General features: G+C 68.8%; 57 protein-coding genes, 1 tRNA gene and 1 pseudogene (1 of these 59 cut by a window edge). 29 read left to right on the top strand and 30 right to left on the bottom strand.

What is annotated here, in order from left to right; all coding sequences use genetic code 11:
• Both ABZW60_RS41010 and ABZW60_RS41005 read left to right on the top strand, forming a co-directional pair.
• Window positions 1-594: the 3' portion of an HD domain-containing protein gene (locus tag ABZW60_RS41010; protein ID WP_355486085.1), read on the top strand. The gene continues 45 nt to the left of window position 1, outside the view; 594 of the gene's 639 nt are visible here — the last part of the coding sequence; its start codon lies beyond the left edge, outside the window; the stop codon is at window positions 592-594.
• Between the two features lie 49 nt (window positions 595-643).
• The gene (locus ABZW60_RS41005) at window positions 644-997 is read left to right on the top strand and encodes a UBP-type zinc finger domain-containing protein (RefSeq protein ID WP_355486084.1); all 354 of its coding nucleotides are present in this window, start codon (window positions 644-646) and stop codon (window positions 995-997) included.
• A 15-nt stretch (window positions 998-1,012) separates the two neighbouring features.
• Here the strand turns inward: ABZW60_RS41005 and ABZW60_RS41000 are convergent, their stop codons facing one another.
• The 6 genes from ABZW60_RS41000 to ABZW60_RS40975 all read right to left on the bottom strand — a co-directional run bounded on the left by ABZW60_RS41000 (window position 1,013) and on the right by ABZW60_RS40975 (window position 7,986).
• Window positions 1,013-2,014, bottom strand: a complete 1,002-nt coding sequence (locus tag ABZW60_RS41000) for a proline racemase family protein (RefSeq protein ID WP_355486083.1) — start codon at window positions 2,012-2,014, stop codon at window positions 1,013-1,015.
• 7 nt (window positions 2,015-2,021) lie between these two features.
• Complete coding sequence (locus ABZW60_RS40995) at window positions 2,022-2,924, bottom strand: dihydrodipicolinate synthase family protein (protein WP_355486082.1); 903 nt, start codon at window positions 2,922-2,924, stop codon at window positions 2,022-2,024.
• Window positions 2,921-5,002, bottom strand: a complete 2,082-nt coding sequence (locus ABZW60_RS40990) for a 2Fe-2S iron-sulfur cluster-binding protein (protein WP_355486081.1) — start codon at window positions 5,000-5,002, stop codon at window positions 2,921-2,923. Before ABZW60_RS40990 ends, ABZW60_RS40995 begins: the two co-directional genes overlap by 4 nt.
• A complete protein-coding gene (locus ABZW60_RS40985; protein ID WP_355486080.1) occupies window positions 4,999-6,159 on the bottom strand; it encodes an FAD-binding oxidoreductase in 1,161 nt (386 codons plus the stop codon). The genes ABZW60_RS40990 and ABZW60_RS40985 overlap by 4 nt, the downstream gene beginning before the upstream one ends.
• 122 nt (window positions 6,160-6,281) lie before the next feature.
• Window positions 6,282-6,887: an XRE family transcriptional regulator gene (locus ABZW60_RS40980; protein ID WP_355486079.1), complete on the bottom strand. Its 606-nt coding sequence runs from the start codon at window positions 6,885-6,887 to the stop codon at window positions 6,282-6,284.
• A 46-nt stretch (window positions 6,888-6,933) separates the two neighbouring features.
• Complete coding sequence (locus tag ABZW60_RS40975; RefSeq protein WP_355486078.1) at window positions 6,934-7,986, bottom strand: SDR family oxidoreductase; 1,053 nt, start codon at window positions 7,984-7,986, stop codon at window positions 6,934-6,936.
• A 71-nt stretch (window positions 7,987-8,057) separates the two neighbouring features.
• Between ABZW60_RS40975 and ABZW60_RS40970 the strand changes: the two genes are divergently transcribed.
• Window positions 8,058-8,951 carry a LysR family transcriptional regulator gene (locus ABZW60_RS40970; RefSeq protein WP_355486077.1) on the top strand — a complete coding sequence of 298 codons (894 nt, stop codon included), beginning with the start codon at window positions 8,058-8,060 and terminating at the stop codon, window positions 8,949-8,951.
• Window positions 8,944-9,876, top strand: coding sequence for a cation diffusion facilitator family transporter (locus ABZW60_RS40965; protein ID WP_355486076.1), 933 nt, complete (start codon window positions 8,944-8,946; stop codon window positions 9,874-9,876). The genes ABZW60_RS40970 and ABZW60_RS40965 overlap by 8 nt, the downstream gene beginning before the upstream one ends.
• Here ABZW60_RS40965 and ABZW60_RS40960 read toward each other — a convergent pair.
• Together ABZW60_RS40960 and ABZW60_RS40955 are read right to left on the bottom strand one after the other, a co-directional pair.
• Window positions 9,861-10,049, bottom strand: a complete 189-nt coding sequence (locus ABZW60_RS40960) for a DUF3099 domain-containing protein (RefSeq protein WP_355486075.1) — start codon at window positions 10,047-10,049, stop codon at window positions 9,861-9,863. The two genes, ABZW60_RS40965 and ABZW60_RS40960, sit on opposite strands and share 16 nt — an antisense overlap.
• A 1-nt stretch (window position 10,050) precedes the next feature.
• Window positions 10,051-10,500, bottom strand: coding sequence for a MarR family transcriptional regulator (locus ABZW60_RS40955; protein WP_355486074.1), 450 nt, complete (start codon window positions 10,498-10,500; stop codon window positions 10,051-10,053).
• 118 nt (window positions 10,501-10,618) lie between these two features.
• On the opposite strand from ABZW60_RS40955, the gene ABZW60_RS40950 reads away from it, so the two are divergent.
• Entirely contained in the window at window positions 10,619-11,803 is a 1,185-nt protein-coding gene (locus ABZW60_RS40950) for an MFS transporter (protein WP_355486073.1), read from the top strand.
• Window positions 11,803-12,621, top strand: a complete 819-nt coding sequence (locus tag ABZW60_RS40945) for an aldo/keto reductase (protein WP_355486072.1) — start codon at window positions 11,803-11,805, stop codon at window positions 12,619-12,621. The genes ABZW60_RS40950 and ABZW60_RS40945 overlap by 1 nt, the downstream gene beginning before the upstream one ends.
• 7 nt (window positions 12,622-12,628) lie before the next feature.
• Here ABZW60_RS40945 and ABZW60_RS40940 read toward each other — a convergent pair whose 3' ends face one another.
• Both ABZW60_RS40940 and ABZW60_RS40935 read right to left on the bottom strand, forming a co-directional pair.
• Window positions 12,629-13,276, bottom strand: a complete 648-nt coding sequence (locus ABZW60_RS40940; protein ID WP_355486071.1) for a sortase — start codon at window positions 13,274-13,276, stop codon at window positions 12,629-12,631.
• An 85-nt stretch (window positions 13,277-13,361) separates the two neighbouring features.
• Window positions 13,362-14,420, bottom strand: coding sequence for a hypothetical protein (locus ABZW60_RS40935; RefSeq protein WP_355486070.1), 1,059 nt, complete (start codon window positions 14,418-14,420; stop codon window positions 13,362-13,364).
• Between the two features lie 341 nt (window positions 14,421-14,761).
• Between ABZW60_RS40935 and ABZW60_RS40930 the strand changes: the two genes are divergently transcribed.
• Complete coding sequence (locus ABZW60_RS40930) at window positions 14,762-15,472, top strand: TetR/AcrR family transcriptional regulator C-terminal domain-containing protein (RefSeq protein ID WP_355486069.1); 711 nt, start codon at window positions 14,762-14,764, stop codon at window positions 15,470-15,472.
• Here ABZW60_RS40930 and ABZW60_RS40925 read toward each other — a convergent pair.
• From ABZW60_RS40925 to ABZW60_RS40915, 3 genes are read right to left on the bottom strand one after another with little or no spacing between them, the layout of a single operon-like run.
• A complete protein-coding gene (locus ABZW60_RS40925; protein ID WP_355486068.1) occupies window positions 15,469-16,881 on the bottom strand; it encodes a dihydrolipoamide acetyltransferase family protein in 1,413 nt (470 codons plus the stop codon). The genes ABZW60_RS40930 and ABZW60_RS40925 overlap by 4 nt on opposite strands.
• Window positions 16,878-17,864, bottom strand: coding sequence for an alpha-ketoacid dehydrogenase subunit beta (locus ABZW60_RS40920; RefSeq protein WP_355486067.1), 987 nt, complete (start codon window positions 17,862-17,864; stop codon window positions 16,878-16,880). The genes ABZW60_RS40925 and ABZW60_RS40920 overlap by 4 nt, the downstream gene beginning before the upstream one ends.
• Window position 17,865: 1 nt before the next feature.
• Window positions 17,866-18,954, bottom strand: a complete 1,089-nt coding sequence (locus ABZW60_RS40915; RefSeq protein ID WP_355486066.1) for a thiamine pyrophosphate-dependent dehydrogenase E1 component subunit alpha — start codon at window positions 18,952-18,954, stop codon at window positions 17,866-17,868.
• A gap of 118 nt (window positions 18,955-19,072) precedes the next feature.
• Here ABZW60_RS40915 and ABZW60_RS40910 point away from each other — a divergent pair, with 118 nt between their 5' ends.
• A complete protein-coding gene (locus ABZW60_RS40910; protein WP_167205109.1) occupies window positions 19,073-19,561 on the top strand; it encodes an Lrp/AsnC family transcriptional regulator in 489 nt (162 codons plus the stop codon).
• Here the strand turns inward: ABZW60_RS40910 and ABZW60_RS40905 are convergent.
• Window positions 19,558-20,517 (bottom strand): LacI family DNA-binding transcriptional regulator, encoded by a 960-nt coding sequence (locus ABZW60_RS40905; protein ID WP_355486065.1) that lies wholly within the window; start codon window positions 20,515-20,517, stop codon window positions 19,558-19,560. The two genes, ABZW60_RS40910 and ABZW60_RS40905, sit on opposite strands and share 4 nt — an antisense overlap.
• A gap of 78 nt (window positions 20,518-20,595) precedes the next feature.
• Between ABZW60_RS40905 and ABZW60_RS40900 the strand changes: the two genes are divergently transcribed.
• Window positions 20,596-21,912: a Gfo/Idh/MocA family oxidoreductase gene (locus ABZW60_RS40900; RefSeq protein WP_355486064.1), complete on the top strand. Its 1,317-nt coding sequence runs from the start codon at window positions 20,596-20,598 to the stop codon at window positions 21,910-21,912.
• Between the two features lie 298 nt (window positions 21,913-22,210).
• The gene (locus ABZW60_RS40895) at window positions 22,211-22,963 is read left to right on the top strand and encodes a class I SAM-dependent methyltransferase (protein ID WP_355486063.1); all 753 of its coding nucleotides are present in this window, start codon (window positions 22,211-22,213) and stop codon (window positions 22,961-22,963) included.
• On the opposite strand, the gene ABZW60_RS40890 is transcribed toward ABZW60_RS40895, so the two are convergent.
• The 4 genes from ABZW60_RS40890 to ABZW60_RS40875 form a co-directional block, all read right to left on the bottom strand.
• Entirely contained in the window at window positions 22,964-23,413 is a 450-nt protein-coding gene (locus ABZW60_RS40890; RefSeq protein ID WP_355486062.1) for a nuclear transport factor 2 family protein, read from the bottom strand.
• 14 nt (window positions 23,414-23,427) lie between these two features.
• Complete coding sequence (locus tag ABZW60_RS40885; RefSeq protein WP_355486061.1) at window positions 23,428-23,832, bottom strand: VOC family protein; 405 nt, start codon at window positions 23,830-23,832, stop codon at window positions 23,428-23,430.
• A gap of 55 nt (window positions 23,833-23,887) precedes the next feature.
• Window positions 23,888-24,835: a hypothetical protein gene (locus ABZW60_RS40880; RefSeq protein ID WP_355486060.1), complete on the bottom strand. Its 948-nt coding sequence runs from the start codon at window positions 24,833-24,835 to the stop codon at window positions 23,888-23,890.
• Window positions 24,836-24,909: 74 nt separating this feature from the next.
• On the bottom strand, window positions 24,910-25,914 hold the full coding sequence (locus ABZW60_RS40875; RefSeq protein ID WP_355486059.1) for a magnesium and cobalt transport protein CorA: 1,005 nt from the start codon (window positions 25,912-25,914) through the stop codon (window positions 24,910-24,912).
• 151 nt (window positions 25,915-26,065) lie between these two features.
• On the opposite strand from ABZW60_RS40875, the gene ABZW60_RS40870 reads away from it, so the two are divergent.
• From ABZW60_RS40870 to ABZW60_RS40855, 4 genes are all read left to right on the top strand, one after another.
• Window positions 26,066-27,028 carry a 2-hydroxyacid dehydrogenase gene (locus ABZW60_RS40870; RefSeq protein ID WP_355486058.1) on the top strand — a complete coding sequence of 321 codons (963 nt, stop codon included), beginning with the start codon at window positions 26,066-26,068 and terminating at the stop codon, window positions 27,026-27,028.
• A gap of 20 nt (window positions 27,029-27,048) precedes the next feature.
• The gene (locus tag ABZW60_RS40865) at window positions 27,049-27,474 is read left to right on the top strand and encodes a hypothetical protein (protein WP_355486057.1); all 426 of its coding nucleotides are present in this window, start codon (window positions 27,049-27,051) and stop codon (window positions 27,472-27,474) included.
• Between the two features lie 212 nt (window positions 27,475-27,686).
• Complete coding sequence (locus ABZW60_RS40860; protein WP_355486056.1) at window positions 27,687-28,181, top strand: GNAT family N-acetyltransferase; 495 nt, start codon at window positions 27,687-27,689, stop codon at window positions 28,179-28,181.
• A 261-nt stretch (window positions 28,182-28,442) separates the two neighbouring features.
• Window positions 28,443-30,173: a serine hydrolase gene (locus ABZW60_RS40855; protein WP_355486055.1), complete on the top strand. Its 1,731-nt coding sequence runs from the start codon at window positions 28,443-28,445 to the stop codon at window positions 30,171-30,173.
• Here ABZW60_RS40855 and ABZW60_RS40850 read toward each other — a convergent pair.
• A complete protein-coding gene (locus tag ABZW60_RS40850; protein ID WP_355486054.1) occupies window positions 30,170-31,054 on the bottom strand; it encodes an RNA polymerase sigma-70 factor in 885 nt (294 codons plus the stop codon). The genes ABZW60_RS40855 and ABZW60_RS40850 overlap by 4 nt on opposite strands.
• Before the next feature lie 166 nt (window positions 31,055-31,220).
• On the opposite strand from ABZW60_RS40850, the gene ABZW60_RS40845 reads away from it, so the two are divergent.
• Window positions 31,221-31,709 (top strand): carboxymuconolactone decarboxylase family protein, encoded by a 489-nt coding sequence (locus tag ABZW60_RS40845; RefSeq protein ID WP_355486053.1) that lies wholly within the window; start codon window positions 31,221-31,223, stop codon window positions 31,707-31,709.
• Between the two features lie 26 nt (window positions 31,710-31,735).
• Here the strand turns inward: ABZW60_RS40845 and ABZW60_RS40840 are convergent, their stop codons facing one another.
• Window positions 31,736-32,251, bottom strand: coding sequence for a DinB family protein (locus ABZW60_RS40840; RefSeq protein ID WP_355486052.1), 516 nt, complete (start codon window positions 32,249-32,251; stop codon window positions 31,736-31,738).
• 64 nt (window positions 32,252-32,315) lie between these two features.
• A complete protein-coding gene (locus tag ABZW60_RS40835) occupies window positions 32,316-32,729 on the bottom strand; it encodes a VOC family protein (RefSeq protein ID WP_355486051.1) in 414 nt (137 codons plus the stop codon).
• A gap of 122 nt (window positions 32,730-32,851) precedes the next feature.
• Here ABZW60_RS40835 and ABZW60_RS40830 point away from each other — a divergent pair, with 122 nt between their 5' ends.
• Window positions 32,852-33,226: a VOC family protein gene (locus ABZW60_RS40830; RefSeq protein WP_355486050.1), complete on the top strand. Its 375-nt coding sequence runs from the start codon at window positions 32,852-32,854 to the stop codon at window positions 33,224-33,226.
• A gap of 25 nt (window positions 33,227-33,251) precedes the next feature.
• On the opposite strand, the gene ABZW60_RS40825 is transcribed toward ABZW60_RS40830, so the two are convergent.
• A complete protein-coding gene (locus ABZW60_RS40825) occupies window positions 33,252-33,500 on the bottom strand; it encodes a nuclear transport factor 2 family protein (protein ID WP_355486049.1) in 249 nt (82 codons plus the stop codon).
• Window positions 33,501-33,660: 160 nt separating this feature from the next.
• On the opposite strand from ABZW60_RS40825, the gene ABZW60_RS40820 reads away from it, so the two are divergent.
• From ABZW60_RS40820 to ABZW60_RS40810, 3 genes are all read left to right on the top strand, one after another.
• A complete protein-coding gene (locus ABZW60_RS40820) occupies window positions 33,661-34,479 on the top strand; it encodes a GDSL-type esterase/lipase family protein (protein WP_355486048.1) in 819 nt (272 codons plus the stop codon).
• 44 nt (window positions 34,480-34,523) lie between these two features.
• On the top strand, window positions 34,524-35,279 hold the full coding sequence (locus ABZW60_RS40815; RefSeq protein WP_355486047.1) for a hypothetical protein: 756 nt from the start codon (window positions 34,524-34,526) through the stop codon (window positions 35,277-35,279).
• A 297-nt stretch (window positions 35,280-35,576) separates the two neighbouring features.
• Window positions 35,577-37,469, top strand: a complete 1,893-nt coding sequence (locus ABZW60_RS40810; RefSeq protein ID WP_355486046.1) for a heparinase II/III family protein — start codon at window positions 35,577-35,579, stop codon at window positions 37,467-37,469.
• Window positions 37,470-37,568: 99 nt separating this feature from the next.
• Here ABZW60_RS40810 and ABZW60_RS40805 read toward each other — a convergent pair whose 3' ends face one another.
• Both ABZW60_RS40805 and ABZW60_RS40800 read right to left on the bottom strand, forming a co-directional pair.
• Window positions 37,569-38,153 carry a DUF664 domain-containing protein gene (locus ABZW60_RS40805; RefSeq protein WP_355486045.1) on the bottom strand — a complete coding sequence of 195 codons (585 nt, stop codon included), beginning with the start codon at window positions 38,151-38,153 and terminating at the stop codon, window positions 37,569-37,571.
• A 48-nt stretch (window positions 38,154-38,201) separates the two neighbouring features.
• Window positions 38,202-38,762: a GNAT family N-acetyltransferase gene (locus tag ABZW60_RS40800; protein ID WP_355486044.1), complete on the bottom strand. Its 561-nt coding sequence runs from the start codon at window positions 38,760-38,762 to the stop codon at window positions 38,202-38,204.
• 99 nt (window positions 38,763-38,861) lie between these two features.
• On the opposite strand from ABZW60_RS40800, the gene ABZW60_RS40795 reads away from it, so the two are divergent.
• Window positions 38,862-39,221, top strand: coding sequence for a YciI family protein (locus ABZW60_RS40795; protein ID WP_355486043.1), 360 nt, complete (start codon window positions 38,862-38,864; stop codon window positions 39,219-39,221).
• 36 nt (window positions 39,222-39,257) lie between these two features.
• Here the strand turns inward: ABZW60_RS40795 and ABZW60_RS40790 are convergent, their stop codons facing one another.
• Window positions 39,258-39,818 (bottom strand): DinB family protein, encoded by a 561-nt coding sequence (locus ABZW60_RS40790; RefSeq protein ID WP_355486042.1) that lies wholly within the window; start codon window positions 39,816-39,818, stop codon window positions 39,258-39,260.
• A gap of 36 nt (window positions 39,819-39,854) precedes the next feature.
• Between ABZW60_RS40790 and ABZW60_RS40785 the strand changes: the two genes are divergently transcribed.
• Both ABZW60_RS40785 and ABZW60_RS40780 read left to right on the top strand, forming a co-directional pair.
• On the top strand, window positions 39,855-40,391 hold the full coding sequence (locus ABZW60_RS40785) for a GNAT family N-acetyltransferase (RefSeq protein WP_355486041.1): 537 nt from the start codon (window positions 39,855-39,857) through the stop codon (window positions 40,389-40,391).
• Between the two features lie 141 nt (window positions 40,392-40,532).
• The gene (locus ABZW60_RS40780) at window positions 40,533-43,361 is read left to right on the top strand and encodes a glycosyltransferase (protein WP_355486040.1); all 2,829 of its coding nucleotides are present in this window, start codon (window positions 40,533-40,535) and stop codon (window positions 43,359-43,361) included.
• A gap of 145 nt (window positions 43,362-43,506) precedes the next feature.
• Here ABZW60_RS40780 and ABZW60_RS40775 read toward each other — a convergent pair whose 3' ends face one another.
• Complete coding sequence (locus ABZW60_RS40775) at window positions 43,507-44,094, bottom strand: TIGR03086 family metal-binding protein (protein WP_355486039.1); 588 nt, start codon at window positions 44,092-44,094, stop codon at window positions 43,507-43,509.
• A gap of 64 nt (window positions 44,095-44,158) precedes the next feature.
• On the opposite strand from ABZW60_RS40775, the gene ABZW60_RS40770 reads away from it, so the two are divergent.
• Together ABZW60_RS40770 and ABZW60_RS40765 are read left to right on the top strand one after the other, a co-directional pair.
• Window positions 44,159-44,902 (top strand): helix-turn-helix domain-containing protein, encoded by a 744-nt coding sequence (locus ABZW60_RS40770; RefSeq protein ID WP_355486038.1) that lies wholly within the window; start codon window positions 44,159-44,161, stop codon window positions 44,900-44,902.
• 201 nt (window positions 44,903-45,103) lie between these two features.
• Window positions 45,104-45,862 carry a DUF4386 domain-containing protein gene (locus ABZW60_RS40765; protein WP_355486037.1) on the top strand — a complete coding sequence of 253 codons (759 nt, stop codon included), beginning with the start codon at window positions 45,104-45,106 and terminating at the stop codon, window positions 45,860-45,862.
• Window positions 45,863-45,970: 108 nt separating this feature from the next.
• Here ABZW60_RS40765 and ABZW60_RS40760 read toward each other — a convergent pair whose 3' ends face one another.
• Complete coding sequence (locus ABZW60_RS40760) at window positions 45,971-46,453, bottom strand: DUF1877 family protein (RefSeq protein ID WP_355486036.1); 483 nt, start codon at window positions 46,451-46,453, stop codon at window positions 45,971-45,973.
• 725 nt (window positions 46,454-47,178) lie between these two features.
• Here ABZW60_RS40760 and ABZW60_RS40755 point away from each other — a divergent pair.
• On the top strand, window positions 47,179-47,523 hold the full coding sequence (locus ABZW60_RS40755) for a hypothetical protein (RefSeq protein ID WP_355486035.1): 345 nt from the start codon (window positions 47,179-47,181) through the stop codon (window positions 47,521-47,523).
• Between the two features lie 316 nt (window positions 47,524-47,839).
• On the opposite strand, the gene ABZW60_RS40750 is transcribed toward ABZW60_RS40755, so the two are convergent.
• Window positions 47,840-47,924, bottom strand: a tRNA-Thr gene (locus ABZW60_RS40750).
• A 107-nt stretch (window positions 47,925-48,031) separates the two neighbouring features.
• Window positions 48,032-48,283, bottom strand: a complete 252-nt coding sequence (locus tag ABZW60_RS40745) for a hypothetical protein (protein WP_355486034.1) — start codon at window positions 48,281-48,283, stop codon at window positions 48,032-48,034.
• Between the two features lie 923 nt (window positions 48,284-49,206).
• On the opposite strand from ABZW60_RS40745, the gene ABZW60_RS40740 reads away from it, so the two are divergent.
• Window positions 49,207-49,680 carry a DUF4145 domain-containing protein gene (locus ABZW60_RS40740; protein WP_355486033.1) on the top strand — a complete coding sequence of 158 codons (474 nt, stop codon included), beginning with the start codon at window positions 49,207-49,209 and terminating at the stop codon, window positions 49,678-49,680.
• Between the two features lie 372 nt (window positions 49,681-50,052).
• Window positions 50,053-51,282 (top strand): annotated as a pseudogene (locus ABZW60_RS40735) (IS110 family transposase).
• A 27-nt stretch (window positions 51,283-51,309) separates the two neighbouring features.
• Here the strand turns inward: ABZW60_RS40735 and ABZW60_RS40730 are convergent.
• Window positions 51,310-51,735, bottom strand: coding sequence for an SMI1/KNR4 family protein (locus tag ABZW60_RS40730; protein ID WP_355486032.1), 426 nt, complete (start codon window positions 51,733-51,735; stop codon window positions 51,310-51,312).
• Window positions 51,736-52,363: 628 nt separating this feature from the next.
• Between ABZW60_RS40730 and ABZW60_RS40725 the strand changes: the two genes are divergently transcribed.
• Entirely contained in the window at window positions 52,364-53,308 is a 945-nt protein-coding gene (locus tag ABZW60_RS40725; RefSeq protein ID WP_355486031.1) for a hypothetical protein, read from the top strand.
• A gap of 401 nt (window positions 53,309-53,709) precedes the next feature.
• Window positions 53,710-53,847, top strand: a complete 138-nt coding sequence (locus ABZW60_RS40720; protein ID WP_355486030.1) for a hypothetical protein — start codon at window positions 53,710-53,712, stop codon at window positions 53,845-53,847.
• The last annotated feature ends 217 nt before the right edge of the window (window positions 53,848-54,064 follow it).

The raw sequence follows: 54,064 nt of genomic DNA, 5'->3' as shown, positions 1-54,064 counted from the left end.
GCCCGCGAGGCGACCGACCTCGTCCGCGACGCCGCGTCGCCGCTGCTCTTCGACCACTCCCGCCGCGTCTACCTGTTCGGATCGCTGCGCGGGCGGGCGCAGGGTCTCGAGTTCGACCCGGAACTGCTGTACGTCGGCGCGATGTTCCACGACCTCGGCCTGACCGGGCGCTACCGCCGGACCGACCAGCGCTTCGAGATCGACGGCGCCGACGAGGCGCGGCGTTTCCTGCAGCAGCACGGGATCGGCACCGACGCCGCCGACCGGGTGTGGACGGCGATCGCGCTGCACACCACGCCTGAGATCCCGCTGCACATGGCGGCCGAGATCGCCCTCGTCACCCGGGGCGTCGAACTCGATGTCCTCGGCATCGGATACGACACCGTCACGGACGCCGAGCGTGCTGCCGTGACCGCCGCCCACCCGCGCCCCGATTTCAAGAACCGGATCCTCGCGGCGTTCACCGAAGGCATCCAGGACCGGCCCGCGACCACCTTCGGCAACGTGAAGGCCGACGTGCTCGAGCACTTCGTACCGGGTTTCCACCGCGGCGATTTCGTGGACGTCATCAAGAACTCGTCCTGGCCGGAGTGACCGCGGACGTTGCTTGTCCGGGAGCCGGGGACAGGTGAGGATGTCCGGTATGACGGAAAGTTCTGGAACGCCAGGCATCGACAGCACAGTTCCCCCGAGCGGCACCGGATGCGTCGAGTGTCTGCAGGCCGACGGCTGGTGGTTCCACCTCCGCCGGTGCGCGCAGTGCGGTCACATCGGCTGCTGTGACTCCTCCCCCGCCCAGCACGCTTCCGCCCACGCCTCCGAGACCGGCCACCAGATCGTCCGCAGCTTCGAGCCCGGCGAGGACTGGTTCTGGCACTACGGCGAGTCCCAGTACTACGAAGGCCCCGACCTCGCGCCCCCGGCCGCCCGCCCCGAAGAACAGCCCGTCCCCGGCGGCAAAGTTCCCACCAACTGGCAGTCCCAGCTGCACCGCTGACCCGGCCCCGGGCGGCTACAGCACGAAGCCGGTGGGGAACGGGTCGTCGGGGTCGAGCAGGTAGTTCGCCGTTCCGGTGATCCAGGCTCGGCCGGTCACTGTCGGGACGACGGCAGGGTGCGGTCCGACGGTGGTCTCCTCGATCAGGCGGCCGGTGAAGCGCGTCCCGATGAACGACTCGTTGACGAAGTCGGCGCCGAGGGCCAGCTCGCCGCGGGCGTGCAGCTGGGCCATCCGCGCCGACGTCCCCGTCCCGCACGGCGAACGGTCGAACCAGCCCGGGTGGATCGCCATCGCGTTCCGCGAGTCGGCGCCGTCGAGACCCGGTGCGGTGAACTGCACGTGCTTGCACCCGTTGATCCCCGGGTCGAGCGGATGCACCGGACGATCGGCGGCGTTGATCGCGTCCATGATGTCCAGACCGGCCTTCAGGATGCGGTCCTTCTCCGCCCGGTCGAACGGGATGCCGAGCTGCTCGAGCGGCAGGATCGCGTAGAAGTTCCCGCCGTACGCCATGTCGTAGGTGACCTTGCCCAGCCCCGGCACATCCACCGACGCGTCCAGCGCGTGCGAGTACGCCGGCACGTTGCGCAGCGTCACGTGCTCGGCGCGACCGTTGCTCACGGCAACATCGACGACGACCAGCCCGGCCGGCGTGTCCAGCCGGACCACCGTCTGTGGCTCCGTCACCTCGACCATGCCGGACTCGACCAGCACCGTGGCCACGCCGATCGTCCCGTGACCGCACATCGGGAGCAGACCGGAGACCTCGATGTACAGCACACCCCAGTCCGCGTCGGACCGGGTCGGCGGCTGCAGGATCGCCCCGCTCATCGCAGCGTGACCTCGCGGCTCGTTCATCAGGAACAGCCGCAGGTCGTCGAGGTGCTTGATGAAGTACTCGCGGCGCTCCGCCATCGTCGCGCCCGGCACCACGCCGACCCCGCCGGTGACGACGCGGGTCGGCATGCCCTCGGTGTGCGAGTCGATGGCGCTGATCGTCCGGACCGACCTCATGACTGCCTCACTTCAGGGACTCCACTGCTTTCTTCATGTCCTGCTCCAGTTGCGCGACGTGCTCGGGGACGAGCGGTCCACGCGGCGGCCGGCAGGGTCCGCCGAACCGTCCGACGTAGTCCATGCCGTACTTGATCGCCTGGACGAACTCGGTGCGCGAGTCCCACCGGAACGCCGCGACCAGCGGCTCGTACAACGCGCGGGCCTCCTCCAGCTTGCCCTGCGTGGCGAGCTCGAACAACCGGACCGATTCCTTGGGGAACACGTTCGGGAAGCCGGCGAACCAGCCGGTCGCGCCCATCAGCAGCGCCTCGAGGGTGAGGTCGTCGGCACCGGCGATGACGGCCAGATCAGGCGCCAGCTCGCGGATCTCGAGGATCCGTCGGACGTCACCGGAGAACTCCTTGACCGCGACGATGTTCTCGATCTGCGCGATCTCGGCGAGCAGGTCAGGCGTCAGGTCGACCTTGGTGTCCAGCGGGTTGTTGTAGACCATCACCGGCAGGCCGGCCTTCGCGACCTCGGTGAAGTGCGCGATCACCTCGCCCCGGTTCGCCCGGTACATGGTCGGCGGCAGGCAGAGCACGCCGTCCGCACCGTCCTCGGCCGCCTTCTCCGCCCAGGCGCGGGCCTGGTGCGAGCCGACGCCGTGGACGCCGACGACCACGACACCGTCGTCGCCGACGGCCTCGATCGCGGTCTTCGCCACGGCCCGGCGCTCGTCGTCGGTGAGCGACGAGTACTCGCCGAGCGAGCCGTTCGGCCCGACGCCGCGGCAGCCGTTGTCGACCAGCCAGCGGCAGTGCTCGGCGTACTTGTCGAGGTCGGGACGCAGCCCTGCCGGCGCCGACGCGTCCTCGGCGTACGGCAGTGCGGTCGCGACGATCACGCCGTCCAACTTCTCGCTCATGGTTCCTCCCTGGTTTCCGGTGATGGCGCGACCTCGGCCGCCGCCAGATCCCGCAGCCTCACTGGTACGGCGATCGGTCGTTTCATGCTTGGTTCCGGTACGTCTCCCGGCTTGGCCAGCAGGGCAGCCACGGTGCGCGAGCAAACCCGCCCCTGGCACAGCCCGAGCCCCGCCCGGCTGCTCAACTTCATCGCCCGCCCGTCCTCCAGCCCTCGCTCGTCAGCGGCGGCCTCGAGCTGCCCGCGCGTCACTTCCTCGCACCTACAGACGAGCGTCCCCGCGTCACTCCAGCTCTTCCACCCGTCCCGCACCGGATAAGCCCGAGCCAACGCAGCCGCAAACCGCCGCCCCTTGACAACAGCCGCCACCGCACTCGCAGGCAGCCGAACCGAGGCCCCCCGAGAACGACCCGACACCCCCGGGCCAGCCAGGCCCGCGCCGGACACGTCCACGCCGGGCAGGTCCACGCCGGGCAGGTCCACGCCGGGCAGGTCCACGCCGGGCAGGTCCACGCCGGGTAGGTCCACGCCGGGTACCCCCGCAGCAGGTGCGCTAGCCGTGGGTGCGCCAGCGGCAGGTGTGCCAGCGGTGGGTGGGAGCGGAATGGTGGTTTGGGCGTGGTGGGCTGCGGCGGTGCCGGCGAGGGTGCCCTCGGCGGTGGAGAGGGCGGCGCCGCCGATGCCGGTGAGTTCGCCGGCTGCGAAGACGCCGGAGGTGCTGGTCTGTTGGTTGGCGTCCACGGCGACCGCCGGGCCACCGTCGGGGCCGGTGGTGATGGTGCAGCATGCGGACACCGCGAGCTCCAGGTTCGCGGTGAAGCCGAAGCCTACGCAGATCGCATCGACGTCCACCCGTCGCTCGGTGCCGCGGATCGGGCGCCAATCGCTGGTGAGCTGGACGATCGTCGCCGCCTCGACGTGGCTCGTACCGTGGGCGGCGATCACAGTCCAGCCGTGGTGGAGCGGGATCCGATGGCGGGCGAGCAACGCGCCGTACCCAACGGCCTCGCGGAGCTTGCTGCGGGCAACCAAAGGATCGGTGGACCAGCCCTTGCGGACCGTCGTCAGCGTGTTGGCCTCGAGGAGTTCGACAACGTCGGCACCGACGCCGATCAACGACTCGGCGACCGGCAGCAGGAACGGGCCGGTGCCGGCGACCAGCACGCGACGGCCAACGGCGACCCGCTGCCCCTTCGCCAGCGCTTGGGCGGCACCTGCCGTATACACGCCCGGCAGATCCCAGCCAGGGAACGGCAGCACACGATCGAAAGCACCGGCAGCCAGTACTACGGACTTCGCGTCGATGGCGAACGGCTTCCGGCCGCTCGCGTCCGCCGGACCGGTTTGTGCCCAGAGCCGCAGACCCTCCACCGCCCAGATGGAAGTCTCCGGAAGGTACGTAATCCGTGGGTGATCCAGCAGCCGGTCCCGCTGCCGCACGAACGCCTTCCACTCGTGCTGCAGGCGATCCGGCCGCTGAGCTGCGAACTCCTCCGGCAACTGCCGGTTGTACTGCCCACCAACAGCCCGCCCGCTGTCGACCAGCAACACCCCGGCCCCCGCATCCGCAGCCGCAACCGCCGCCGCGATCCCAGCCGGCCCCGCCCCAACCACCACAACCTCAGCCACCCGCCCCACCGCGTCACCAGAAGCCCCCACACCCGAGCCTGCCGTGGTGGAAGGCGCTGTGGCAGAAGCCGTTGTGGCAGAAGCCGTCGTGGCAGAAGCCGTCGTGGCAGAAGCCGTTGCGTTGGAAGGCGTTGTCGTGGGGAGGGCTGCGCCTTGTTGGGTGGTGATGGTGTCGTTGGGGGTGATGGTGCGTTGGCACGCTCGGACGTCGGGTAGGCCGTTGACGGTGACCAAGCAGTCTTGGCAGGCGCCGATGCCGCAGAAGACTCCTCGGGGCCGGTCTTGCACGCGGGTCGTGCGCCAAGTGTCCTGGCCGTTGGCAAGTAGTACGGCGGCGATCGTCTGGCCGGCCCGGGCTGCGACCCGCTGGCCGTCGACCGTGATGTCGACCGGGGTCGACGGACCGACCTCGGCAGGGTCGCCGGACTGAGGACGCAGGAAGGCGGTCATGCGGCGATCACCGCCGGGCGGTCGACGCGGAACGGCGACGGGTCGAGATGCGGGTCCAGACCGAGGAACTGTTCGGTGAGGAGGCGGCCGGTGGACGGGGCGAGGCCGATGCCGGCGCCCTCGTGGCCGGTCGCGTGCCACAGGCCGTGGACGCGGGGGTCCGGGCCGATGACCGGCAGGTGATCCGGCGCGTACGGCCGGAAGCCGCCGTACGTCCGCATCACCGGGACATCGCCGAGGAACGGGAACAGACCCATCGCCTTGCGCGCGAGCTCGCGCAGCACCCGGACCCGGATCGCGTCGTCGAACCCGATCCGCTCGCGGCTCGAGCCGATCAGCACTGTCCCGGCGCGCGTCGACTCCACCACGGTGGAGGTCTGCAGCTCGGCGTCGCCGCTGCCGACCGCGCCGACGTAGTCCGCGTCGTACACCTTGTGGCGCACGCACTCCGGCAGCGGCGCCGTCACGAGGATCATCCCGCGCCGCGGCAACACCTCGATCGGCGCACCGGCCGCCGCGGCGAACGCGCCCGCCCACGGCCCGCACGCGTTGAGCACCGCCCCGCAGGCGATGTCGCCGTCGGACGTGTCGACGCCGACGATCCGGCCTCGTGACTGCCGGATCCCGAGCGCGGTGACCCCCGATCTGACCTCGCCGCCGCGCCCGCGAACCGCCGCCAGCAACGCCGTCGCCGCCAGCACCGGCTGCACCTGGGCGTCGTCCGGGTAGTGCACCCCGACGGTCACCCGCGGCGTGATCAGTGGCTCGAGCTCGAAGACCTCCGCGGGCTCGATCACCCGCGCCACGACACCCGCCTCCCGCTGCTTCGCCGCGAACGCGGTCAACGGCTCCGGGTCACCGGTCGCCACCACGACGCCGCCCTTCGCCTCCCACTCGACGTCGGCGACCCGCTCGGGCAGCCGCCCGCGGACGACGTCCCACTCGGCGCGCGACGCGACGGCGAGCTCCAGCTCCGGCCCGGGCTCCTTGTCCGACACCAGCACGTTGCCCTCGCCGGACGCCGTCGTCCCCGCGGCCGGGCCGTCGCGGTCGATGACGAGGACACGCACCCCGGCCGCCGACAGCGCCTCCGCGCACGCCGCCCCGACCATGCCCGCACCGACCACCACCACATCGGGTGTCGCGGACCGGTGCATGACGGACCTCCTCGGAAGGCGTTCGCTAAAATGAACGACACCGAGCCTACGCGCGCTCCCGGCGACCGGTCAATGCACCCAACCGGACCTCACCCGGACCTTTCCCGGAACCCAGCCGGCAGCTACACCGGCAGATGCGGACCACCGGCCGCAGCCGGGTACACATCCGGCGGGTACTCCAGCAGCAGCACCGACCGCACCGGCCCGTCCACCGCCTCGTACGAGTGCGGCCCGGCGGCACGGAACGCCAGGTAGTCACCCGGCCCCAGATCCGCGCTCTGCCCGTGAGCGTTGATCCGCAGGCATCCCGACAGGACGATGTGATGCTCGGTCCCCGGATGACCGTCGGAGTGCTGGACCGCGTCCGGCCGGATCTCCTGGTTGTAGATCTCGAACAGCCCGCCCGGGTGCTCGAGCCGCCGCAGCATCCGGAGGTCGATCGCATCCCCGGACAGGACGTCGACGTCCGCGGACCGCACCAGCACCACGTCCGAGGCCGGCGAGTCGGCCAGCAACGCCGAGACCGGCACACCGAGAGCGTTCGACAAACTGAACACTGTCTCGATCGTCGGGTTGCCCGCACCGGACTCCAGTTGCGACAACGTACCTTTCGCGATCCCGGACCGCCGGGCGAGTTCGGACAGCGAGATGCCCTGCTCGTCCCGCCGCGCCCGCAGGTTCGTCCCGAGCAGCTTTCCCGCACCCATCGCCGTCACAGCCCGGAGCATGCCACATCCGCCGGCAACCGCGGATCCGTCGCCCGGGCGGGAACGGTCACGGAATGATCCGGCGCCGCCGCAGGTCCGCGAAGATGCCGTAGAACATCTGCTCGGTGTCGACGTACTCGTGGAACCCGGCGCGCCGCGACTTCGAGGCGTCGGCGAAGAAGTCGTAGTCCCATCCGAACACGAAGTCGGCGAACGGCCAGGACGACACCTCGGCGAACGACGCGGCCTCCAGCCCGTGAGTGGCCTGCAGCTGTTTCCAGGCCGGTTCCTTGTCCGCCATCACGTCCTGCAGCGACATCTGCAGCGGCGGCGCGACCTCCATCCCGAACCAGGCGCCGAGCTTCGGCCACAACTCGCTCCAGCGGAACAGATCGCCGTTCGTGATGTTGAACGCCTGGTTCGCCGCGGCCGGCGCGGTCGCCGCCCAGACCGTTGCCTTGGCCAACAACCCGGCGTCGGTCAGCTCCAGCAGCGAGTGGTACGCGCCGGGTTTGCCCGGGAATCGCAGCGGTACGCCGAGTTCCTTCGACAGCGACGCGTACACGGCGATCGCGACCGCGAGGTTCATCGGGTTGCCGAGCGCGGATCCGCCCACCACGGAAGGCCGCAGCGCCGACCAGGTCCACGCCTTGCCGTGCTGCCGTTCCTCGAGGAACCGCTGCTGGTCGACGTTGAACTCCGGCGGCAGATGCGGCGGATCGTCCTCGCGCGCCGGCGTCTTGAACGGCCCGAGATGCGCGCCGTACACCTTGTAGCCCTGCATCAGGCTGACGTGCCGCAGCCCGCGGGCGACCGGTTCGATCGCGTCGACGACGTTCACCAGCATCGCGAGATTCGGCGCGACCAGCTCGGCCCAGGTCGGGCGGTCCTGGTACGCGACGTAGAAGACGTGCGTCACGTCGGTCAGCCCGGACAGCTTGTCCCGGGTGTCGTCCGGGTCCAGCAGATCAACGCCGACGTGCCGCACGCGGCCGGGTACGTCGGTCCCGCCGCGCCGCGACAGCCCGATCACCCGCCACCCGGGCAGCGACGCCAGATGCTCGACCAGATTCGTCCCGATGACTCCTCGGGCACCCACCACCAACGCGACGTTCTCCATGCCGAACAGCCTTGCTGACCTGCGCGGATAAATCCAAGGCATAGTTTTCACCGAAGCCATAAACTGAAGACATGGCAACGCTCAGGCAGCTCGAGTACCTCGTCACCGTGGTCGACCAGGGCTCGTTCACGAGGGCCGCCGAGCTCCTGCACGTCACCCAGCCCGCGCTCTCCCACCAGATCCGCACCCTCGAGCGCTCCGCCGGCGGTCCGCTGCTGGAGCGGCTCCCCCGCAGCGTCCGCCTGACGCCGACCGGCCGCGCGATGCTTCCCCATGCCCGCGCGACCTTGGCCGACGCGGAACGGGCGCGCTGCGCTGCGCGACAGGCTGCCGGACTCGAGGTCGGCGAGCTGCAGATCGCGACGCTGTACTCGATCACCTTGGGCGTGCTGCCGGCTGCCCTCCGCGCGTGGCGGCAGACACGTCCGAACGTCGGCATCCGCCTGTTCGAGCACCGCCATACCGACGAACTCGTGGACGCGATGCACTCCGGCCAGGCCGACCTCGCCGTCGGTCCCGAACCGCCGGACTGGCCCGGTGTCACCCGCGTTCTCGGCACCGAGGAGCTCGTCGTCGTGGTCGCCGCCGACGATCCCGTGGCGACCGGCGACACCGTCAAGCTGCAGGACCTGGCCGACCGCGCCTGGGTCCACTACGCACCCGGGCACGGTCTCGCGGACGTCCTCGACAACGCCTGTGCACAAGCCGGTTTCGAGCCGCGCATCGCCGTACGCACCGAACAGACCGCCGCCGCGCCCGCGCTGGCAGCGGCTGGTCTGGGCCCGGCGCTGGTCCCCGACAACATCCTCCCGAAGGACTTCGACGGTCACGTCCTGCACCCGGAACCCGCCGTACGCCGGACCCTCACGGCGTACACACGCGGCGAACCGGATCCGCTCGCGGCCGCCTTCGTCGACGTACTGTTTCGATCCGCCGGGCTCCGGGCACGCGAAGGTGATGCCTGACAAAGAGTCGGACGCGACAGTCCTCCTGGCCGGTACGGCGAATCTCGCGATCGCGATCGCGAAGACCGTCGCGGGCCTGCTCTCGGGATCGACCGCCCTGCTCGCCGAGGCGGCGCACTCCGTCGCCGACACGCTCAACCAGGCCTTCCTGCTGACCGCGTTGCACCGCAGCCGCAAGCCCGCCGACACGCGACATCCCTTCGGCTACGGGATGGAGCGGTACTTCTGGGCGCTGCTGGCCGCCGTCGGCATCCTGGTGCTCGGCGCCGGCTTCTCGATCACCGAGGGCCTGCGGTCGATCCTCGCACCCGAGCCGATCGCCGCCCTCGCGGTCATCTATCCGGTGCTCGCGATCTCGTTCGTGTTCGAGGGCGCGTCCTGGCTGCGCGCGATGCTCCAGCTCCGGCAGGAGGCGCGGGCGGCCGGCGTGCCGCTGCTGCACCAGCTCCGCAGCGCCGAGCCCGCGGTCAAGACCGTGGCACTCGAGGACTCGGCCGCGTTGATCGGCCTGCTGATCGCCGCGACCGGCGTGACGCTGGCGGTCGTCACCGGCGAACACCTCTGGGACGGCGCCGCGTCGATCGCGATCGGGCTGCTGCTGATCGTCGTCGCGTTCGTGCTCGGTCGTGACAACAAGGCGATGCTGATCGGGCGCGCCCTGCCGACCGACACCCAGCGCGAGATCCGCGCGATCATCGCGAGCGAGCCCGGCATCGACGAGGTCCCCGAGCTGCTCAGCCTGCGGCTCGCGCCGGAGCAGGTGCTGGTGGTCGCGACCGTCGACCTGGACGATTCCGAGACCACCGGCGCCGCCGTCGAGCAGCTCGCCGAGCGGATCGACAAGAGGGTCCGCGAGGCGTTCCCGATGGTGCGGCACCTCTACCTCGACCCGACGCCGGCGGACGCCCGTCAGCGTTTGTCGTAACCCCAGTTCGCGATGATCACAGCGGTCGGGGGCAGGACGGCGGCGACCGCGCTCATTCCGATCGCCACCGGGATCGAGAAGAACCGGACGACGAACCAGGCCAGGATGATCAGCGTGAGGCAGCTGCCCATCAGCAGGATGTAGAGCTTGCGGTTGTCGTAGCGACGAGCCATGTCACACCTTCAGCGGGAGCTTCCCCAGCGCGTCGACCAGCGGGGAGAGCTCCGGTAGCTCGGCGGCCTGCCGCAGTGCGGACGTCAGTACGGCGTCATGCGTCGGCTGGGCCTGGTCCAGCAGGTCACGGCCGGCCTGGGTGACTTCCGTGTAGATGCCACGCCGGTCGGTCGGGCACAGGTAGCGCTGCAGCAGCTTGCGGTCCTCCAACCGGTTCACCAGCCGGGTCGTGGCGGACTGACTCAGCACGACAGCGTTCGACAGCTGGTTCATCCGCAGGTGGTAGTCGTCCTGCCGCGCCAGCACGTCCAGCACGCTGTACTCACTCACCGACAGCCCGTGCTGCTTCTGCAGCGCGCGCTCCAGCTCGTCCTCGATCCGGGCGTGCAGCGCCGCCAGGGTTCGCCACCCCTGCGCCCGCGCCTCCGCGGCGTCATCCGGTAGTCCCACGACACCTCCACTTGAACTTCACCGTTGCATGCGCAATCATAGCGCTTGCGCAATAGCCCGCGTGTGCAACTATCGCGCACGCCGGTAATAGTCACCAGACTACATTCGAAGGAGCGTCATGCCAGCGGCCCTGCTCGCACTGGCCATCGGTGCGTTCGGCATCGGCACCACCGAGTTCGTCATCATGGGGCTGCTGCCCGAGGTCGCCACCGACTTCGGCGTCAGCATCCCGTCCGCCGGACTGCTCATCTCCGGCTACGCGTTGGGCGTCGTGGTCGGCGCCCCGCTGCTCACCGCCATCGGCTCCAAGGTCTCCCGCAAGACCGTGCTGATCGCGCTGATGGGCGTCTTCATCGCCGGGAACCTGCTGTCCGCGCTCGCCCCGTCGTACGGCGTCCTGATGACCGGACGGATCGTGGCGGCGCTGTCCCACGGCGCGTTCTTCGGCGTCGGCTCCGTGGTCGCGGCCTCGCTCGTCCCGAAGGCCAAGCAGGCCAGTGCGATCGCCCTGATGTTCACCGGGCTGACCGTGGCCAACGTGCTCGGCGTACCGGGCGGGACTGCGCTCGGTCAGCAGTTCGGCTGGCGGTCGACGTTCTGGGCGGTCACCGCGCTCGGTGTGATCGGGCTGCTCGGCATCGTGTTCATGGTGCCGCGGCAGGACACCACGGAGGGGCCGGGGCTGCGCAGCGAGCTGGCGGTGTTCAAGAACCTGCAGGTGTGGCTGGCACTGGCCATGACCGCGCTCGGGTTCGCCGGCGTGTTCGCGTCGTTCACCTACATCGCACCGATGATGACCGAGGTCGCGGGCTTCTCTGCCGGGGCTGTGACCTGGCTGCTGGTGCTGTTCGGCGGAGGGCTGGTTGTCGGCAACCTGCTGGGAGGTAAGGCAGCGGACCGATCGCTGATGCCGAGTCTGTACCTCATCCTGACGCTACTGGCCGCCGTTCTGGTCGTCTTCGTGTTCACCGCGCACGCCAAGCTCCCGTCTGCCGTGACGATCGCGCTCTTCGGCGCTGCCGGCTTCGCCACGGTCGCCCCGCTGCAGAAGCGCGTGATGGACAAGGCGACCGGCGCTCCGGCACTCGCGTCCGCGGCCAACATCGCCGCCTTCAACCTCGGCAACGCTGCTGGCGCTTACCTCGGCGGACTCACCATCGAGCACGGTCTCGGCTACACAGCGCCCAACTGGGTCGGCGCCGCGCTGGCCGTCACCGGTCTGCTCGTCGCACTCGTCTCCGGCCTGCTGGACCGCCGCCACCCCAGCCAGACCCCCGCACTCGTTCTTGAAGGAAGCCACTGATGATCCCCACCGTGAAGCTCAACAACGGCGTCGAGATGCCCCAGCTCGGGTACGGCGTCTTCCAGGTCCCGAACGACGAAACGGCGACCGCCGTGACACACGCGCTCGAGGCCGGGTACCGCAGCATCGACACCGCGGCGGCGTACCAGAACGAGGCAGGTGTCGGGCAGGCGATCGCAGCATCCGGCATCGACCGCAGCGAGCTGTTCGTCACCACCAAGCTGTGGAACGCGGACCAGGGCTACGACTCGACGCTGAGGGCGTTCGACCGGAGCCTGTCGCTGCTCGGCCTGGAGTACCTGGACCTGTACCTCATCCACTGGCCCACCCCGGCCCGTGATCTGTACGTCGACAGCTGGCGCGCACTGGAGAAGCTGTACGCCGACGGCCGCGTCCGCGCGATCGGCGTCTCCAACTTCCAGCCCGACCACCTGGACCGGCTCTCCGGCATCACCCCGGCGGTGAACCAGGTCGAGCTCCACCCGTACCTGCAGCAGGCCGACGTACGCACGTACGGGCGCGACTTCGGTGTCCGCACCGAGGCCTGGAGCCCGCTGGCCAAGGGCGGCACGCTGCTGTCGGAACCGGTCATCGAAACGCTGGCCAAGCAGTACGAGCGCACGCCGGCACAGATCGTCCTTCGCTGGCATCTGCAGCTCGGCAACATCGTCATCCCGAAGTCGGTCACGCCGTCCCGCATCCGCGAGAACCTGGACGTCTTCGACTTCACCCTGACCGACGACGACCTGGCCACGATCGGCACGCTGGATCGCAACGAACGCACCGGGCCCGACCCCGACACGTTCAACGTGGCCTGACAACGGGTCAGGTCTTGGGGACGGCGACCACCACGGCGTTGCTGAGGTACGACGTACCGTCCCAGTCCTCGCAGGTGACCAGGACCAGGCGGCCGGGGACCGACTGGTCGAACACCCTGGACGCCGCCTTCGCGAGAGCCCGCTTGCGATAGACCGTGACCGTCGTGACCACGTAGCTGAGCGCACCGCGTCGCGTCGTCACCGAGACCGTGTCACCAGCGGTCAGGCGGTCGAGGTCGTCGAACGCGCCGCCCCCGGTGTGCACGGTGTGGCCGGTGATGATCGCCGAGCCCTTGGCGGCGCCCGGCCTGGCTCCGTCGGACCACCACCCGACGAGCAGCGGATTCGACGGCGGTACGAGCGTGCCGCCGCGGGCCCGGATGCTCAGCACCCGCGCCGAGACGCCCAGTCGTGGCACGGAGACCCTGATCGGGTCGCCGGGCTGCGGGCGTGCCGTACTGCGGACCTCCGGGGGCGGCGCGCTCTGCTGCGGCGTCTTCGACGGTGTCTGAGAGGACCCGGTCGACTGTGACGGCGCGGTCGCCGTTCTGCTCGACGACGTGCCAGGGGCGCTGGTGGCCGATGTCGAGCCTGCGCCGGCCTGTGGACGCTGCTCGTCGTCCTTGGGCCTGAACTGGAGGTATCCGCCGGTCACCAGCAGTGCGACGCCGGCCGTCCCGGCCGCGATCGCCCACCAAGATGGACGTGCGCGGCCGGGACGGCGACGTTTCGGCGATGCGTCAGGCAGAGTGCTGACCCCGACGCTGCAGAGTCTTCGCGGCACCGGCGATCAGGAGCACGCCGCCCAGGCACAGCAGGGCGATGCCCCAGGTGCCCTGGGTGCTCGAGAGCGCCGACATGTTCTTCGAACCACCCGACAGACCCGCGTCGATCGCGGTCGGAACCCCGCCCGGCGTGCTCGGCGTGTCAGTCGCCGACGGGCTCTGAGACGGCGACGCACTCGGCGTCTCCGACGGGGTCTCGCCAGGCGTCTCCGAAGGCGTCTCGCTCGGCGTCTCGGAGGGGGTCTCGCTCGGGGTCTCCGACGGCGTCTCGCTCGGGGTTTCGCTCGGCGTCTCCGAAGGCGTCTCGCTCGGGGTCTCCGACGGGGTCTCGCTCGGCGTCTCGGATGGCGTTTCGCTCGGGGTCTCCGACGGGGTCTCGCTCGGCGTCTCGGAGGGGGTCTCGCTCGGAGTTTCCGACGGCGTCTCCGAAGGAGTCTCGCTGGGGGTCTCCGACGGCGTCTCGGAAGGCGTTTCGCTCGGCGTCTCGGACGGGGTCTCGCTCGGCGTCTCCGACGGCGTCGTGGTCGGGGTGTCCGTCGGGGTCGGCGTCGGCGTGGTGCCCTGTCCGACGCAGAAGCTCACGTGGCTGAGCCCGTAGTACTTGCCGTTGTTGGGGTTGACCGGCGTGTGCAGGCCCGCGCCGACGATCGTGCCGCCCGGACGGTAGTCGTAGAAGTTCGCGTTCGGGCCACCCTTGATGATGGCGCCGAGCACCGTACCGCCGGTGGCCGTGAAGTTGATCAGGTCGCCGGTCTTCGCCCACGTGACCGTGACGCCCGCTCCTTCCTTGGCGCCCGGGGTCGGCGGGTCGAACTTGATTTCCGTCGAGCCGGGGATCAGGTCGGCGCACTTGGGGTTGCCCGGGACCACGGTCACCTCGTCCGCGGACGCCGACGGCGCCGTTGCGAGGGTGACACCTCCCACGGCAAGTGCCAGTGCGCCCGCACTGCTGAGCAGCGCGATCACGCGCGAGTTCTTGAAGCGCCCCCGCGCGTCCACCGATGTGTTGTTCACAGTCTTCCTAGGTCCAGGCCGGTCGCTCGACCGGGCAGATCGTCGGCGGTCCCCCCGACAGACTTCCGCCGGACCGGACCAGGCGGTGAAAGCCGTCTGCCGGAACTACTGCCCCGGCAGGTCGAAGCTCCGATCCGGTAGTCACCGGCCCGCCCCCACTGGAGTTCGACCCTCGCGATTGTGGCGAGACCGGCTGCTCTGCGCAAGCTCAAGCCAAGCGACTCGCCGTGGTCCTTACGTTTCAGGACAGAGCGTCCCGGGCGCCGACCCACAGTAGTTGCCAATCGCTACTAATACACTGTTTTAGGCTCTGAGACGCCGTATTGGCTATGCTCCGGCGGGTGGCGCGTGAAGCGGATCGGAAGACGGTGCTGGGGTCGGTGTGGCTGCGCGAGGAGCCGTCGTCGACGCGGGCGCCGCTGAGCCGGGACGACATCGTGCTGACCGCGATCAAGGTGCTCGACCGCGAAGGCCTGGACACGTTCTCGATGCGGAGGATGGCGGCCGAGCTCGGCACCGCCGCGACCTCGGCGCTGTACTGGCGGATCGCCACCAAGAACGACCTGCTCGAGCTGGTCGTGGACGAGGTGTTCGCGGCCGCGCTGGTGCCGGCGCCGGACGAAGGCGACTGGCGGGACGAGGTGACGGCCGTCGTCGGGGCGGCCTACCAGGCGTTGTCGGAGCACCCGTGGGCGTGTGAGCTGCTCGCGTCGCACGCCGGGCTCGGGCCGAACTACCAAGGGCTGACCCAGCGCCTGCACTCGATCCTCAGGTCGGCGGGATTCCGCGGCACACACCTGGTCGCGGCGGTCTCCGCGATCTTCCAGTACCTGATCGGCGCGGCCGTCACCGACGCCGCCTGGCTGTCGGTCGTACGGCGCAGTGGCCTGAACGGATCACGCTGGGCGTCGGAGTCAGCCGGCCGGATGGGCGTCGACGCGGAGCATCTCGCGGCGTACCTGGACCGCGACAGCCACGCCGGCCCGGAGGCACGGTTCGCCTCCGGGCTGCGGGTGATCCTGGTCGGACTGCGGCCGCGGCAGATCTCTTAGAGATCGGCGAAGGCGGACGCGGGGTTCTCGAACGCGTCGGCGACGAAGCGCAGGAAGGCGGCTGCCGTTCCGCCGTCGCAGACACGGTGGTCGAACACGAGCGACAGCTGCGTGAGCTTGCGGATCGCGAGCTCACCGTCGACCACCCACGGCCGGTCGATGATCCGGCCGACGCCGAGGATCGCGACCTGCGGGTGGTTGATGATCGCGGCGCTGCCGTCGACCCCGAAGCTGCCGTAGTTGTTCAAGGTGAACGTCCCGCAGGTCAGCTCCTGCTGGGTCAGCCGACCGTCGCGCGCCGACCCGGTCAGGCGGCGGATCTCCGCGTCCAGACCGCGCGTCGTCAGTGCGTGGGCGCCCGCGACCGCCGGGACCACGAGACCACGGTCGGTCTGCGCGGCCAGGCCGAGGTTCACGCCGTCGTACTGGACGAGTTCCTCGCGCTCGGTGTCGACGTACCCGTTCAGCTCCGGGTACTTCAGCAGGCCGGCGACCACGAAGCGGGCCATCAGCGCGAGCAGTCCCGGGCCGGAGTCCGTTGCCGATCGCAACGATTCGCGGAGCTCGATCAGCGCGGTCGCGTCCACGTCGACCCAGGTGGTCGCCTCGGGGATCTCCGCCCGGCTCCGGCTCAGCGTCGCCACGACCGCCTTACGGAAACCACTCATCGGAACGCGCCGCAACTCAGGCAACCCGGTCCGCGCAGCAACCGCACCGGCGGCGACCGCACCGGCCGCACCGGCCCCGGCCGCACCGGCCCCGGCCGCACCGGACCCGACCCCAGCTGACCCTGCCGCACCGAACCCGACAGCGCCGGCCGCGACCGGACCGGACCCGGCCGGCGCCGACCCCACCAGCTCCGGCTCCTGCGTGGTCCGGAGCCGCGCGGCGATGGCCTCCTCGACGTCCCGCCGGACGATCAGGCCGCCTTCACCCGACCCGGTCAGCTCGCGAAGATCCACCTCGGCGTCCCGCGCCAACCGGCGCACCACCGGGGACACCACCAACGGAACCTTGTTTTCCGGAACATTTTCCGCAACCGGCGCCGACTTCTTTCCGGAAACCACCGAACGCGGTTTCCGCCGCCGGCCCGACGACGTGCTCGCGTCCGTGCCGTAGCCGACCAGGACGTTCCCCGAGCCGGCCCGCTCCTCCTGCCGGTACGCCGCCCCGTCCGGATCCCCGACCGTGATGAGCGGTTTCCCGACCGGCACCGTGGTCCCGGGCTCGCCGTGCAGTTCCTCGATCACCCCGGCGTACGGCGACGGCAGCTCGACAATCGACTTGGCGGTCTCGACCTCCGCGATCGGGGTGTCGACGGCGATCACGTCGCCGACCTTCACCAGCCAGCGCACGATCTCCGCCTCGGTCAGGCCCTCGCCGAGATCCGGGAGCAGGAACGTGTTCACGAGTCCTCCCACTGCAGGTCGTCGACCGCGTCGAGGATCCGGTCCACGCTCGGCAGCTGGTGCTTCTCCAGCTTCGGCGGCGGGAACGGGATGTCGAACGCGGTCACCCGCCGCACCGGCGCGGCCAGCGAGTGGAAGCACTTCTCCGTGACGCGGGCGACGATCTCCGACGACACGCTCGCGAACCCGCTCGCCTCGGCGACCACGACAGCCCGGCCGGTACGCCGGACCGCCGCGCACACCGTCTCGTCGTCGAACGGCACCACCGACCGCAGATCCACCACGGTCAGCTGACGTCCCTCGGCCGCGGCGACCTCGGCCGCCTCCAGCGCGACCGGCACCGCGGGGCCGTAGGCGATGAGCGTCGCGTCCGCGCCTTCCCGGCGGACGACGGCCTTGCCGATCCCGGGCTGCGCCTCGGTGAGGTCGACCTCTTCCTTGGCCCAGTACAGCTTCTTCGGCTCCATGAACACGACCGGATCCGGGAACTCGATTGCCTCGCGCAACAACGCGTACGCGTCCGCGACCGTCGCCGGGGTCACCACGGTCAGCCCGGGGGTGTGCGCGAAGTAGCTCTCCGAGGAGTCGCTGTGGTGCTCGACGCCGCCGATGCCGCCGCCGTACGGGATCCGGATCACCATCGGCAGCGTGACCCGGCCGCGGGTCCGGTTGCGCATCTTGGCGACGTGCGAGACGACCTGCTCGAACGCCGGGTACCCGAACGCGTCGAACTGCATCTCGACGACCGGGCGCAGGCCGTTCATCGCCATGCCGACCGCCATCCCGACGATGCCGGCCTCGGCCAGCGGGGTGTCGAAGCAGCGCTTGTCGCCGAACTCCGCGGTCAGCCCGTCGGTGATCCGGAAGACGCCGCCGAGCGCGCCGACGTCCTCCCCGAACATCACCACGGACTCGTCGGCGGTCATCGCGTCCCGCAGCGCCTGGTTGAGCGCCTGCGCCATCGAGATCTTCGTGTGCGCCATCTCAGGCCTCCTCTCGCGCGAGCTCGTCACGGAGGAACGCTGCCTGCTCTCGCAGCTGCTGGGTTTGCGAGGCGTAGAGATGCGCGAAAAGGTCGTCGGGGTCGACGGACGGCTCCGGCATCAGCCCGTCACGCAGCCGCGCAGCCACCTCGACGGCGCCGGCCTCGGCACGCTGCCTCACGTCGTCGTCCAGCCAGCCCTGCTGCTCGAGGTACGTCGTCAGCCGCTCGATCGGGTCGCGCTCCAGCCAGGGGGCGACCTCCGCGTCCTCGCGGTAGCGGGTCGCGTCGTCGGCGTTGGTGTGCGCCTGCACCCGGTAGGTGTGCGCCTCGATCAGCTGCGGCCCCTCGCCCGCGCGGGCCTTGTCGACGGCCTGTCCGAGCACGGCCAGCAGGCCGGCGAGATCGTTGCCGTCGGCCCGTTCACCCGGGATGCCGTACCCGATGCCCTTGTGCGCGAGCGACGGCGCCGCGCTCTGCCGGGCGAGCGGGACGGAGATCGCGTACTCGTTGTTCTGGATGAAGAACACCACCGGCGCCTGGAACACCGCCGCGAAGTTGAGGGCCTCGTGGAAGTCGCCCTCACTCGTGCCGCCGTCGCCGACGAGCGCCATCACGACCGTGTCCTCCCCCTTCAGCCGGGCCGCGTGCGCGACACCGACCGCGTGCGGGAGCTGGGTCGCCAGCGGGGTCGCCTGCGGCGCGACCTTGTGCGCGTACGGGTCGTAGCCCGAGTGCCAGTCGCCGCGGAGCAGCGTCAGCGTCTCGATCGGGTCGACGCCGCGGCTCATGATCGACACCGAGTCGCGGTACGTCGGGAACAGCCAGTCGCCCTCGCGCAGCACCATCGTGGCCGCGAGCTGACAGGCCTCCTGGCCGAACGACGACGGGTACACCGCGAGCCGGCCCTGGCGGACCAGCGCACTGGCCTGGTCGTTGAAGCGACGGCCCTTGATCAACTGTGTGTAGCCGTCGAGCAGCGCCTCTTTGGAGGGCAGCCGGTACGACGGGTGGTCGTGCGGAACACCGTACTGATCGATCAGACAGACGGGGTCCGCGGAGGGGAGCAAACGCTCCTCGACGGTGGTCATGAACCCTCCAGCGCAGGAGACGGACGGTAGCCACATCGTCGTCCCTCCTGGCCAAGTGGATCCATAGCTGGGAGAATCGCGAGACGTTTGGATTCCGGAGCGCGACAGGAGATGCAGAATGTCCGACGAGGTGATGGTCCATCGGGCCGGTCCTGGACAGATTGTCGTCGCCCCGGCGCTCGACGAGATCGATCGGCAGATCATCGAGGCCCTCGGGCGGGACGGACGGCTGTCGATCCGGGCCCTCGCCGACGAGGTGCACATCTCCCGCGCGAACGCCTACGCCCGGGTCGAGCGGCTCACGAACACCGGCGTCATCACCGGTTTCACGGTCACCGTCGACCCGCTCAAGCTGGGCCTCGCCACCTCGGCGTACGTCACTCTGAGTCTCCGTCAGAGCTCCTGGCGGACGCTGCGCAAACAGCTCCAGGCGATCCCCGAGATCAAGCACATGGCCCTGGTCGGCGGCGACTTCGACGCGATCCTGCTGGTCCGCGCGGCCGACAACGAGGGCCTCCGCCGCCTCGTCCTGGAGAAACTACAGGCGATCCCCGAGGTCCTCGCCACCCGGACGGCCCTGATCTTCGAGGACGTCGGCACGCTCTAGCAGCCGCAGGACCTGCGCAGGATCAGCTCGGTCGGGACGGTCAGTGCCTCGGTCGACTCCTCGCCGTCGATCAGCCGGCGGACCGCTTCGCGGGCCAGGTTCTCGACCGGCTGACGGACGACGGTCAGCGGCGGCCAGGTGTACTCGGTCTCGGGCGTCCCGTCGAACGCCGCGACCGCGATGTCGTCGGGCACGGCGCGGCCGGCCTCGTGCAGCGCCCGCAGTACGCCGATCGCCTGCAGGTCGGAGCTGGCGAAGATCGCGGTGGGCTGTGCCGCCAGCAGCGTCTGCGCCGCCCGGTACCCGCCCTCGCGGGAGAACGAGGCACGAGCGATCGGGCCCTCCGCGAGCCCCGCCGCCTCGAGCGCGTCGCGCCAGCCCAGCTCGCGCTCGGGATGACCGGCGCCGCCGATCACCAGGCCGATCCGGCGATGACCGTGCGAGATCAGGTGCTCGACACCGAGCCGGGCGCCCTCGCGGTACGCCGGGCGCACCGAGCTGACCGTCGGCAGCACGCGGTTGATCGCGATCACCGGGACCTCGACGTCGTCCAGCGACGGATCCGCGGTCGGCGCGACCAGCATCAGCCCGCTGACCTGGCGGGTCAGCAGCTCCGCGATCTTCGCCCGCTCGGTGACCGGGTCCCCGTCGGCGCTCGTCTGCAGCACGACGTACCCGCGGGCGGCGGCCTCCCGGTCGATCGCCTTCGCGAGCTCGGCGAACAGCGGATTGCCGCCGTCCGGCGTGATCAGCCCGAAGGTGCGCGTCGTCCCCATCCGCAGCGCCCGGGCGGTCGCGTTCGGCCGGTACCCGAGCGCGCGGATCGCGTCGAGCACCCGCTCACGGGTCTCCGGCGCGACCTTCCGCGGGCCCTCGTTCACCACGTAGCTGACGACGGCAGTGCTGACCCCGGCGTACTCCGCCACGTCGTTGCGGGTCACCGGGTCCTTGGGCATGCAGCGATGGTACGACGGTTGACCGGTCCGGAAAGCGGTTGCTAGCGTCGGTGTCTACACGAGTAGAAGGAGTCCACCGTGGCCAGACGGTATGCAGTCGCCGGGACCGGTTCGCGCGCGCAGTCGTACATCCGCGCGATCCTCCAGGACCACCCCGAGGAGGCGGAGCTGGTTGCCCTGCTCGACCCGAACCCGGGCCGGCTCGCGTTCCACCAGCGCTTCGTCGCCGAGCTCGGCGGCAGCGAGCTCCCGCAGTACGGCGCCGACGACCTGGAGCGGATGGTCAAGGAGCAGGCCGTCGACCGCGTGGTGGTGACCAGCCCCGACTACACGCACGCGGCGGTCGTGTCGCGGCTGCTGCGGGCCGGCGCCGACGTGATCGTCGAGAAGCCGCTGACCATCGACGCGGACGGCACCCGGCAGATCGTCGACGCGATGAACGAGTCGGGCAGGTCCGTCGTCGTCACCTTCAACTACCGGTACTCACCGCGGAACAGCGCGCTGCGGCAGCTGATCCAGGACGGCGAGATCGGGGACGTGACCAGCGTCGAGTTCCAGTGGGTGCTCGACACCCGGCACGGCGCGGACTACTTCCGGCGCTGGCACCGGGAGAAGAAGAACTCCGGCGGCCTGCTGATCCACAAGGCGTCCCACCACTTCGACCTGGTGAACTGGTGGATCGCCTCGTCGCCGAAACGCGTCTTCGCGTCCGGCGGACTGGCCTTCTACGGCTCCGACAACGCGGCGGCCCGCGGGCTCGGCGAGCGGCCGGCGCGTGGCACGGTCGACGATTCGGCCGGCGACCCGTGGCTGCTGGACCTGCGCACCGACGACACGAACCGGCAGCTGTACTACGAGAGCGAGAAGTACGACGGGTACCTGCGCGACCAGGACGTGTTCGGCCCGGGGATCACGATCGAGGACAACATGTCCGTGATCGCGGAGTACGCCAACGGCGCGCGACTGAGCTACTCGCTGAACGCGCACTCGCCGTGGGAGGGGTACCGGGTGTCGGTCAACGGCACGCTCGGCCGCGCGGAACTGGAGGTGGTCGAGCGGGCCGCGGTCGTCGACGACCAGATCGACCCCAGCTACCCGTCCGGCCGGGTGATCGCGGGCGACGTCCGGACCAACGGCGAGCGGCTGGTGCTGCAGAAGCACTGGGCGACCGCCGTCGAGGTCGAGATCCCGCGGGGCGAGGGTGGCCACGGCGGCGGTGACAAGCTGATCTACAACGACCTTTTCGTTGGCCCGGGCAACGATTCGCTGGGCCGCGCGGCCGATGTCCACGACGGTGTGCGCGCGGTCGCGGTCGGTATCGCCGCCAACCAGTCACTCGTCTCCGGCCAGCCGGTCGTCGTCGCCGACCTGAACCTCGGCGGCTGGTCCTCCTAGCCTGGCATCGCTCGGGATCTGCTGGATCATCGTCGATCCAGCAGATCCCGGACCCGGCGTGTCTCCTCGGCCACGTCCTGCGACAGGACCACCGGACACACTGCCGGTCGGCGACTAGTTGCTGACGGCGACAAGCGGGCCTTACGAACCCGTATGGCAAGAATGCCGGGACAGCCAGTAATGGGAGACGCCGGTCATCGAACAGATCCTTGGCCTGCATGGATTCTCGCCGGTCGACTAGGCATCATGGGCAGCGCGCAGGGGGGAACTTGCGCACGTCTACTCATTGGGGGAACCAATGTCTGTTCGGCATTCCATGCAGGTCGGGGTCAATCGGGCCCTTCGCCCGACCGGCTTCCAGCTGATCCGCGGCTACACCACCGACCCGGCCATCAGCCCGTTCCTGCCGGCCCGCTCGACGATCCGGCAGGCCGGGAAGGCAGGCAAGACCGTCGGCGACTTCCTGGACAGCTACAGCGCCGAGCCCGGAGCGACGGCCGGCACCGTCGACGCCATGCTCGAGATCGGTCATCTCACGCCGGACACCGTGGACCGGGTGTGCGAGATCGGGCCCGGATCCGGGCGCTACACGACCCAGATCCTGTCCGCGTTGCAGCCGAGCTACTACGAGGTTTACGAGACCGCGAAGGACTGGATCCGCTATCTCCAGGACACCTTGCCGACGCTCACCTTCCAGCCGGCCGACGGTCATACGCTCGCGTCCACCCCGTCGGCGTCGGTCGATCTCGTGCACACCCACAAGCTGCTCGGCTACATCCCGTTCGTCACCGCGCTCGGCTACCTCGACGAGATCGCCCGCGTCGTCCGCCGGGGCGGCACCGCCGCGTTCGACCTGATCACCGACGACTGCCTGGACGACTCCACCACGAAGGTCTGGCTGACCGAACCCCACCGGATGACGATCTACTCGGTCGCCCCGCGCGCCTGGCTGACCGACTTCCTCGCCCAACGCAACCTCGAACTCGTCGGCAGCCGGTTCGTCCCGCTCAGCGGCGGAAGGACCGAACTGCTGGTCTTCCGCCGCACCTGACTACTGGCGTAAGTGCTTGCCGAGGTCGCCGATCAGGCGGATGTTCACGGTGCGTTCGAGCCACTGCCACGTGCCGTCGCGGCGCTCGAAGCGATCGCGGTAGCGGCCGGCGGCGATGATCTGCGGTACGTCGCCGGGTGCCGCCTGCAGGACCGTCACGTACGAGCGGGCGAAGGCCTCGTCGGCGTTGTGCTCGTCGCGCTCGATCGCGATGTTCGTCGTGACGTGCTGCGTGCGCGGCGTACCGTCCGGGTAGACGATCAAGGTGTCGCGGAACCATTGCTCGATCTCCGCACAGCCTCGGAGCGGCTCACCGCTGCCTTGGTACGTCGTCTCGGCCAGCAACTCCCCGACCCCGGCGAAATCACCGTCGTCGACCAACTCGGCGTACCGCACGACGAGGTTCTCGATCTCACGCCCGTCTGCCGGGTCAATGGGTACACGCGCCACGTCCGGCGACTGTACTACTGGCCGGGGCGGTGAGTTCCGAAGGTCCACTCGTAGCCCTCGGGGTCGGCGACGCGGCAGCGGTAGTTGCCCCACTCGGACATCTCGGGCCTCCAGATCACCTCGGCTCCGGCAGCGGTCGCCTTGGCGAAGACGGCGTCGACCTCCTCCGCCGCGTCGAACGCGACGTACATCCCCTGGCCGACGGTGTCGCCCTTGCGGGTCGGGCGGTCGTAGCCCTCCTCGTCGGTGAACAGCGTGAACGCGACACCGCCGTACCGCATCTCGGCGTGCATGATCCCGCCCTTGCCGTCCGGGACCTCCATCGTGGTCTCGAAGCCGAACGCCTTCTCCAGCCAGCGCAGGGCTCCGACGCCGTCGCGGTAGCCGAAGTACGCGTGGAAGGTTGCTGTGTTGGTCATACCTCGAGCATCGACCGGGTAGCGGCCAGGGCGTGGCCGCTACCCGGATCGGCTTCTACTTCCGGAAACTGCCAGGGCCGAGCACCTGCCAGCCCTTGGCGGTCGGTGTCTGGAGCGAGCCCAGCGGCATGCTGAACGTGTGCACCTGGCGGTTCGGCCGGCTGATCGCCCAGAACGTCGGGTGCCGCGGGTCGGAACGGTCCCAGGCGACGCCCTGCCCCTGGACGTCGGGCAGCTCGACGGTGGCGATCCAGCGCAGCTCTGAGCCCGCTACCGGCAGCTCCATGACGTATGCCTCGCCCAGGTCGTGCCCAGTGAGCCACAGCCGCCCGTCCGGTCCCCAGGAGCCGCCGGAGTTCGACATCGGCTTGAAGCGGTCCAGGATCTCCTTCGGGATCGTCCAGGACGCCACCGGCTCGAACTTGTCGTTCAACTTCACGACCTGGGTGTTGTACGTCTGGCCGTACGGCTCGTTGGTCTCGTCCGAGACGTCGTCGTAGTTGGCGAACCCGGCCCACCACGCGCCGTCGTGCCGGTCGAGCCAGGTCAGGGAGCCGCGGTAGATGCCGAACGAGTACGTGTCGACGTGGCGCATCGTCTTGGTGTCGAACACCTCGATCGAGCTCTCCATCGGCCACTCGGGGTAGTTCGAATGCACGGCGTACAGCTTGCTGCCGACGACGACACCGCTGTCCATGTGCTTGAACGGCCCGTCGGTGTCGCCGGCGAACTGCAGCAGCGGCTCACCTGTCCGGCGGTCGTGCTTGGTGATCGTGCGGTTGTTGACCGCGTAGAAGGCCTTCGCGTCGACCGCGATCGCCTGATTGGCGTCGAAGGCCGGGTACGACTTCAGCGGCGTCGCGTCGTACGTCGGGGGCGTCGCGGCCGCCGTACCAGCCGCCGTACCGGCCGCGGTCGGCGGCGCGGGGACGGCCGAGGCGGGCGACAGGGCGACCGCGGCCAGCACGGCCGTGGCGACGACGAGGGCGGGGAGCTTTCGCATCACAACCTCCAGGGGATGTGGTTACTGCTCCCGACCCTGGGTTCATCGTTGGAACGCCGTGTGAATGCGGCCGGTCAAGCAGCTTGCCGTCGGGCTGCTCGTTGGCGGCGGAACCAGATCGCCAGCGCGATGCACGGCACCAGCAGGCCACCGATCCCGAGCACCACGAAGTCCCACTCGGCCCCGATGTGGTCGACCAGCCAGCCGAAGTTCTGCCCGAAGAAGCCGGTGACGAAGGTCAGCGGCAGGAAGACCGTGGCCAGGATGGTCAGCTGCTCGATCGTCGCGTTCTGCCGGACGCTGACCTTGGTCTGCTCGACGCCGATCACCGCCATGTTCGCCTCCAGGACCGTGGCCAGCAGGTCACGCTGCGCGGCGACCTCCTCGTTCACCAGGACCAGGTGGTCGTGCACGTCGCGGAAGTACGGCAGGAGCGGCGTGGCACGGGCGTCGCGCTCCAGCGTGGCGAGGACCGCGATCAGCGGGTGGACGGCACGGTAGAAGTCGGTCACCTCGCGGCGCAGGAAGTAGATCCGCTCGGTGGGCGCGACGGACCCCGCGAACACGGTCCGCTCGACCTCCTCGATATCTCGCTCCAGCTCCGCGACGACCGGACCGTACCCGTCGACGACCTGGTCGAGGATCGCCCAGAGCACCGAACTCGTGCCGCACTCCAGCAGTTCGGGGCGTTGCTCGAGCCGGATCCGGGCACCGTGCAGGTCGCTGGCCACGCCCTGGCGGACCGTGATCACGAACGACGGCCCGACGAACACGCTGACCTCGCCGAAGTCGACCTCCTCCCGCTCGTCGTCGTACCGGGCGGTGCGCAGGATGACGAGACGGATGTCGCCCTCGTACGGCTCGACCTTCGGGCGGAGATGGAACGTTTGCGCATCCTCGACGGCCAGCTCGTGCAGGCCGAAGCTGTCCCGGACCTCGGTCAGTTCCTCGGTGGTGGGCTCATGCATGCCCAGCCAGACGAACCCGCCGGCCCGGCAGGCCGCGGCGGCGTCCGCGACCGACATCGCCTCGACGTGCTGGCGGCGGCCGTCCCGGTAGTAAGCGCAGTCGATGATCATGATGGCCTCCCTGTCCCGATGGTCGTCGCTGCGGTGGCCGGGACACCAGGGGCGGCGATGAGCTTCGGTTCCGGTTGGGTTCCTGTCCAGGGCCTGAGAAATGCTGGTCGGGTTCCTGGTCCGGCCGCCGTCGGTCGACAAGGATGAACGCATGGGACTACCAGTCGTGCTGATGCCAGGACCGATGAACGAAGCCGTCACCGCCGGGTTGGACGGTCACTGCGAGCTGATCCGGCTGTGGGAGGAGAGCGACCCGGACGCGGTCCTCGCGGCCCGGCGGGACGAGATCGTCGCGGTCGCCACCGGTGGTGCGGCCATCGACGGCCCGTTCCTCGACCGGCTGCCCGGGGTCCGCCTGGTCGCGAGCTTCGGCGTCGGCTACGACCGCATCGACGCGACCGCCGCGGCCGAGCGCGGTGTCGTGGTCACCAACACGCCTGGCGTCCTGGACGACGAGGTCGCCGACACCGCACTCGGTCTGCTGCTGATGACGGTGCGCGAGCTCGGGCAGGCCGAGCGGTACCTGCGCGAGGGGAAGTGGGCCGGCGGGCGTCCGTACCCGTTGACCCGCGCAACGATGCACGGCCGCCGGATGGGCATCCTCGGCCTCGGCCGGATCGGCCAGGCGATCGCCGACCGCGTCCAGCCCTTCGGCATCACCGTTGCCTACCACAACCGCAACGCCAAGGACGTCCCCTACGACTACTATCCGTCCCTCGTCGACATGGCCGCCGATGTCGACATCCTGATGATCGTCATCCCCGGCGGCGACAGCACCCGCCACCTGGTCAACGCCGAAGTGCTCAAGGCGCTGGGCCCTGAAGGCATCGTGATCAACGTCGCCCGCGGCACGGTCGTCGACGAGCAGGCCCTGGTCGACGCCCTCCGCACCAACACCATCCACGCCGCCGGCCTGGACGTCTTCGAACACGAGCCGAAGGTCCATCCCGACCTCCTCACCCTCCCCAACGCCGTGCTCCTCCCCCACGTCGGCTCCGCCACCATCCCCACCCGGGACGCGATGGCCAACCTGGTCGTCGAAAACCTCCTCACCTACTTCGCCAAGGGCACTCCGGTGACCCCCGTCCCCGAATCCACCCGCCTACTGGCGTGAGCCAGCACTTGAGAAGCCGGGTGGTTACCGCGCTGATCGAGCTCGCGGCCAGCGCGGACTACCGGGACCGGGCTGACGCGGGTCGGGCGCTGGCGGTCTTCGCCGAGGCGCCCGAGGCCCGGGATCCGCTGCGCCGGCTCGTACTCGACAACGGCGACACCTTCGTCACGCTGACAACCGCTGAGGCGCTGCTCCGACGACAGGACACCGCAGGCTTCACAATCGTCGCCGAGGCACTGACCTCCGCGGATCCACAACAGACCACCTACATCCACGACGCCGCCACGACAGTCTTCCAACTCTTCGCGTCCGACCGAGACCAGGCCTTGGAGGCCTGCGACGCCCTCGTCCACGACACCAGCCCACATGTCCGCCAGGGAGCAGCCGAACTGCGAGAGATGCTTACCCATATCGACCCGATCCTCCATCCCCACGACCCAACCTGACCCGGGACCCTCACGGCTGCATCGCTGCGGGCTAGGTGGGTTGGCGGGCTGAGGGCCTGGTCTGCTCGGGATACGGCGGCTAGCAGCTCGCGGGTGAGTGTGCGTGCCAGATGCCGCCGTCGGACTCGGTTTGGCCCGGCAGCGGCGGGAAATGCGTTGGCCGGGGACGGATGGGGCGGCTTAGCCTGGCTGGGCTGAAGGAGGTGAGCGCCGTGTACGAAGTCGTGGTTCCGTTGACGGTTCGTGCGTTGGTGGCTGGGGACCTGCCGAGGCTGGGAGAGTCTCCTTCGAAGGTCGTTGCGATGGGCAAAGAGCTGGAGAGGGCCGAGCGTGGCGAGGTCGACTACCTTGCGGTGTGCACGCCCTCGGGCCAGCCGGTGGGGTTCGGCGCGGTCGACTATCTGAAGCCGCCGGGCGGCGCCACCTTGTACCAGCTGTCGGTCATCGAGCCGCTGCAGTCGTGCGGGATCGGCACGGTGCTGATCCAGGCACTCGAGGAATGCATCCGCGCCCGGGGCATTCCCTTCGCCGAGCTGGGCGTGGACGACGCGAGCACCCGGCCGCAGCGCTTGTACGAGCGACTCGGATACGCCGTCACCGGCAGCGAAACCGGCGCATGGGACGTGGACGCCCCAGACGGATCAGTCACCCGCTACGAAACAACAATCACCCTCCTCCGCAAACAACTCCCCCCGAACACGCCTTAACCGCCCCGGCAACCCACGCGCCAACACCCACACGGGCCGGCGAGCAGCCTGCTCCGCGAAGAACTCCCCTGGGCCAGCCGGAGCTCAGCGGGGAAGCGGAGTGTTTCGGCGAGGGCGGGCTTGTGCGGGGGACGCGGTCGGGCACGTGTGGGGCAGCGGGGTCGGGAAACTCGCGCGCCGACGGAGTCGTGTTCGGCTTAGGGTGCGGGGGTGTTTGGTCAAGGTCAGCTGTTGGCGCGGTCTTCGCCGAGGGGTTCGGGGATGTCGGCTCGGGCGATCGGGCGATTGCTGGATCGGCTTGAGGAGCGGGGGGTTGAGTGCCACTCGCTGATGGTCGTCCGCGACGGGCGCGTCGTCGCCGAGGGCTGGTGGGCGCCGTACTCCGCCGAACGGCCGCACCTGCTGTACTCGCTGACCAAGTCGTTCACCTCGGTCGCCGTCGGACTCGCGATCACCGACGGGCTGCTCGCGCTGGACGACCGGGTGGTCGACGTGTTGCCCGATCATGTGCCGGACGACATCTCCGAGCAGGCACGCCGTCTCACGGTTCACCATCTGCTGTCGATGACGGTCGGGAACCGGGAGGACAGCCTCACCGAGGCGTGGCAGCTGGAGCCGGACGACCTCGTGAAGGGCTTCCTGCGGACGCCGTTCCCGGACGCGGCGGGCAGTCGGCACGTGTACGACAACTCGACCACGTACGTCCTCGCCCGGATGGTGGAGCGGGTCAGGGGCAGCGATCTCCCGGAGTTTCTCGACGAGCGCCTGTTCGCGCCGATGGGCATCGATCACGCCGAATGGGACCGTGTGGCGAGCGGAGCTGCCTTCGGGTTCCACGGGCTGCATCTCACGACCGAGGCCATCGCCGCGTTCGGTGAACTGCTGCTGCGCGGAGGCCGCTGGCACGACCGTCAACTCGTCCCCCGCGCGTGGGTGGACCTCGCCACCACTCGGCACGTCGACACGCTCCCGCTTCCGAACTGGTTGCGGAACCCGGATTTCGAGTCCGGGTACGGCTATCAGTTCTGGATCTCACGGCACGGCTACCACGGTCACGGCTCCTACGGCCAGTACTGCGTGGTGGTCCCGGAGCACGACCTGGTGATCGCCGTGACCGGCGCCGTCGTCCCGACGGACGCGCTGCCCGGCCTGTTCTGGGAGTGCCTCTTCCCCGGCCTAGACGATCCGGGAACCACCGAGGACGACGAGACCCTGGCCGACCGACTGCGCCACCTGACCCTCGCGCCGGTGCCGGGTTCACCAGGACCCGCACATCCCGTCGAGGCGAAGGCCGACAGCTCAGCACCGCACTCCCCACTGCCCGACGGCACCGCGGTCATCGTCACCCCAGTCGACAGCACCGAGGCGGTCGCCACCCAGTCCCACGGGACCCACGCGGCCGCCACCCAGGTCGCCGGGACCGCGGTAGTACCCGCGCCAATCGGCGGAACCGAGGCAGCCGTCGCCCCGGCCGACGGAACCCCGGCGGTCGCCACCCCAGCCAACGAGACCCAGGCGGCCGCCACCCAGGTCGTCGGGACGGCGGTGGTACCCGCTCCGATCGGCGGAACCGAGGCGGCCGCCGCCCCGGTCCACGGAACCCCGGTGGTCGCCACCCCGGTCGATGGGACTGCGGTGGTCAGCGCCCCGGCCGACGCGACCCCGGTGGTCGGCGCGACGGGCGATGGGGCTGTGGTGGGCGGTCGGGGTGGCGGTGGTTGGGTTGTGTGGCTTGGGGAGGGGGTGGAGGTCGCGGTCGGGTTTGGGGAGTGGTGGGAGAGTTCGCCGCTCGGGCGGCCGATTGTCGCGGCGGGCGCTTGGCAGGGTGACAGGTTCGTCGCCGACATTTACGTCATCACCACGCCGCACCGAGTCCGGCTGGTTGTCGAGGGCGGTACGGCGTCCGCCGCCTGGAACGTCGTTCCGCTGACCGGCCCCAGCCTGGCGCTGCATGTCACGGCGCCGCTCATGACCCGCCCCGACGTCAGTTAGCGGGTCAGGTAGGTCTCGTCGGTGAGACGGGACAGCTTGGCAGGGTTCCGCACCGCGTACAGACCGGCGATCTTGCCGTCCTCGACGTGCAGGACCGTGACGGTGTCGACCTCGTCGGTGAAGCGGAGAACGAGCGCCGGCTGCCCGTTGATCTGAGTCGTCTCCAGCGAGCCTTCGGCCAGCCGTTCCACCGCCAGCGCGAGGAGGCGAGCCACCTTCTCGGCACCGACGACGGGACGGGGAAGGGCCTGTACGACGCCGCCGCCGTCACCGAGAAAGACCACGTCGGGCGCCAGGATGTCGACCAGGCCCTGCAGGTCGCCGGTGTTCACAGCCCGCTGGAACGCGTCGATGGCGTCGCGGGTCTGGTCGGCGGACACAACACCTCTAGGACGACGGGCGGCAACATGGGACCGGGCCCGGTGCGCGATCTGGCGGACAGCCTCGGGAGTCTTGTCGACGGCCTTGGCGATCTCGTCGTAGTCGAGCCCGAACACCTCGCGGAGGACGAAGACCGCGCGTTCGGTCGGCTTGAGGGTCTCCAGGACCAGCAGCATCGCCATCGAGACGCTGTCGGCGAGTTCGACGTCCTCGGCCACGTCAGGCGCGGTCAGCAGGGGCTCCGGCAGCCACGGTCCGACGTACGACTCCTTGCGGCGGCCCAGGGTGCGGAGGCGTTGCAGGGCCTGACGGCTGGCGATCCGGACCAGGTACGCGCGCTGGTCGAGCACGGTGTCGAGGTCCACGCCGACCCACCGCAGCCAGGTCTCCTGCAGCACGTCCTCCGCGTCCGCGGCCGAACCGAGCAGCTCGTAGGCGACGGTGAACAAGAGGTTGCGATGAGCAACGAAGGCCTCGGTGGCCCGGTCGGTCCCGGTCATGACGTGGCTCCTTCCGCACGCGTGTGTCACCCACAAGATGCCGCCCGGCCCGCTCCTGTGACACCTCCGTCTGTATGGCGCTCGTCACGCCGCAACCCCGTCACGAGGGCAGGGCGGCGAGCATCTCGTGGTCATCCAGTAGATCCCAGAGTGAGGACGACGAACAATGGAACCCAGGATCGACCTGATGCAGAACGAGCTCGGCGGCAAGCTGGCGAAGCGGCTGTTCGCGGTACACACCCTGCTGCAGCAGACCGGCCTGTCGCACACCACCCAGAACCTGGTCATGCTGCGAGCCAGCCAGATCAACGGCTGCGGAAACTGCATCGACATCCACGCGAAGGAGGCCGCGGCCGAAGGTGAGACCGCGACCCGCCTGAACCTCGTCGCGGGCTGGCGGCACTCGACCGTCTTCACCGAGGCGGAGCAGGCCGCGCTGGCCCTCACCGAAGAGGCGACGCGGTTGTCCGAACTGCCCGGCGGCGTTTCGGACGAGACCTGGGCCCGGGCGGGCAAGTACTACGACGAGGACCAGCTGATCGCGCTCGTCACGCTGATCGCGATGATCAACGCGACCAACCGGCTCGCCGTGACACTGAACCAGCTCGGCGGCTCCTACGAGCCGGGCCTGATGTCGGCGGTCGCGGGCGGCTAGGGCCGGACAGGCCATCCGGACAGGGCCTAGGCCGGCGTCTGGTCCAGGTCCCAGATCCGCTCGCTGGTCCAGGCGTACTCCCAGGCCTGGATGTCCGGCGGCTCGATGCCGAGGCCGGTGAGGATGGCGCAGACCTGCTCGCGGTGGTGGTTGGCGTGGTTGATCGCCTGCGCGACGAAGATCCCGGCCCGGGTGCCGCGGGTGTTGTCGTCGATGATGATCACGCGTTCGACATCGATCGGCCGGGTCAGGAAGTACTCCCACAGGTCGCCGATCTCGGCGTTCCAGCGGGCGAGCGTCTCCAGGTCGGTCGCCGGATCGCCGTCGACGAAGTCGAGCGGCCGGTCGGCGATCCGGCGCAGGTAGCTGCCGTCGCAGCGCACGATGTGGTCGAGCGTCGCGAGAATGCCGCCGTACGTGCCGACACCGGTGATCTCGAGCTGCTCAGGTGTCAGGTTCTGCGCACGACAGAAATCGATCAGGCTGCCTGTCGCCCAGTAGTTGTGCCGGATGGGGTCGTAGAGCACGTCGTTGAGTCCCATACCAGACCAAGGTAGCCGCGAGGCTTCCCCCGGGGACACCGGTTTTCCCCGGGGGAGGCGAGGCTCAGCCGGCGGCCGCGACGTTGACCATCCAGTTGATCCCGAACCGGTCGGTGACCATGCCGAACTCGTCGCCCCACATCTGCTTCTCGAGCGGGACCGTCACCTTGCCACCGTCGGCGGACAGCTTCTCGTAGTAGCCGCGCAGCTCGTCGCCCTCGCCGCTGAGGCTGATCGCGATGTTCTCCCCCGGGTTGTACGGCATGCCCTGCGGCGTGTCGGACGCCATCAGCGTGAACCCGCTCGGGGTCTCCAGCTGGCTGTGCATCAGCTTCTCGTCGTCCTCCGGGCCGTGACCGGAGCCGAACTCCTTGAACGTGTTCACAGACAGGTCGCCGCCGAAGACGCTCTGGTAGAACTCCATCGCCGCGCGTGCGTCGCCGTCGAACTGGATGTACGGATTGAGCCGGGATGCCATCGAACTGTCCTTCCCCCAAGCCGGCCGGACCCCTCTGGCCCGGCGCCCATGTTCCGCACAGTAGACCCGGCCACGGACAGTTCGCGACCCCTTGAAACCTGCCGTCCGGTTAAGGTCTGGCCATGATGCTGCGACATGTGACGATCGACGCCGCGAACCCGTACGAGCTCGCGCGGTTCTGGAGCACCGTGACCGGCTGGCCGGTGGCCGGCGGGGACGAGCCGGGTGACACCGAGGTCCTGGTGCAGGCGCCGTCGCCGGTGCCCGGGCTGCTGTTCATCGCGGTCCCGGAAGGCAAGACCGTGAAGAACCGGGTGCACTTCGACTGGGCCCCGACCGAGCGGACGCGGGACGAGGAGGTCGAGCGGATCCTGTCGCTCGGCGGCACCGTCCACGAGGACCACCGCGTCCCCGACGGCCGCGGCTGGGTCACGATGAAGGACCTCGAAGGCAACGAGTTCTGCGTCGAGCGCAGCGAGGCGGAACGAGCAGGCTGATCAGCCCGGCGGCCGGGCCGATACATCAGGTCACCGCCGTTGCCTGTGACCAGCGGATCTGCCAGCCGGTCGGGGTGATCGGCTCGAAGCGGCGATACAGGATCTCGCCGGTCTCGATACCGCCCAGGTACTCCGCCTTGGTCCACGCGTGGCCGCTCGGCGTGACGATGACGAAGTCCGGCGCGTGGATCGCGTCGGCCTCCGGGATCCGGCGCGCGACCAGGTGCGACAGGCGGGTGCGTTCGAGATCGCGGAGGTGATCTGGTTCCGGCATGACCGGAAACCTACCCACCCTCCAGCTCTTCGGGGATGCTGGTTCGGGGAACCGGGGGGTTCGCTCCGAACACGTGGGGGGTAGGAGCATGCAGCGGATTCGGGGGTCACCGCGTCATGTCAGTGTGAGGAGACGACGACGGAGGCTGGGGGACGTCGCGATGGTGCGAATACGGCCGCGCCACGAGCGCGTGTCACTGCTGCGACGGTTCGTGGCGTCGGCCACCGCGATCGGGGTGACGCTGCTCGTGCTGGCCTTGCTGGGCGTGGTGTTCGTCGTCCTCGAGCCGCGTTCGACGAGTGCCGACAGTACGGTCGGCGGCTCGTACAGCGTGCCCTCGAAGGGTCCGGGCCGCTGGGGATCGGGGACGCTCGGCCCGTGGGACGGCCTGGCGCACCGGATCTCCCCCGAGGACGAGATCCGCGACGTGCTCGCGTTCGACGGGATCTTCATGTTCGGCGACAGCATCGCCGTCCAGGACAGCGCCGGGCTCGAACGACTGCTGACCGATCGCACCGGCGAGTCGATCGCGATCCACGACTGGTCGGGGCAGCCGGCGTCGGCGGCGGTCGACGCGCTCGAGGAGTGGTCGCGTGACTACGGTCTGCCGCGGCGGATCGTGATGGCCGTCGGGACGAACGACATCTTCGACCCGCCGGCGTTCGCCGCGCAGGTCGAGCGCGCACTCCGGATCGCCGGGCCGGACCGGACGGTGTACTGGGTGAACACGTACGTCGCCCGCACCAAGCAGTCGGACGCCATCCGGGATGCCGACCTCGCCAACAGCGCCTGGATCAACCAGCAACTGCAGGACGCCGCGCTCCGGCACCCGAACCTGCGGATCATCGACTGGTCCGGCTTCCTGATGGCCCAGCCGGACCGCCCCGCCGAGTACCTGCGCGACGGTGTGCACACCAGCCAGCCGGCCGGCCGCGACGCCCGCAACGAGCTGATCGCGGACGCCCTCCGCAGCCGGTAAACCTCGCCGCCGACCTCCGCGTGAAGATCTCGGAGGAGGTAGGCATGCTCGTCAAGCGTTGGTCGGTCTCGGCCGCTGTCATCGTGGTCCTGACCGCGTTCCTCCTGGCGCTGCTGCACCTGGAGGCCCCGGCCGCGCACGCGAAGGCCGCCGCGCCGGCGGTCAGCCCGGGAAGCTACGGCTCCGGCACACTCGGACCCTGGCAGGCGAACGAACGGGTGATCTCGGACAGCGCGGCGGTCCGCGAGACGGTCAAGAACAACGGTGTGGTGCTCTTCGGTGACAGCATCGCCGTCCAGGACGGCGCCGCCCTCGGCCAACTCATCGGCCAGCAGCTGCACACGTCGTTCGCGGAGTACAGCTGGGCCGGTCAGCCGACGTCGGCCGCGGTCGACGCGATGGCCGCGTGGGCCCGCGAGTACGGTCTGCCGCGGCGAATCGTGATGGCAGTCGGGTCCAACGACATCTTCGATCCGCCCGCGTTCGCCGCGCAGGTCGAGCGCGCACTCCGGATCGCCGGGCCGGACCGGACGGTGTACTGGGTCGACGTCCAGGTGTCCCGGACCGACGAGCCCGCCGCGGTCCAGGTCGCCGATCAGCGCAACAGCGAATGGATCAACCTGCAGCTCGAGCAGGCGGCGCTGCACCACCCCGACCTGCGGATCGTGCCCTGGGCCGAGTTCCTCGCGGCACATCCCGAACGGCTGCACACGGACCTGCGCGACGGCCGGCACACCACCGTCCCGGCCGGCCAGAACGCGCGGAACGCCCTGATCCTGCAGGCGATCCGGCACACCTGACGCTGCCCTTGCGGGCAACCGGAACCGAAGTCGGCGATCCGAAGCAACTTTTCCGGGCGCTCGCGACATCTATGAGGTAGAGGAACCATTCTGACCTCGGGGGGGGGGAACCGATGACGACGTACGGGACGGGGGCCGGCCGGCCACGTAGTTGATGCCGGACGCAACCTTCGACGACTCGACGCACGTTTCCGAGGTACCACGCACACCACCTGACCTCGACCCGGGGACCACTCTTCCCGAATTCAGGTCTAGGCCAGAACAGGCATGCCTTCGGGCATGCGGGGAGGACCCACGATGCCCGCGAGACATCTGCGCACGACCGGTGCGACCTTGCGACTCACGATCACGCTGCTCGTGAGTGCTGCCGTACTGGGCGCCGTACTGGTGATCCCGTGGGGCGGTTCCGAGCCCGAGGCGGCTCCGGACCCGACCGTGAGCCACACCCCGGAGCCGCCGACCCCGCCCCCGGCGCCGCTGCGGCAGAACGTCTACACCTGCCCGGCGTACAGCGGGATCGACTCCGCGAACCCGGTCACGAGCCTGGCCGAGGACACCTTCAAGTGGGGTACGACGCCGCCCACCAAGGTCGGCGACGGCAAGGGCGACGTCAACTGGCGGATGAACCCGGACAACAACCCCAGCTGGTACATGTGGCTGCACTCGCTGCGTTGGCTCGGGCAAGGGATCACCGCGGCCGCGAAGGGCGACAAGGCCGCGTTGCAGCACGTCAGTGCGATCGCCCGCGACTGGGTCAACGACAACCCGTACTCCTGGAAGTCGGACGTCGGCGCGTACGAGTCGACGATGCACCGCACCAACGTGCTGATCTGCCTGCGGCAGGCGGTGCTGTCGGGTCTGCGCGTGAGCAAGCTGCCGACGACGTACGCCTGGCTGGACAAGGCATTGCTGCAGCACGCGTGGTTCCTGCAGAAGAACTACAGCGGTGACTGGAACCACGGCACCGACGAGAGCCTGGCACTGTTCGGCATCGGCTGCACGTTGAAGCGGAACGACCTGAAGAAGGTCGCGGCCGACCGGCTGACCAGCGCGATCAAGACCTCCATCGACACGCAGGGGTCGACGAACGAGCAATCGACGGCGTACGCGCAGTTCAACTACGCGCTCTGGGGCCGGGCCATCGACGTCCTGCGCAAGTGCGGCGTCGACCCCGGTACGACGATCACGGCGCGCCGGCGGGAGCTCGCGAAGTGGCTCGCGCTCGCGACCAACTCGCTCGGGAACCTGCCGCAGCTCGGCGACTCCGAGGTCGTGCGCACGGTCCCCGTCACCGGGACCGTCCTGGAGTACGCCGGTACGCAGGGCGCGCGCGGGATCCGGCCGACGCAGCGGATCGGGATCTTCGACGCCGGGTACATCTTCGGGCGGACCGGCTGGGGCGAGAAGCGGCCGTTCACGCAGGAGTCGACGTACAGCATCCGGTTCGGGCCGGCGCGGAAACTGCACGGGCACGAGGACCACACGTCGATCACCTACACGTCCCGCGGGCGCGACATCCTGATCGACGGCGGGCACTCCGGGTACAAGTGGGACGACTGGCGGAGCTGGGCGAAGAGCCAGTTCGCGCACAACGAGCTGACCGTCGCGTCCACGGCCGCCGAGCACCCGGACACCAAGCTGGTGCGCTCGTCGATCAAGGACACGTCGGAGTTCTACGAGCTGAAGGACAAGCTCGGGGCGGTCGACCGGACGCGCGGCGTGCTGGTGCTGAAGGACCCCGACCTGATGGTGGTGCTGGACCGCGGCGCGTCGGCGACGGACCAGCAGTACTCGACGCTGTGGCACCTGCCGGCGGACCAGAAGGTGGTCGTCAGCGGCAACGACCGCGCCGTGGCGGCGAAGCCGGGTGACCGGGTGAAGACGACGCTGCTGCAGGTCCCGTTCGAGCAGGCCACGACCCCGATCGACGTGGCGACCGGTCAGCAGGATCCCGTCCAGGGGTGGCACTACCTGACGATCGACAAGCGGGTGCCGTCGCCGGTGGTGAAGTTCAACCGGTCCGGGCAGAACGCGAGCATCCTGTCGGTGATCGCGCCGAGCCGCGCCAACGCGACGGTGTCGTACACGACGTCGTGGCAGGGCTCGCGGATGATCCTGAAGCTGACCGTCGACGGCGTCACCACGACGGTCGGGGTCTCCGCGGACGGGACACTGCAGCGGATCAAGTAGCTGGTGGCGGACCTCCAGCACTCATCAACCGCCGGTTTCGGCCCCCGCTGAGCGTGGGCTGCGCCGGAGAAGGCGAGTTGTGTAGTGCTGGAGATCCGCTCATGCCTTCTTGGCGCCGACCGGTTGCCAGCCGGGGGACGGGTCCTCGCCGACCCGGCCGTCGACCGCCTCGCGGATCAGGTCGGCGTGGCCGGTGTGCCGGCCGTACTCCTCGATCAGGTCGCAGACGAGCCGGCGCAGGCTGGGGTGCCGGCCGTCCGGCCAGCTGATGTCGGCCGGCTGGTCGAGCCCGCCGTCCGCGATCGCCGCCGTCAACGTCTCCCGCGAGCGCGCGACCGCGCCGTCCCAGAGGGCGTACAGCTCCTCCGGGGTGTTGTCGACGGCCGAGTTGAACTCCCAGTCGTTGTCGTCGCGCCAGCCGTTGTCCAGCCACGGCCCACCCATCGGCTTCCCGCGGAACTTCACGTCGAACATGTAGTCCTCGTTCGCCGCGAGATGCTTCATCAGCCCGCCGAGCGTCATCGACGACGCCCCGATCCGCGTGTTCAGCCCCGCCGCGTCCAGCTCGTCCACCTTGTACCGGAACGTCGCCCGCAACCGGTCCAGCGCCCCGACCAACTGCTCCGCCTCACTCCCCGCCAACGGCGGCTCCCACCACGGCGAAACCCACTCGTTCTCACTCATACCCAGCACGCTAACCCCCATTCCGGACGCTTCGCTTCCGGAAAGGAATCAGAGGGTTCGGCGTACGACGACGTTGCGTCTGGCGGTGGTGCGGTTCTCGGCGTGCTGCGTGAAGCCGGCGGCGAGGAAGGTGCTGAGGAGGCCTCGGCCGGGGTCGCCCGGCAGCGTCTTGATCGGGTAGGCCTCGACGATGCGGGCGCCTGAGCTGCGCGCGTACTCGACGGCGGCGTCGATCATCGGTGACGTCAGGCCCTGGCGGCGGTAGCCGCTCTTCACGAAGAGGCAGTTGATCGCCCAGATCGTGTCGTCGTCGGGGTCGTCGATCGGCAGCGTGCGGGAGTGGACGATCGCGTAGTACTCCGTCCGCGGCGCGACCGCGCACCAGACCGCCGGGCGCGCGTCGACGTACCCGATCAGGCCGACCGGGCTGCCTGCCGCCACGAATCCCTCGAGCGCGGCGCGGTTCTCGGCGCTGCCGTTCGCGGTCGCCTGCGCGGACGGCAGCCGACGGGCCATGCACCAGCAGCCCCGCGTCCCACCGCTCGGCCCGAACAGCTCGACCAGGTCGTCCCAGCGCGCCTGATCGACCGCCCGAGCCACCAAGTCCATCCCACGATTCTTCCAGCACTCTGTCGGATCCGGGTCGTAGCGTTCGTTGTGGTGGTGAGCGGCGGCCGCAGGCGGACGCCCGGGACAAGGAGTGCTGAGATGCCGCGGTACATGATCTCGTTCGAGAAAGGCGCGATGGACCACATCCCGGAGGAGGACATCCCCCAGGTGGGCAAGGCCGCGCACGCCGCGGTGCAGGAGGCGAAGGACGCCGGTGTCCTGCGGTTCGCGGGCGGGATGAGCTACGACGACGGCGACGTCGAACACGCCGTGGTGGGTACGGACGGGCTGGTGACGGACGGACCGTACCCGGAGAGCAAGGAACTCATCGGCGGCGCCGTGATCGTCGACGTACCGACCCGCGCCGAGGCCCTCGCCTGGGCCGCCAAGATCGCCGCCGCCTGCCGCTGCGCGCAGGACGTCCGCAAGTTCATGGACGACCCGGAGCTGGTCGACTGACGTCCGAAATGCGGCTGTTCAGCAGGCCGCGGCTGGTCATGTTGTGGTGGGCCTGAGCCGCAGGTAGAGGTCGCGGAGCAGGCAGATCTCGGCGCCGTGGTGGATGAGCTCGACGTTCGAGTAGAGGATGACCCGCGCGATCGGCGCGTCGGCGAAGGCGGGCGGTGCGAGCGGACCCTGCGGGCGGACGAGGCCGTCGTCACCGAGCCGTCGTACGCCGTCGAGCCACCAGGCGTACGCCTCGTCGAGCTGCCGCAGCGCCTCGTCGGCGGTCCCCGCGAACTCGAACGTCGCGAGGTCCGCCGGCGGCCCGCCGAACCGCGTGGCGTTCGACTCCGCGAGACCCACGATCAGATGCCCCAACCGCCACGCGATCGTGGTGATCGGCTCGGGGGTCGCGCCGTCGCCGTAGTCCCAGGTGAACTCGCCCCCGCCGTACGACTGCTGTGCCCGGCTCGTGCCGCGGCGGCTGAGCGTCCAGCAACCGTCCACCGGCTCCCAGAAGTACTCGTCGTCGGTCAGCCCGTCGAGCCGCGGCCGCAGCCGGGACTGCCAGTGCGCGTCGATCTGGTCGATGACCTCGGCGTTCCAGTCCACACGCGATGGTATCCACGGCGGATAGTGTCGTCAGTCATGAAATCCGAGCTCGGTTCCGTCGTCTGGCCGCCTGACCCGATCAAGACCGAGCGTCTGGTGCTGCGCGAGCCCGAGGCCCGCGACCGTACGGCGTTCATCGAGTTGCTCGCCTCGCCGGAGGTCGGCACGTACATCGGCGGGCCGCAGTCCCGCGACGATCTGGAGCGTGCGATCCCGGCCGAGCCCCGGCGCCGCGCCGGCCTGTTCGCGGTCGACCTCGACGGGTCGATGATCGGCACCGTCACCCTCGACGAGCGCGACCCGAACCACCCCGACCAGGTCCGCCCGGACGTCGCGTCCGTCGAGCTCGGCTACCTGTTCCTCCCGTCGGTCTGGGGCCACGGCTACGCCACCGAAGCCTGCGCGGCCGCTCTGACCTGGCTCGCCACCGCCCGCCCCGGCACCGCGGTAGCCCTCACCACCCAGACCGCCAACGTCGCCTCGATGCGCCTGGCAACCAAGCTCGGCTTCACCGAAGTACAACGCTACGAAGCCTGGGGCGCCGAGCAATGGCTGGGCGTCCGGGTGTCCTAGCCCGCCCGGTTCCGATGTCAAAAGCTGCAATTTGCGGCGGATCTGCAACCATCCGGCGCTCCCGCGACATCTAGACAGGTGTAATAGGTCTAGTCCTGATCTCCGATGGGAGGACAGGGGCGGGTGGGGGGAAACACCACAGTGGATCGGAACACAACCAAGCGTCGCGCCGACCGGCCGGCGCCGTCGGACGGTACGCCGGAGGCTCGCGACGGGATGCCCGCGCGGCTCGACGCGGCGGTCCGGCTGCTCGTCGGGCCGGCCAACTTCGCGGGGCAGGGCACCCGCTGGGCCCGGGCTCTCGAGGACCGGGCGCCGGACACGAAAGCGACCTCGTTCGCCTTCTTCAAGGGCGTCCTCGACTATCCGGTCGACTACGGCGTACCGGCGCGGACGTACCGGCGTAACCCCAGGTGGCGGCTGAACTTCTACAACCACGTCATCCGCAACTACACGCACGTGCTGCTCGAAGCGGCCCGCCCGATCTTCGGCCCGCTGCACGGCCCGGACGGGTCCTTCGAGATCCCGCACCTGCTCACCAAGGGCCTGCACGTCGCGCTCATCGCCCACGGTTCCGACGTACGGGTGCCCAGCCGGCACGTCGAGACCGAGCCCTGGTCGCCGTTCCCGGACCTCGAGGACGAGACCGTCGAGCTGCTCGAGCGGAACGCGACCCGCGCCGTGGAGCTCTTCACGTCGTACCCGGGTCAGGTGTACGTCTCCACGCCCGACCTCCTCGACTACGTACCGAACGCGGCGTGGTGCCCGGTGATCGTCGACGTCGACGCGTGGCGCAGCGACGCACCGGTGCTCGCACACGACAAGCCGGTCGTCGCCCACGCGCCGAGCAAGTCGGCCATGAAGGGGTCCGAGCTGATCGACCCGATCATGGAGCGCCTGGCCGAGCGCGGCCTGATCACGTACCGCCGGGTCGAGGGCGTCGACCCCGCGGACATGCCGGCCGTCTACCGGGACGCCGACATCGTGCTCGACCAGTTCCGGATCGGCAGCTACGGCGTCGCCGCCTGCGAAGCGATGGCCGCGGGCCGGGTCGTGGTCGGCCACATCGCTCAGCACGTCCGCGAGCGCGTGGCCGCCGACACCGGCCTCGACCTCCCGATCGTCGACGCGACGCCCGACACCATCGAGCAGGTCGTCCTCGACCTCATCGCGCACCCGGAGCGGGCCCGCGAGCTCGCCGCGCGCGGGCCGGCGTTCGTCGAGAAGGTGCACGACGGCCGCTGGTCGGCCGAGGTGCTGGCGTCGTTCGTCGAGCAGCCCGCTCCGGTGCCCGTCGACTGGAAGCCGTCGTGGATCCGGCCCAAGGTCGTCATGATGGCCGGCAACGACATCGTGTCCGACGCCCGCGTGCTCAAGTACGCGCAGACCGTCGCCAACTGGGACCTCGACGTCACCTGTATCGGCATCCCGGGGCGCCGGCTGAGAGGCGTTCGCCAGTTCGGCAAGGTGCAGGTGTTGTGCCCGCCGATCCCGTCGAAGGTGCTGCTGACCGGGTGGCGCCGGCGGCTGACGATCGTCAAGACGAACCTCAGGCCGTGGTTCGCCACCGAGGCCGAGTACCTGCTGGCGTACAGCCGTTGGCAGTACGCGAGCCGTGAGCTGCGTGCCGAGCGCGGGCGGGACCGGCGCGATCACGAGCGCACCGGCGATCAGCGTCGGGTACGGCGATCCCTGCTGGGGCGATTGCAGCGCGCTGCGCGTTGGCGGTCGCTGCGGCTGCACCGCGCAGTACTGCAGGCCCGCGCGTACTTCGTCCGGCGGCCGAAGCGCGAGGCCGATCTCACCGACCTCGGCATCGGCAAGCGGCGCGAGCGGTTGCTCGCCCTTCACCGCCGGCTGCCGACGGGGCGCTGGCGACGGGTGATGCCGGAGGTGATGGACCAGGAGCTGACGCTGGGTCCGCTGCTCGACCGGCTCCTGATCGAGGTCATCCACGTGCACGACGTGTTCATGCTCGGCATCGCGGCGCGGGCGGCGCATCGGGCGGCGCTCGACGGGCGGACGATCAAGATCATTTACGACGCGCACGAGTACATCCCGGGCGTACCGGTGGTGGCTCCGCGGCGGGTCGCGGCGTACAGCGACCTCGAGCGCGAGTTCATCCGCGACGCCGACCGCGTCATCACGGTGTCCGAGCCGCTGGCCCGCTGGCTGCAGCGCGACCACAAGCTGGCCGAGCTGCCCGACGTCGTCCTCAACGCACCTGTCGAGCCGCCCGCGGACGCCGAGGTCACGGGTCTGCGTGAGCTGCTGGGACTGTCCGAGGGCGTCCCGCTGCTCGTGTACGGCGGGGGCGTCAACCGCGCCCGCGGCGTCGGGACGGTCGTCGAGGCGTTGCCGCAGCTGCCCGACGTCCACCTCGCGATCGTCGCGCGCGCCAACTCCGTCACCGCGGAACTGCAGGCTCGCGCCGTCGAGCTGGGCGTGAGTGACCGCGTCCACCTGGCGCCGTTCGTCAGCGCCGAGGTCGTGCCGCTGTACCTGCGCTCGGCAAGCATCGGCCTCAGTCCGCTGCTGCACGCGCCGAACCACGACATCGCGGTGACCAACAAGTTCTGCGAGTACATCGCCGCCGGCCTGCCGATCATCACCAGCGACACCCCCGCCCAGGCCGATCTGGTCAACGAACTCGACCTCGGCGCCGTCTACCCCGCCGGCGACGTTGACGGCCTGGTCCGCGCGATCTGCACAGTCCTGGCCGACCGCGACCGCCTCGCCAAACGCATCACCGACGACCCCGCCCTCCTACACCGCTTCTCCTGGTCCGCCCAGGCCGAGGTCATCCGATCCGCCTACACCGACGTCATGGGCCAACTCCCCGCCGCCGCCTGGACCCCCACCGCCACCACCATCCACAAACTGATCCCCGCCCCACCCGAACCCCCCGAAACCAGGTGGCACGCCTTCCGCAAGGCCCGAGCCGAAAAGCTCGCCTCAGACGGCGCCTAGCGGTATTCCTCGACGACGACCAATGACCGTTGGTCCTCAGCTTTGAACCCAGCGGCCACGAACTCGCGCCGGGCGTGACGCCCATGTGCACCGTATTGCGCGAGCGGCGCACCCTCCGACTCCATCTCGGAGGGTGCGCCGCTGCTCAGAGCCGGAGTCGAGACCAGGCCCAGTTGGGATCACGGCCGGTGAGGCCGAGGACGCGGTCCAAGGTGGTCGCGTCGGCCGGCACCGCGACCTGCGGTCCGTACATGCCCATCTCCCGCCCCTGCTCCACGCCGGCGAACATCGTGTCGTGCAGATGCGCAAGCAGGTCGGCGGGCAGTTCCAGCCGCTGCCCGGTCGCGACCGCGAGATCCCAGCCGTGTACGGCCAACTCGCCGATGATCATGTCGCCCATGACGGGCGCCGGCAGCGTCTGCGGCGTGCCCATGCTCGTCTCGCCGGCCCAGGCGTTCGGCGGCGCCCACGACGACGTGATGTCGTCCAGCAGGGCGAGCAGGCGGCCGCGCCAGTTGTCGGCTGCCAGGTCGACATCGGACTCGGAGGTCGCCGGCTGCGGAACGGCCTCCTTGCGGCCGGCGCCGGCGAGCGACGGGCCCCAGAACAGCAGGTGGTTGACCAGGGCCCGCACGTCGTACTGCGTGCATGGAGTCTTGTTGGCGAGCTGGTCGTCGGTGATGGTGTGGGCGACTGCGGCCATGGCCTCGGCTGCCTTGGAAATGTGTGACATGGCGGCGATGCTAGGCAGCGTCGGCCGGAGGGGTATTGAACAAAGGCGACATACACTCTGCCGGGTGGGACGGGACATTCGTGAGCTGGCGAGTGCCTGGACCAAGTATCAGCGTCACGCCTTTCATGACCCGTCGCCGGCGCTGGCGCCATGGGTGGAGCATTACTGGGAGGCTCGCTGGGATTACGCCGAGCCCTACCGGCAGAAGATCGTGCCGTACCCGAACGTGCACCTGTCGTTCGGCGGCGGCCGCGCCGACGTCAGCGGCGTGTGCAGCGGCTACCAGATCAAGGTCCTCGAGGGCCGCGGCCACGTCTTCGGTGTCGCGTTCCGGCCGGGCTGCTTCCGCCCCTTTCTCGATGCCCCCGTCTCGATGATCACGGACCGCGTCGTCCCGGCGACCGAGGTGTTCGGTACGGACCTGCCCACCGTGCTCGACGTACCGACCATGGATGCGTTCCTGTTGAAACACCTGCCGTACGACGACGCCCGCGCGCGCCAGGCAGCGGCCGCGGTCGAGGTGATCGCCAAGGACAAGGGCATGACCAGGGTCGAACGCCTCGCCGCTGAGCTGCGGCTGAGCATCCGGGGGCTGCAACGGCTGTTCGCGGAGTACGTCGGCATCGGGCCCAAGTGGGTGATCCGCCGCTACCGTCTGCACGAGGTGACCGCACGCATGGCCGCCGGCCGGCCCGTCGACTGGGCCGCGCTGGCAGCGGACCTCGGCTACGCCGACCAGGGCCACTTCATCCGCGACTTCAAAAGCATGTTCGGCGAGCCGCCGACCTGGTACGCGCACCGGTATTAGTCAAGGGCGTCGAGCGCCCAGCCCGCGTCACCCCGGCGTCGTCCGTCGACTGACCGGCTACGCCCGCCCGCCAGTTGATCTGCGACAGACGACAGCGCGGATCGCGGCTGCGGACGTGTGGCGTCTCAGCAGTGGTCGTTCGCCTCTGACCTCAACGCGGAAGCCGTTGAACGCTGGAGATTGAATGGAGGTGTAGGGACCATGGCATCTACGACGTCGTATCCATCACGTGTCCAAGGCGATCCTCGGTCCGGCAACAGCGTGCGTGAGCACAGGGCTGCTGCCACGACAGCGGGGATCCTGTTCATCGTCGGGACGTTGGCCGGCATCCTCAGCAAGGCCGTCACTTCTTTCCCTGTGCACAATGCGGACGACCCGCTCGCCTACGCCGCGGACCACTCCGGCACCGTCGCGACGGGGGCGCTGCTCGTGCTCGTCATGGGTCTGTCGCTCGCGTTGGTCGCGGTGGTGCTCTTTCCAGTGTTGCGACGGGTGGACGAAGTGCTGGCCACGGGCTACCTGATCATCCGAGGGGCGGTCGAGACGGCCACCTACGTCATCGTCGCCATCGCGTGGCTGGTGCTCGTGCCACTGGCCGAGACCATGTCGGCAGGACCGGGCACGGCCTCACCATCCGGCGTGCGTCTGGGTACCCTCGTGATCGACTCTGATGGCGCCGGCGTCATTATGTCGCTGGTGTTCTGCCTTGGCGCCGCCCTGTTCTACGTCCTGCTCTTCCGGTCGCGCATCGTCCCCCGCTGGATCACGGTGTGGGGTCTCATGGGGATCCCGTTCTACGTTGCCGCCTACCTGCTCGCGATGTACGGAGTTGTCGGCATCAACTCCTCCGAGGTGAATGTCCTCTGCCTGCCCCTGGCCGTCCAGGAGATGGTGCTAGCGGTCTGGATGATCGCGCGCGGCTTCCGTCCGGCGGCCATCTCGAACACGCCCAAGATCTGAAGGAGGCCACAACAGAGACCCACCCATCGGCTGCTTGTTTCGCGGGCAGCGGCATGTCCGGACGTTACTGACCACTCGTCGGTTCGGCGGTGCCGGCGTCGGCGGGTACTAAGCCGTGAAGATAACGTGACGCTTACTCATGGCGGCCTGCTGCCAGAAATCGGTGAGATCCGTGAAGTTGTCCCACGTGTAGTCGAAGTCTTCGTCTCCGAACTCCGCGTAGTCCGCGGCGTCGATCTGCTCGTAGCCTCTGCGCAGCGACTCCTGGGTGACGGACATGAGCGCGGCAGCGACAGCAGGAACATGGGCTTTGTCGACCAAGACGACCAACTCGTCCTCGCCGCTGGTCAGCAGCTTGCCACCTAGGACGGCGAGGTTGAGTGGGCTGGAGCCGTTGTCGATGGCAAGCCGGCCGTCGGTGAGACTTCGGTGGATCGCATCCCAGGCCTTGTCGGTCGCCACGTTGTAGTCATCGTCGCGCTCCTCGATGATCTCGTGCACATACTCGGAGATCGCCTCGTCGGCGCCGTCCATCTCGAGAAGCTGCTCACGATCATCGTCGGTGATCGCAAAGTGCATGCCCAGGCTCATTCAGGTGCCCTCCCTCGTCGCGGGATTCCGAGGTGCACATTGTGCCTGCGTGGGCTGCTGTCGTTCGGACAAGGCATGCGCGCCCGCAAATTCGGCAGATCCTGGCCTGTCGCACATCAGTTGACGGGAATCTGTCGCGGATCTATCGGCGGACCATCTGATGGCTGATTTGGAGCAACAGCAGTCCGACGCGGTGGCCCCATCGCATCCGTCGCGCCGAGGACTTGGAGCTGGTCTGGCCGGCAGCTAGCGCCATCGTCCGCAGGGCTTTCACGGGGTTCGCTGGTTCTTGGCAGGGGCTTGCTCCTGTGTAGTCGTGGCGGCGCAGCCGGCGAGTAGCTCGAGGGCGTCTTCGGTGGCAGAGCCGGGTTCGGCTGCGTAGATGGTCATGGTGAGGTCGGGCTCGGCCCGCGGCCGGCGCCAGAAGCGGTCGGCTGCCCGGAGGGGGTCCATGGCCCTGACCGCTGGCGACGTTGGACCCTCGTGCACACGAGCGCGGAGCGGATGATGACAGAAGAGACGAGCTGCCCCGTTCGCTACCGGGGAGACTCCCGGTGGTCAGGGCCCAACCGAGGGAGGTTCCCATGCGAGTACTACACACACCGAGATCCTCGAAGAAGGCTCCGGCCCGCGACGGGCCGATCTCACGGACCGCGAAGTCGACCGGCCGGTTCGGCTTCCACCTCCTGGAAATGTGCGCGGTCATGTGCCTCGGAGGTGGGGTCTTGATTGCCGTGTTCTTCGGCGTCGCGTCGCTTCTCGGGTTCACTGAACTGAGACAGGACGCCCCCGCGCTGTCAGCGCTCATCTGCTCCGTCATCCTGGCGGGTGCGATGACTGGCTGGATGCGGTTCCGGCGCATGGAGTGGCGACCCACTCTGGAGATGGCCGGGTCGTCCGTGGCGGCCGGCGTACTGCTGATTGTCGGGTACTGGACCGGCATCGTGTCGCAGGAGGCACTGGTTCCGAGCGTGTGCGGTCTGGCATGCGTCGCCATGATCGCCGTCATGCTGTTCCGCCTGCCGCTCTACTCAACTGGCCACGCCGGCCACCACGGCGGTGCGACCTGAGCGAGTGCCAGAGGCAGGTCCGAAGAGCACCCACCATCTCGGCGCGACGCCTTCACAGCGCGGGGTCGCGATCTCGCCAGGCTGAAACGAGTTGACGCGGCAGACGAGGTGCTCCGCGAGCGTCCGGCCCCGAGGGTGGCTCAGCGCGTTCCGGGCACGCCTCGGCGGCGACGGCCCCATGGACCTCTACGGGCACCCGACCGAACCTCGCGGACGCCTTCAAGAGGCGCGGGGACACCACGGCGACCGAAGGCGATCGAAGCTCGGAACGACGAACCCCCAGCGCCGGAGAGTGGTCTCTGACCTGGGGGTTCGGTGGAGCCGCCTGTCGGAATCGAACCGACGACCTTCTCATTACGAGTGCAGCGAGCGCCGTCCACCAGAGTTGACCGGCCAGCGGCCCGAGCCTGAGAAACACGTACTCCGGTCCACCAGCGTCCACGGCGGTACACGACCTTGTTAGCAAGCCCGTTAGCACCGGGAAGGCGGAGCGGGCCGCGCGTCGGGTCTAGTTATCGTCTGGACGAGGTAGCAGGTCCTCGAATCCGTGGGGAGCCTCGCCGAGCTCGTTCGCCACGTAGTCGCCCAGCATCTCGCCATCGATGAGATCGAACGCGTTTGCCGCTCGAACGTATGCGTCAATCGCTCCCTTGACGAATCCCGCTTGGTAGTCGCTCTCCTCAGCCTGCTCCGGGTACCGCTTCATCTCCTCGGCGATTTCCCGCAGGAACCATTCACGCTGCTCGCGCTCAGTAGGCATGGCGACATCATGTCGTACGTCGCCTGCGCACCCCCTCAGCCCGAGTGCGTGGGCAGAGGAAACCGCGTTCCAAGATCTCGATCTCGGCGGCGCGCCTCCCAGTCCACCGCGTGCCGGACTGTACCGTCAGCTCAAAGGGGATTTCAGACGCGCACGAGCGGAAACTTGCTCCACTCTCGGGCGTGTCGGGTTGTTGTGCCCGCAGGGATCCGTGCTGAAATGTCTCTTGAGCTCGCGTGGTGACGGTCACCGCCTGCCGCCTGCGAGTAGCAAGAGAAAGGCCATGTCCCCATGGTCGAGTTCCAAATCCGTAAGGCTGGCGGTTCGCAGCCTTACTACTGTCGGGCAGTCTCCACCGGGAATCACGCGGTCTTGATGACGAGTGAGACCTACTGGAACAAGGGTGATGCCATCAACGTGGCTCGCCTGGTAGGCGGCCCGAACGCGAAGATCGTCGACTACACGTGACCGAGTAGCGACAAGCCCCGCGTGGTCCCGAGATGTCCTAAGCACCTCGGAGCACGCGGGGCTCTTTCGTCATTCAAGCGTTGATAGGTGTCAATGGCCACTACTTAGCCATGTGACACGCCTGACAGGTCGGACATCCACAGTTGCCGGCCCTTGACAGCTGCCGATCCAGATCAAGCGCCCGCGGCGAAAGCACTGGGCCGGGCAGCTAGAGCGCACGAACCCGATCTGTGCTGCGAGCGGTATCGACGGAGCAACTCGCTACCATCTCTAGGTTGCGAGGTGGGACCATCAATGGCATGGCAGTAGGACACGGCGGCGTCATCCACGTTGGCAACGGCTCGGGAACCTCAAACCCCACCCAGGAACTGGCCTGGTTCGACATGACCTGCGGTCACTGCGATCGGACGGTAACGGCGGCGGTCCTTGCGTACACGGAGCAGAGCCCTCCAGTCATGCGCTGGGTTCGGTGCCCCTCGTGCGGTCGCGCGAGCGCTGTCAACGAGATCAACGTCGTCTCGCCGGCGGCGAAGTTCGGCCATGACGTGCAGGGCCTTCCTGAGACTGTTGCGCAGGCGTACGACGAGGCCCGGAGATGCACGGAGGTCAACGCACACACGGCCTGCGAGATGATGTGCCGAAAGATCCTGATGCACATCGCCGTCGACAAGGGCGCCAAGGACGACCTCACCTTCGCCGGCTACGTCGACTACCTGCAGGACAACCACTACGTCACCCCCTCGATGAAGCCGTGGGTCGACGTGATCCGCAAGCATGGAAACATCGCGGTGCACGACCTGCCGCACACCGATCGCGACCGCGCCATCGGAACCCTGACGTTCACCGAGCATCTGCTGCGGAACGTCTACGAGATGGAGCACCTGGCGAAGCAGTTCGCACCTTCGACCACGCCTGCCCCGTCCCCCTAATGAGTGGGTAACAGGGTTCCGGGCGGCTGTTGACGTCTTCCCGTCCCTTGGCCGCTCAGGCCTCCTATCAGGCCGACGCTACTGACGCCCGGACCCCGTTCGCAGCACTGATCCGGTTCGGCGCGTCGGCCGAGTTGGCGGCTCGCCGGCCGGGAGTGTTGGTCGTGGTTCGAGCCCGCCCGCACGGCCAATACCTCGTTCACCGGGAGCCTTCGAGCTCTGATCTGCAGACCGGGGCCGTGGGGGTTGCTGGGATCGCGAACGGCTCATCGGAGGGAAGACCGCAGAGTCTCGTCATTAGGGCGCCGCGCGTTCTCGCCAGGGTCCGAACCGGACCGAATACCGGCTAGGAGGAGGTGCACGCAGGTGAAGATGTACTGCGGGATCGACTGGGCCGAAGGCCACCACGACATCGCGTTGATCGACGAGTCCGCTCAGCTGATCGCGAAGAAGCGCATCAGCGAAACCGTGGCCGGGTTCGCCGAACTCACCGACATGTTTGCTGCGGTCGGCGACTCCGCCCTAGACCCCGATCGCGGTCGCGATCGAGACCCCACGCGGTCTGCTGGTCGCGGCCCTGCGCGCGACCGGGCGGCCGATCTATCCGATCAACCCGATGGCCGTCGCCCGCTACCGGGAACGACACACAGTCAGCCGGGGCAAGTCTGACCACGCCGACGCGATGACGCTGGCCAACATCTTGCGCACCGACCAACACGTCCACCGCCGGCTGCCGGCCGACACCCACCTGGCCCAGGCGATCGCAGTACTGGCCCGCGCACTCCAAGACGCCACCTGGCGCCGCACCAAGGCCTCCAACGAACTGCGCTCACTGCTGCGCGAGTACTACCCGGCCTTCCTCGAGGCCTTCGCCAGCAAGAACGCCAGCAACCTCGCCTCGACCGATGCCCGCGCGGTCCTGGCAATCGCCCCCACGCCGACCGCGGCAGCCAAGCTCTCGAAGGCACGGATCGCTGCCGCGCTGCGCCGAGCCGGGCGCCAACGCCGCATCGACACCACCGCCGCACAAGTCCACGCCGCGCTCCGCGAGCCACAGTTGCGCCAGCCCGACCTGGTCGAGCACGCCATGGGCCGCCAGGCACTCGCGCTGCTCGCGGTCCTCGACACCGAGTGCCGCAACGTCGACGAACTCGGCGAATCCGTCGCCGAGGCGTTCCAGCAGCACCCCGACCACGCCATCATCACCAGCTTCCCCGGCTGGCCGACAACACCGGCGCCAGGGTCCTGGCCGAACTCGGAGACGACCGGACCCGCTTCACCGACGCCCGAGCAGTCAAGGCCTACGCCGGGTCCGCACCCATCACCCGCGCCTCCGGCCGCACCGTCTCCGTCACCCACCGCCGCGTGAAGAACGACCGCCTCGCCGCCGCGGGCTGGGCCTGGGCCTTCTCCGCCCTCGCCCACGACGAACATGCCCACCGCCACTACCGACACCGACGCGACCACGGCGATCGACATCCAGCCGCACTACGCCACCTGTTCAACCGCATGCTCGGCCAGCTCTACTACTGCCTCCAAACCGGTCAGCACTACCAACCCCACAAAGCCTTCGCCGCACCGCAGCCCGATATTGGAGTCTGATCAGACGGACCAAGACTCCCGGGCACGTCAGGTCTTCATCTGCCCGGATAACCACCCCAACCAGAATTCACGAAGGTTCGGTGCGAGTGGTCGCGCTTCCTGCTCGATAGGCGACCAACTGAAGATGGTCGGTTTCCCATCGAGTGCGACACAGAAGGGATCTCCGGTGCCGTCGTCGCCGAAGCCAAGCAGCGTCCGGCGAGCCTCGGACTCCCATCCGTTCCAGGCTTCAAGATTCCAGCGTGCAACGTCTCCAAGCCGCCACATCACGAACCACTCGCCCGGCTTGTCAAAGATGCCGTCCGTCGCCTCATACAGTCCGCGCAGCTCGGCCGGGAACGTGATGCCGAGCCGAAGCTCGACGGCCGCGATCTCGCCAGTATCGACGGGAGGCTGCAACGCCAGGCCGTCGTCAGCAGCCCGCAACGTTTGTCGCCACCCCGCCGCATCCATGAAAGGCAGCCTCTCACGCCAGACCGCGACCAACACAGAAACCAAGCACTCGAGACTTGCCGCTTAGCCACATCGGAGGTCTGATAGCTGCCAAACCAGGTCAGCGCGGTGCGGGTCAAGAGTCGGCTTGCCGATCCCGTAGGGACGCGGAGCGCTCTTGACGCGTGCCGTGCTGACCGTACGATCGGGCGGCAGGGGGACGGGGCTACCTGCGGTCGACCGCAAGGACGTGGACGAGGCCGGCGCTTCTGGAAATGAGGAGATCTTGGTCCGTCACCGCGCGGGGTGGGCGAGGTTCGGCCGGCAGGCCGCATGGGCTCGCCCACCCTGCGCGGTAGGCGCGCCGAAGGCGCGCCCTTGATCCATAAGAGCGAAACTCGGCAGAGAACCTGATGACCTGGACAGGACAGCGGGACGACCCGAATCCAAGGCTAGGTCCGTAATAGCACCCGATCTCCGCGCTGCGTCTTACGACCTCTTAGATGCTGCGGTCGCGATTCCTGTCGCAGACTGAAGGATCAAACGTTTGCCGCCGCGCTTACGAGTAAGGCGTAGTCATCAGCCATCCGAAGTACTAGCCTGCCCACTGGGGTGCTGATGCATGCTTTGACGCACTTAAGGGGGGCACATGAACGCAGGAGTTGGGCGGAAGACTAGGATCGCCGGTCGATCTCTCGAAGACCTTCGGTTAAGGGACGTCGAGCGTCGCCACCGGCAACGTCAGGAGCCGGGCATCGGCTTGGACACGTCTCTCAAATTGGTTGGCCTGATCGGGATTGGCATCTATGCGATTCTTTTCGTCGCATATCAGGCATACTATTCAGTCCTGGGCATTCATCCAGAAGAGATCGGAGTGACTCAATTATTCCTCCTATCTCGTTCCATTGCCTTCCTTATTTTGATCGCAATCCCGACTGCTTATGTTGTCGGGATAGTCATTCAGGCGAGGTGGCGCGCCGAGCGAGAAGCAAGGTCGGCATCCAAATTGTCGGGCCAGCAGGCCGAACAAGATAAGGACAGGAAGCTGAGGAAGCTAAAGATCCTCGCATCATCGACCATAACTCTCACGAGTGGAGTCTATCTGCTGAGCCGGTCACTGGAGGGCGCAGGACTCTACGGCATCGGTCAAACAATGTTCGGCGCTGTGACGCTGGCATTCGGGGCCGCGGGTTTCGGGTTACTGTTACTGTGGCCGCAATCCAGGGAGCGCATAATTTTAGCAATGGTAACAATTACGGTGATCGCGGCCTTCATTGGAGCGGGCATCGGCCTAACAAGAGAAGCGCGCGAAGCCGCTACTTACGTTGTCGACTTCGGTGATGAAGTTCCTCCAATTACAATGCTCGGTCTATCGTTGTTAGATATCGAGACTCAGCGGGTTGAGGTTAGCTGGGTCATGCCGCAACCCCAGCGTCCAACAGCACTATTTACCTCGGGACTCCAAGCCTGCGCACTGTTGATCGGAAAGAGCACGTCGACGGTTTTTCTTATCTTCACGAAAACCGGGCCACAGGTCAGTCAACTGCCAATCAGTAGTGTCACCATCCGGCGTGATCGGGAATGCGATATCTGATGGGCCCTGGCGGGAAGGATTGGTCGAGGCGTGCAGTGGTGTCTGAAGAATGGTGCTAGTCCACGACTCGATGCGACTTACAACGAAAGAGGCGAAGGTCGTAGCCGAGCGCGGCAGGAGACGTAGGGCGCCATCGATCTTGCGCGCAGCACGCTCATCGGCACCCGTGCATTGCTCCACCAGGCGGACAGGCTTCTAGTCCGTCGCACATCAGTGGCGGAGATGTGTCACGGATGAGTCGTCGGATCACGGATGGTCGAGGTATCGGCGGAAATGTCAGGGTCGCGATGGCCACCGCTCACCATGCACCAGTGCGGCGATCCCGACGGGGCCGTTCGACACCGACGAAGCTGTTCCTCCAGGAGGGCAAGCGCGAGCCTGTACGGGTCCGGGCTGCGTACATGAGTGATGACGCGATCCGCGACATGGCAACCCGGTTCACGCCACACGGCGCGATCGAGACCAGTCGCCAGGACATGAGCCTGATCAACCCGAACACGGTTGACGGCGAAGTGGTCGAGAGCGGTGAAGCCGCATGAACGCCAAGGTTCAGGTCGCCAGCCAATTCATACTGCCACTAACGGCGCAACTGCCGCTCCCGATGCGGGTCACCATCAACCAATGGATCATCCGCGGTTCGCGTGACCGCGCTGCCTGCCTCGGTCAAGTCCTGTGAAGTGGTGTACGAGGTCTGGTGATTCGTCGTTGTCTGGTTAGGCGCTGATCGCGCTGGCGGCCTGGGGGTTGTCCTGGGAG

Source organism: Kribbella sp. NPDC003557, from assembly GCF_040610805.1.
GTDB lineage: Bacteria > Actinomycetota > Actinomycetes > Propionibacteriales > Kribbellaceae > Kribbella.
Note: the sequence above shows the minus strand (reverse complement) of the source record. Positions and strands in the feature narration are given on the sequence as shown.

What these genes read in the sequence shown, in the direction of transcription:
- ABZW60_RS40895 (WP_355486063.1), top strand. Translation starts at nt 22,211, where the DNA reads ATGTCTGTTCGGCATTCCATGCAGGTCGGGGTCAATCGGGCCCTTCGC.
- ABZW60_RS40720 (WP_355486030.1), top strand. Translation starts at nt 53,710, where the DNA reads ATGAGTGATGACGCGATCCGCGACATGGCAACCCGGTTCACGCCACAC.
- ABZW60_RS40920 (WP_355486067.1), bottom strand. Translation starts at nt 17,864, where the DNA reads ATGGCGCACACGAAGATCTCGATGGCGCAGGCGCTCAACCAGGCGCTG.
- ABZW60_RS40875 (WP_355486059.1), bottom strand. Translation starts at nt 25,914, where the DNA reads ATGATCATCGACTGCGCTTACTACCGGGACGGCCGCCGCCAGCACGTC.
- ABZW60_RS40995 (WP_355486082.1), bottom strand. Translation starts at nt 2,924, where the DNA reads ATGAGCGAGAAGTTGGACGGCGTGATCGTCGCGACCGCACTGCCGTAC.
- ABZW60_RS40960 (WP_355486075.1), bottom strand. Translation starts at nt 10,049, where the DNA reads ATGGCTCGTCGCTACGACAACCGCAAGCTCTACATCCTGCTGATGGGC.
- ABZW60_RS40850 (WP_355486054.1), bottom strand. Translation starts at nt 31,054, where the DNA reads ATGACCGGGACCGACCGGGCCACCGAGGCCTTCGTTGCTCATCGCAAC.
- ABZW60_RS40990 (WP_355486081.1), bottom strand. Translation starts at nt 5,002, where the DNA reads ATGACCGCCTTCCTGCGTCCTCAGTCCGGCGACCCTGCCGAGGTCGGT.
- ABZW60_RS40795 (WP_355486043.1), top strand. Translation starts at nt 38,862, where the DNA reads ATGCCGCGGTACATGATCTCGTTCGAGAAAGGCGCGATGGACCACATC.
- ABZW60_RS40760 (WP_355486036.1), bottom strand. Translation starts at nt 46,453, where the DNA reads ATGAGCCTGGGCATGCACTTTGCGATCACCGACGATGATCGTGAGCAG.
- ABZW60_RS40745 (WP_355486034.1), bottom strand. Translation starts at nt 48,283, where the DNA reads ATGCCTACTGAGCGCGAGCAGCGTGAATGGTTCCTGCGGGAAATCGCC.
- ABZW60_RS40835 (WP_355486051.1), bottom strand. Translation starts at nt 32,729, where the DNA reads ATGGCATCCCGGCTCAATCCGTACATCCAGTTCGACGGCGACGCACGC.
- ABZW60_RS40880 (WP_355486060.1), bottom strand. Translation starts at nt 24,835, where the DNA reads ATGCGAAAGCTCCCCGCCCTCGTCGTCGCCACGGCCGTGCTGGCCGCG.
- ABZW60_RS40975 (WP_355486078.1), bottom strand. Translation starts at nt 7,986, where the DNA reads ATGGAGAACGTCGCGTTGGTGGTGGGTGCCCGAGGAGTCATCGGGACG.
- ABZW60_RS40945 (WP_355486072.1), top strand. Translation starts at nt 11,803, where the DNA reads ATGATCCCCACCGTGAAGCTCAACAACGGCGTCGAGATGCCCCAGCTC.
- ABZW60_RS40740 (WP_355486033.1), top strand. Translation starts at nt 49,207, where the DNA reads ATGCGCTGGGTTCGGTGCCCCTCGTGCGGTCGCGCGAGCGCTGTCAAC.
- ABZW60_RS40775 (WP_355486039.1), bottom strand. Translation starts at nt 44,094, where the DNA reads ATGTCACACATTTCCAAGGCAGCCGAGGCCATGGCCGCAGTCGCCCAC.
- ABZW60_RS40845 (WP_355486053.1), top strand. Translation starts at nt 31,221, where the DNA reads ATGGAACCCAGGATCGACCTGATGCAGAACGAGCTCGGCGGCAAGCTG.
- ABZW60_RS40965 (WP_355486076.1), top strand. Translation starts at nt 8,944, where the DNA reads ATGCCTGACAAAGAGTCGGACGCGACAGTCCTCCTGGCCGGTACGGCG.
- ABZW60_RS40825 (WP_355486049.1), bottom strand. Translation starts at nt 33,500, where the DNA reads ATGCCGGAACCAGATCACCTCCGCGATCTCGAACGCACCCGCCTGTCG.
- ABZW60_RS40730 (WP_355486032.1), bottom strand. Translation starts at nt 51,735, where the DNA reads ATGGATGCGGCGGGGTGGCGACAAACGTTGCGGGCTGCTGACGACGGC.
- ABZW60_RS40725 (WP_355486031.1), top strand. Translation starts at nt 52,364, where the DNA reads ATGAACGCAGGAGTTGGGCGGAAGACTAGGATCGCCGGTCGATCTCTC.
- ABZW60_RS40855 (WP_355486055.1), top strand. Translation starts at nt 28,443, where the DNA reads ATGTCGGCTCGGGCGATCGGGCGATTGCTGGATCGGCTTGAGGAGCGG.
- ABZW60_RS40820 (WP_355486048.1), top strand. Translation starts at nt 33,661, where the DNA reads ATGGTGCGAATACGGCCGCGCCACGAGCGCGTGTCACTGCTGCGACGG.
- ABZW60_RS40765 (WP_355486037.1), top strand. Translation starts at nt 45,104, where the DNA reads ATGGCATCTACGACGTCGTATCCATCACGTGTCCAAGGCGATCCTCGG.
- ABZW60_RS40905 (WP_355486065.1), bottom strand. Translation starts at nt 20,517, where the DNA reads ATGCCCAAGGACCCGGTGACCCGCAACGACGTGGCGGAGTACGCCGGG.
- ABZW60_RS40815 (WP_355486047.1), top strand. Translation starts at nt 34,524, where the DNA reads ATGCTCGTCAAGCGTTGGTCGGTCTCGGCCGCTGTCATCGTGGTCCTG.
- ABZW60_RS40980 (WP_355486079.1), bottom strand. Translation starts at nt 6,887, where the DNA reads ATGCTCCGGGCTGTGACGGCGATGGGTGCGGGAAAGCTGCTCGGGACG.
- ABZW60_RS40885 (WP_355486061.1), bottom strand. Translation starts at nt 23,832, where the DNA reads ATGACCAACACAGCAACCTTCCACGCGTACTTCGGCTACCGCGACGGC.
- ABZW60_RS40950 (WP_355486073.1), top strand. Translation starts at nt 10,619, where the DNA reads ATGCCAGCGGCCCTGCTCGCACTGGCCATCGGTGCGTTCGGCATCGGC.
- ABZW60_RS40915 (WP_355486066.1), bottom strand. Translation starts at nt 18,954, where the DNA reads ATGACCACCGTCGAGGAGCGTTTGCTCCCCTCCGCGGACCCCGTCTGT.
- ABZW60_RS40810 (WP_355486046.1), top strand. Translation starts at nt 35,577, where the DNA reads ATGCCCGCGAGACATCTGCGCACGACCGGTGCGACCTTGCGACTCACG.
- ABZW60_RS40805 (WP_355486045.1), bottom strand. Translation starts at nt 38,153, where the DNA reads ATGAGTGAGAACGAGTGGGTTTCGCCGTGGTGGGAGCCGCCGTTGGCG.
- ABZW60_RS41000 (WP_355486083.1), bottom strand. Translation starts at nt 2,014, where the DNA reads ATGAGGTCGGTCCGGACGATCAGCGCCATCGACTCGCACACCGAGGGC.
- ABZW60_RS40910 (WP_167205109.1), top strand. Translation starts at nt 19,073, where the DNA reads ATGTCCGACGAGGTGATGGTCCATCGGGCCGGTCCTGGACAGATTGTC.
- ABZW60_RS40870 (WP_355486058.1), top strand. Translation starts at nt 26,066, where the DNA reads ATGGGACTACCAGTCGTGCTGATGCCAGGACCGATGAACGAAGCCGTC.
- ABZW60_RS40985 (WP_355486080.1), bottom strand. Translation starts at nt 6,159, where the DNA reads ATGCACCGGTCCGCGACACCCGATGTGGTGGTGGTCGGTGCGGGCATG.
- ABZW60_RS40830 (WP_355486050.1), top strand. Translation starts at nt 32,852, where the DNA reads ATGATGCTGCGACATGTGACGATCGACGCCGCGAACCCGTACGAGCTC.
- ABZW60_RS40785 (WP_355486041.1), top strand. Translation starts at nt 39,855, where the DNA reads ATGAAATCCGAGCTCGGTTCCGTCGTCTGGCCGCCTGACCCGATCAAG.
- ABZW60_RS40800 (WP_355486044.1), bottom strand. Translation starts at nt 38,762, where the DNA reads ATGGACTTGGTGGCTCGGGCGGTCGATCAGGCGCGCTGGGACGACCTG.
- ABZW60_RS41005 (WP_355486084.1), top strand. Translation starts at nt 644, where the DNA reads ATGACGGAAAGTTCTGGAACGCCAGGCATCGACAGCACAGTTCCCCCG.
- ABZW60_RS40970 (WP_355486077.1), top strand. Translation starts at nt 8,058, where the DNA reads ATGGCAACGCTCAGGCAGCTCGAGTACCTCGTCACCGTGGTCGACCAG.
- ABZW60_RS40840 (WP_355486052.1), bottom strand. Translation starts at nt 32,251, where the DNA reads ATGGGACTCAACGACGTGCTCTACGACCCCATCCGGCACAACTACTGG.